The 40,432-nt window shown below is 71.2% G+C and carries 37 protein-coding genes and 1 pseudogene; 11 read left to right on the top strand and 27 right to left on the bottom strand.

Annotation, left to right across the window (positions count from 1 at the left end):
* Positions 1 to 134: 134 nt before the first annotated feature.
* The 4 genes from ABT015_RS03485 to ABT015_RS03470 form a co-directional block, all read right to left on the bottom strand.
* Positions 135 to 833 carry a hypothetical protein gene (locus ABT015_RS03485; RefSeq protein ID WP_350876314.1) on the bottom strand — a complete coding sequence of 233 codons (699 nt, stop codon included), beginning with the start codon at positions 831 to 833 and terminating at the stop codon, positions 135 to 137.
* 110 nt (positions 834 to 943) lie between these two features.
* Positions 944 to 1,690: an IS21-like element helper ATPase IstB gene (gene istB / locus ABT015_RS03480; RefSeq protein ID WP_502897261.1), complete on the bottom strand. Its 747-nt coding sequence runs from the start codon at positions 1,688 to 1,690 to the stop codon at positions 944 to 946.
* Positions 1,691 to 1,788: 98 nt separating this feature from the next.
* On the bottom strand, positions 1,789 to 3,471 hold the full coding sequence (istA, locus tag ABT015_RS03475; protein WP_502897257.1) for an IS21 family transposase: 1,683 nt from the start codon (positions 3,469 to 3,471) through the stop codon (positions 1,789 to 1,791).
* Positions 3,472 to 3,884: 413 nt separating this feature from the next.
* On the bottom strand, positions 3,885 to 4,457 hold the full coding sequence (locus tag ABT015_RS03470) for a hypothetical protein (protein WP_350876310.1): 573 nt from the start codon (positions 4,455 to 4,457) through the stop codon (positions 3,885 to 3,887).
* Positions 4,458 to 4,683: 226 nt separating this feature from the next.
* Between ABT015_RS03470 and ABT015_RS03465 the strand changes: the two genes are divergently transcribed.
* Positions 4,684 to 7,539 carry an AfsR/SARP family transcriptional regulator gene (locus ABT015_RS03465; protein WP_350876308.1) on the top strand — a complete coding sequence of 952 codons (2,856 nt, stop codon included), beginning with the start codon at positions 4,684 to 4,686 and terminating at the stop codon, positions 7,537 to 7,539.
* Positions 7,540 to 7,552: 13 nt separating this feature from the next.
* Here the strand turns inward: ABT015_RS03465 and ABT015_RS03460 are convergent, their stop codons facing one another.
* From ABT015_RS03460 to bla, 3 genes are all read right to left on the bottom strand, one after another.
* A complete protein-coding gene (locus ABT015_RS03460; RefSeq protein WP_350876306.1) occupies positions 7,553 to 8,344 on the bottom strand; it encodes a hypothetical protein in 792 nt (263 codons plus the stop codon).
* A 379-nt stretch (positions 8,345 to 8,723) separates the two neighbouring features.
* Positions 8,724 to 9,776: an MBL fold metallo-hydrolase gene (locus tag ABT015_RS03455; protein WP_350876304.1), complete on the bottom strand. Its 1,053-nt coding sequence runs from the start codon at positions 9,774 to 9,776 to the stop codon at positions 8,724 to 8,726.
* Between the two features lie 78 nt (positions 9,777 to 9,854).
* Positions 9,855 to 10,790 carry a class A beta-lactamase gene (gene bla, locus ABT015_RS03450; protein WP_350876302.1) on the bottom strand — a complete coding sequence of 312 codons (936 nt, stop codon included), beginning with the start codon at positions 10,788 to 10,790 and terminating at the stop codon, positions 9,855 to 9,857.
* Positions 10,791 to 10,905: 115 nt separating this feature from the next.
* On the opposite strand from bla, the gene ABT015_RS03445 reads away from it, so the two are divergent.
* Entirely contained in the window at positions 10,906 to 11,853 is a 948-nt protein-coding gene (locus ABT015_RS03445; RefSeq protein WP_350876300.1) for a LysR family transcriptional regulator, read from the top strand.
* 71 nt (positions 11,854 to 11,924) lie between these two features.
* Positions 11,925 to 12,812: a serine hydrolase gene (locus ABT015_RS03440; protein ID WP_350876342.1), complete on the top strand. Its 888-nt coding sequence runs from the start codon at positions 11,925 to 11,927 to the stop codon at positions 12,810 to 12,812.
* Between the two features lie 49 nt (positions 12,813 to 12,861).
* Here ABT015_RS03440 and ABT015_RS03435 read toward each other — a convergent pair whose 3' ends face one another.
* Positions 12,862 to 13,053 carry a hypothetical protein gene (locus ABT015_RS03435; RefSeq protein ID WP_350876298.1) on the bottom strand — a complete coding sequence of 64 codons (192 nt, stop codon included), beginning with the start codon at positions 13,051 to 13,053 and terminating at the stop codon, positions 12,862 to 12,864.
* 256 nt (positions 13,054 to 13,309) lie between these two features.
* Between ABT015_RS03435 and ABT015_RS03430 the strand changes: the two genes are divergently transcribed.
* The 3 genes from ABT015_RS03430 to ABT015_RS03420 all read left to right on the top strand — a co-directional run bounded on the left by ABT015_RS03430 (position 13,310) and on the right by ABT015_RS03420 (position 17,221).
* Positions 13,310 to 14,980 carry an ABC transporter permease gene (locus ABT015_RS03430; RefSeq protein ID WP_350876296.1) on the top strand — a complete coding sequence of 557 codons (1,671 nt, stop codon included), beginning with the start codon at positions 13,310 to 13,312 and terminating at the stop codon, positions 14,978 to 14,980.
* A 30-nt stretch (positions 14,981 to 15,010) separates the two neighbouring features.
* Positions 15,011 to 16,375 carry an ABC transporter ATP-binding protein gene (locus ABT015_RS03425; protein ID WP_350876294.1) on the top strand — a complete coding sequence of 455 codons (1,365 nt, stop codon included), beginning with the start codon at positions 15,011 to 15,013 and terminating at the stop codon, positions 16,373 to 16,375.
* 489 nt (positions 16,376 to 16,864) lie between these two features.
* A complete protein-coding gene (locus ABT015_RS03420; protein WP_350876292.1) occupies positions 16,865 to 17,221 on the top strand; it encodes a beta/gamma crystallin domain-containing protein in 357 nt (118 codons plus the stop codon).
* 215 nt (positions 17,222 to 17,436) lie between these two features.
* On the opposite strand, the gene ABT015_RS03415 is transcribed toward ABT015_RS03420, so the two are convergent.
* The 4 genes from ABT015_RS03415 to ABT015_RS03400 all read right to left on the bottom strand — a co-directional run bounded on the left by ABT015_RS03415 (position 17,437) and on the right by ABT015_RS03400 (position 23,708).
* Positions 17,437 to 18,357 carry a CAP domain-containing protein gene (locus tag ABT015_RS03415; RefSeq protein ID WP_350876290.1) on the bottom strand — a complete coding sequence of 307 codons (921 nt, stop codon included), beginning with the start codon at positions 18,355 to 18,357 and terminating at the stop codon, positions 17,437 to 17,439.
* A gap of 146 nt (positions 18,358 to 18,503) precedes the next feature.
* Complete coding sequence (locus ABT015_RS03410) at positions 18,504 to 19,628, bottom strand: RCC1 domain-containing protein (protein ID WP_350876288.1); 1,125 nt, start codon at positions 19,626 to 19,628, stop codon at positions 18,504 to 18,506.
* Between the two features lie 341 nt (positions 19,629 to 19,969).
* The gene (locus tag ABT015_RS03405) at positions 19,970 to 21,088 is read right to left on the bottom strand and encodes a basic secretory protein-like protein (protein ID WP_350876286.1); all 1,119 of its coding nucleotides are present in this window, start codon (positions 21,086 to 21,088) and stop codon (positions 19,970 to 19,972) included.
* A gap of 163 nt (positions 21,089 to 21,251) precedes the next feature.
* The gene (locus ABT015_RS03400; protein WP_350876283.1) at positions 21,252 to 23,708 is read right to left on the bottom strand and encodes an FtsX-like permease family protein; all 2,457 of its coding nucleotides are present in this window, start codon (positions 23,706 to 23,708) and stop codon (positions 21,252 to 21,254) included.
* Between the two features lie 681 nt (positions 23,709 to 24,389).
* Here ABT015_RS03400 and ABT015_RS03395 point away from each other — a divergent pair.
* The 3 genes from ABT015_RS03395 to ABT015_RS03385 all read left to right on the top strand — a co-directional run bounded on the left by ABT015_RS03395 (position 24,390) and on the right by ABT015_RS03385 (position 26,398).
* Positions 24,390 to 24,914, top strand: coding sequence for a MepB family protein (locus ABT015_RS03395; RefSeq protein WP_350876281.1), 525 nt, complete (start codon positions 24,390 to 24,392; stop codon positions 24,912 to 24,914).
* A gap of 146 nt (positions 24,915 to 25,060) precedes the next feature.
* The gene (locus ABT015_RS03390; protein ID WP_350876279.1) at positions 25,061 to 25,882 is read left to right on the top strand and encodes a lipase family protein; all 822 of its coding nucleotides are present in this window, start codon (positions 25,061 to 25,063) and stop codon (positions 25,880 to 25,882) included.
* Positions 25,883 to 26,116: 234 nt separating this feature from the next.
* A complete protein-coding gene (locus tag ABT015_RS03385) occupies positions 26,117 to 26,398 on the top strand; it encodes a hypothetical protein (protein ID WP_350876277.1) in 282 nt (93 codons plus the stop codon).
* 1,185 nt (positions 26,399 to 27,583) lie between these two features.
* On the opposite strand, the gene ABT015_RS03380 is transcribed toward ABT015_RS03385, so the two are convergent.
* From ABT015_RS03380 to ABT015_RS03340, 9 genes are all read right to left on the bottom strand, one after another.
* Entirely contained in the window at positions 27,584 to 27,769 is a 186-nt protein-coding gene (locus ABT015_RS03380) for a hypothetical protein (protein WP_350876275.1), read from the bottom strand.
* The gene (locus ABT015_RS03375) at positions 27,724 to 28,263 is read right to left on the bottom strand and encodes a GNAT family N-acetyltransferase (protein WP_350876273.1); all 540 of its coding nucleotides are present in this window, start codon (positions 28,261 to 28,263) and stop codon (positions 27,724 to 27,726) included. The genes ABT015_RS03380 and ABT015_RS03375 overlap by 46 nt, the downstream gene beginning before the upstream one ends.
* Positions 28,260 to 29,102 carry a serine/threonine-protein kinase gene (locus tag ABT015_RS03370; RefSeq protein ID WP_350876271.1) on the bottom strand — a complete coding sequence of 281 codons (843 nt, stop codon included), beginning with the start codon at positions 29,100 to 29,102 and terminating at the stop codon, positions 28,260 to 28,262. The genes ABT015_RS03375 and ABT015_RS03370 overlap by 4 nt, the downstream gene beginning before the upstream one ends.
* Entirely contained in the window at positions 29,066 to 29,722 is a 657-nt protein-coding gene (locus tag ABT015_RS03365) for a hypothetical protein (RefSeq protein WP_350876269.1), read from the bottom strand. The genes ABT015_RS03370 and ABT015_RS03365 overlap by 37 nt, the downstream gene beginning before the upstream one ends.
* Positions 29,719 to 30,129, bottom strand: a complete 411-nt coding sequence (locus ABT015_RS03360) for a hypothetical protein (protein WP_350876267.1) — start codon at positions 30,127 to 30,129, stop codon at positions 29,719 to 29,721. Before ABT015_RS03360 ends, ABT015_RS03365 begins: the two co-directional genes overlap by 4 nt.
* A gap of 129 nt (positions 30,130 to 30,258) precedes the next feature.
* Entirely contained in the window at positions 30,259 to 30,408 is a 150-nt protein-coding gene (locus ABT015_RS03355; RefSeq protein WP_350876263.1) for a hypothetical protein, read from the bottom strand.
* Between the two features lie 6 nt (positions 30,409 to 30,414).
* Positions 30,415 to 30,717: a hypothetical protein gene (locus ABT015_RS03350; protein WP_350876261.1), complete on the bottom strand. Its 303-nt coding sequence runs from the start codon at positions 30,715 to 30,717 to the stop codon at positions 30,415 to 30,417.
* Entirely contained in the window at positions 30,714 to 30,884 is a 171-nt protein-coding gene (locus tag ABT015_RS03345) for a hypothetical protein (RefSeq protein ID WP_350876259.1), read from the bottom strand. Before ABT015_RS03345 ends, ABT015_RS03350 begins: the two co-directional genes overlap by 4 nt.
* 54 nt (positions 30,885 to 30,938) lie before the next feature.
* On the bottom strand, positions 30,939 to 31,124 hold the full coding sequence (locus ABT015_RS03340; RefSeq protein WP_350876257.1) for a hypothetical protein: 186 nt from the start codon (positions 31,122 to 31,124) through the stop codon (positions 30,939 to 30,941).
* A gap of 160 nt (positions 31,125 to 31,284) precedes the next feature.
* On the opposite strand from ABT015_RS03340, the gene ABT015_RS03335 reads away from it, so the two are divergent.
* Together ABT015_RS03335 and ABT015_RS03330 are read left to right on the top strand one after the other, a co-directional pair.
* Positions 31,285 to 32,571, top strand: a complete 1,287-nt coding sequence (locus tag ABT015_RS03335) for a helix-turn-helix transcriptional regulator (RefSeq protein ID WP_502897260.1) — start codon at positions 31,285 to 31,287, stop codon at positions 32,569 to 32,571.
* 14 nt (positions 32,572 to 32,585) lie between these two features.
* Positions 32,586 to 32,945, top strand: a complete 360-nt coding sequence (locus ABT015_RS03330) for a hypothetical protein (RefSeq protein WP_350876252.1) — start codon at positions 32,586 to 32,588, stop codon at positions 32,943 to 32,945.
* Positions 32,946 to 32,962: 17 nt separating this feature from the next.
* Here the strand turns inward: ABT015_RS03330 and ABT015_RS03325 are convergent, their stop codons facing one another.
* From ABT015_RS03325 to ABT015_RS03300, 6 genes and pseudogenes are all read right to left on the bottom strand, one after another.
* On the bottom strand, positions 32,963 to 33,190 hold the full coding sequence (locus tag ABT015_RS03325; protein ID WP_350876250.1) for a hypothetical protein: 228 nt from the start codon (positions 33,188 to 33,190) through the stop codon (positions 32,963 to 32,965).
* A 259-nt stretch (positions 33,191 to 33,449) separates the two neighbouring features.
* Positions 33,450 to 33,638, bottom strand: a pseudogene (locus ABT015_RS03320) (helix-turn-helix domain-containing protein); the annotation flags it as partial.
* Between the two features lie 758 nt (positions 33,639 to 34,396).
* Positions 34,397 to 36,460 carry an ABC transporter ATP-binding protein gene (locus ABT015_RS03315; protein WP_350876248.1) on the bottom strand — a complete coding sequence of 688 codons (2,064 nt, stop codon included), beginning with the start codon at positions 36,458 to 36,460 and terminating at the stop codon, positions 34,397 to 34,399.
* Positions 36,461 to 36,479: 19 nt separating this feature from the next.
* Positions 36,480 to 37,397 carry an ABC transporter permease gene (locus tag ABT015_RS03310; protein WP_350876246.1) on the bottom strand — a complete coding sequence of 306 codons (918 nt, stop codon included), beginning with the start codon at positions 37,395 to 37,397 and terminating at the stop codon, positions 36,480 to 36,482.
* Positions 37,397 to 38,341, bottom strand: a complete 945-nt coding sequence (locus ABT015_RS03305) for an ABC transporter permease (RefSeq protein ID WP_331743615.1) — start codon at positions 38,339 to 38,341, stop codon at positions 37,397 to 37,399. Before ABT015_RS03305 ends, ABT015_RS03310 begins: the two co-directional genes overlap by 1 nt.
* Positions 38,342 to 38,387: 46 nt before the next feature.
* Positions 38,388 to 40,292 carry an ABC transporter substrate-binding protein gene (locus ABT015_RS03300; protein ID WP_350876243.1) on the bottom strand — a complete coding sequence of 635 codons (1,905 nt, stop codon included), beginning with the start codon at positions 40,290 to 40,292 and terminating at the stop codon, positions 38,388 to 38,390.
* Between the last annotated feature and the right edge of the window lie 140 nt (positions 40,293 to 40,432).

Here is a 40,432-nt window from a genome sequence, read left to right as displayed (position 1 = left end):
AGCTTCCTGGGCCCCTGCGGCTTCCGGTCCCTACGGATCTTGAAGTCCATCGCACACCTTGAGCTGGGGTGTTGCGACGACCGTTAGAACCCAAGAGGGCGCGCGGGGGCTCGTCCGAGACGGGTTCCGGCCCGTCAGGGCAGGTCGGTGCGGCGCCGGAAGACAGTCTGCGAGCCGAAGGGGTCGTCGAAGTCGGTGCCGTAGCGCACGGCGACCAGGTAGGCCCGGCGTGCTTCGGGGTTCTGCATCCGGATGCTCCCGGTGGTGTGCTCGTCGGAGATCCACGCGTCGCCCTGGAGCTGGATGTCCATCCTCAGGGCGAACCGAACTCCGTCACCGTAGGCGTGACAGCGGTTCACCCTCCTGATCGGCGACATGGGGGTACCGCCCGCCTTGGCGGCGAGGTAGAAGTTCTGTCCCTTGCGCTGAATCGGATCGGACCAGGAACCCCATGCCCCTTCCCTGAACTCAAGAGGGAGCCCCCTGCTCGGGTCCCAGGCCCAGTACTTGTCCGGGCCGGTGATGATGGGCCCGGTGAGGTTCTCCCCTCGGATCCCGCCGAACCTGAACTGCAGCACGTCGTCGCGGTGCACCTCGGACTTGGGGCTCATGTCCTTGTTGTCCACGAGCCCCACCGGGTCGTAGTAGGACTCACCCTTTTTCTTCCAGTACAGGATGAACGGCATCTGGGCCTGGAGCGGGGACCTGGAACTGCCGGCGCCACGGAAGTGGATGAACCCGCTGTAGGACGTTTCCGCGTCCTCGGTCTCGGGCTCCGGGAGTGCGGCCTCCTCAGTCGCCTCGTCGGCGGCTGTGGTCGGATCGTCTGGCATGTCGTGCCTCTCTGTTTCGGGCCGCCGCCGTGGTCCAGTCGGCGGCCGGTTGCCCAGTCACTTCCACGGGCCGGGCCGGTGCACGCCCCCGCGAAGGGCCGTGCACCGGGTCATCTCGGGCTCTGGGAGAGGGTGTCCTGGGTGGCCTGGTAGCGGTAGGACTCGGTACCGGTCTGGATCAGGGTGCAGCGGAAGGTGATCCGGTCGGCGATCGCCGCGCACAGGCGGGCGTCGCCGAAGGTCTTGTCCCACTCGGTGAAAGGGGAGTTCGTGGCGACCGCGGTGGCCTTGCACTCCTCGCGCTCGGTGAAGATCTGGAACAGCAGCTTGGCGCCCTTGCGGTCCAGGTTCAGGTACCCGAACTCATCCAGGCAGAGGAGGTCGATCTTGCTGTAGCGGGCGATCACCGAAGACAGGCGCCGTCCGGCGTCGGCCTCGGCGAGCTCGTTCACCAGCGCCGAGGTGGTGGTGTAGCGCACGCTCATGCCGGCCTCGGCGATCGCGGTGCCGATCCCGATGAGCAGATGGGACTTGCCGGTGCCGGAGTCCCCGATCAGCACCAGCGGGCGACCCTCGCGCACCCAGACCGGGGACTTGAGGTCGGCGACGACCTCCGGGGTGACGTTCGGGTTCTTGGTGAAGTCGAAGTCTTCCAGTCGCTTGGGACGCGGGAAGCGGGCCAGCCGCAGGAGCCGCTGCTGGCGGCGCACGTCGCGGTCGGCGAGCTCGACCTGCAGAAGGTCGAGGAGGAATTGCTTGTAGGTGGCCTGTTCGCGGCGGGCGGTTGCGGCGAGTTCGATGAACCGCTCGCGAAACGCCGGCAGTCTCAGATCGCGGCAGGCCTCGTCGATGAGCATGTCCTCCGGGTCGCCCGGCAGGGACACTCTCCTTGGCGGGATCCGGTCCCGCTCGCGGTCCTGGTCCGCGTCGTGGTCGGTGATGGTGATGCCGCGGGTCATGCCCCCTGGCCTTTCCGGTTCTGGCCGCTCTCGCGGGTGATGACCGGGTTCAGCAGCCGGTCGTACTTGCTCATGTCGGGCAGCGTCGTGCGCGGGTCGGGCGGCAGACGGCGAGCGTGCAGTGAGATCACCCTCGCCCCGGCCGCCTCCTGGCCCGCGCTCCGGCCACCCGCGTCAGCGCCCGTCCCGTCGTCGGCGAGGAGTTCGGCGTCCTCGGCGTCGGTGCCCTCCATCGCCTTGCGGGCCTCGATCGCGACCAGGTCGGTGGAGACCGAGCCGATCCGAAGGCAGGTCTCCATCGCCTTCACCACGGCCTCGGCCGGCAGCCGGCGGTGCAGCAGCAGGACCTCGATCAGCATCCGGGTGCCCTCCCGGTCCCCGGCCTTCTGTTTGGCCGCGGCCCAGAACGCTTCGTGGACCTTGGTGAAGCCGCCCTCCGCACGGGCCTGTGCGAGAGCGGAGGCGCCGGCGAACGCTCCCGGCTTGACCAGAAGGATCTCCAGGTAGTGGTCCAGGATGTCGTGGTAGGTGTAGCGGCGCGTCAGGCGGGGGTGGCGGGCGACGACCTGGCGGCCGTCGAACACCCACAGCTCGTTGGCCCGCAGCTTGACCCGCACCTTGGTCCCGATGAACTTCGCCGGCACGGAGTAGTAGCCTTGGCGGACCGTGATGCGGCTGTTGCGGGCGACCGTGGGTGTCAGGTCGATCCCGCAGTCGTAGTCGTCGGCGGGCAACGGCCGAAGCAGTGAGCGTTCCTGCTCGAAGTCGAACCCGATCGAGGTCGGACGGCCGTGGATGTGCCGCGCGTCCTCCGCGACGTCGATCGCGGCCAGGCGCTCGTTCAGCTCCGCCAGCGAGTCCACCGCCGGCGGCGGCACCAGGTGCTTCCTGCGGAACCGGCCGCCCTCGTGCTCGACGCCGCCCTTCTCGTGTGCTCCGGCCTCGCCGGGGGTGCAGTAGAAAGCCGAAAACTGGTACCACGACCTGAACGACGCCCACCTGGCCGACTCCAGCCGCGAGCGCCCGAACAGCACCTGCTTCACCGCGGGTTTCAGGTTGTCGTAGCGGATGTGCACCGAGGGGACGCCGCCCAGCACGGTGAACGCCTCCCCGTGGCCTTCCAGGAACGCCTCCTGGGAGGCGGTGGCGTAGACGCGGTGGACGGCCTTGCCGGAGTAGGACAAGCGGAGCGTGAACAGCACGCACTTGCGGCGCTGGCCGGCCAGGTCCAGCCAGAAGTCCGCGAAGTCGACCTCCGCCTCCTCGCCCGGCCGTTTTGCCTGCGGGACCACGCCCTCCAGGTGCCGCCGTCCCGCGAGGGCCTCCGCTTTGATCTCCGGGCGCCGCTTCCTCACGTACTCCCACACCGTGGTCTGGCGGGCGAGCTCGAAATCGTGCTCCGCCGCCAGGCGCTCGATGATCCGCACGATCGTGTGCCTCTGCTTGGCCGGAGCGTCCAGGTCCTCGCGCAGCATCTCGTCGACGAAGCCCTTCACCGGCTCCAGCACACTCGGCCGCGGCGGAGGCGGCTTCCGCTTCGGCGGCACCGGCGACTCGATCGCCTGCCGGACCGTCCGCCGCGACACCTTGAACCGCGCGGCCAGCTCCCGCCCCGACAGCCCCTGCTCACGACGGGCCCGGCGGATCCGCTCGAACAACACCTCACGCGACCTGTGCACCAGCGGTCTCCCTGACCTGGACCGTGATCAACAAGCTCAGCGTGACGGCCAAACGGCCCATCACCTCCGATTACGCCAAAAGCGGCATGTCACACACCACCACTCCGACTGGCTCCCAAACCCACCGAAAATCCGCCGGTGCCGAATCCCGGCGGAAACGCGGACCCCATCCACCCCGAAGAAATCAGCCTGATCACCTGGTGACCATTCACGAACACGTCCCTACCAGGACCCGTCGATCCACCGGCCCCTCGTGACCGGCGCCCGCACCAACGGCTCTGTCCCGCCATCGCCGGTGGCGAGGCGGGACAGGTACCGCTGGCAGGTCGTGCGTCCCTGCCCCGGCCTTGCCCCTGCGGCTACCGCGGTTGCCGGGGTTGCCGGTTGCCGGGGAAGGACATCGGGACCGTGGCTCAGCCGAGCGTCAACGACTTGGCGTGGGTCCGCCAGGCCTCGTCCACCGAGACGGTCTCACCCTTGTAGCTGGGGCTCTCGTAGCCGGTGGCCTGGAATCCGGTGAACAGGTTGAACCAGCAGTTGGCGTACGGGCGCACCGAGTAGACGTGGTCCTGGAGCGGGGCGGGGATGTCGAAGGAGTAGTCGGCGGCGTTCCCGTTGTAGCACGCGTGCGGGCCGGTGAAGGTCACCGATTGGCCCCCGAAGAAGAAGTCCTGGTAGATCGTCCCCAGGACCACCAGGTCGGAGAGACCGGCCGGGCTGTTCAGTTCCTTGGCGAACGCGCTGTCGCGGGCGGCCTCGGCGGCGGTCGGCGGAGCGTCGGCGACCCGCCCGCCGGTGGCGTAGCCGATGGCCTCTCGGTAGGTGCCGAAGCACTGCGCCTGGCCGCCCTGCGCGTTCACCACGCAGTGCCGGTTCGAGTCTCCGGCCGTCGCGGGTCGAGCGACGGCCGTGGCCGCGCCGGACAGGGACAGTGCGATCGCCGACGCCGCGAGGACGGCTCCGATGCGCTTGAGGGAGTGTGCCATGGTCGATCAACTCCTGGGTCGAGGACCGGCGCCTTTCGGCCGGTGCACGGCAACACTCTCAATCGGCTGCACGATTCTGGCATGATCTGATCACTGCTCTATCGTGACGCGCGCTGCCGTGCGCCGGCACGTGACAGTTCAGGCGACACCCCCGGGGCACGAAGTGACACTTCGTCAATATTGGTGTTCTCCGGGGGAGTTGGATCGGTATCGCCGACGGGGGGACATGAAGTTCAGGATCCTGGGGTCCCTGGAGGTACGGGCCGGGGCCGCTCCCGTACGGTTGGGCGGACGCCGTCAGCGGAGTCTGCTGGCGATGCTCGTGGCGCACTCGAACCGGACCGTCCCGGTCCCCCGACTGGTCGACGCGGTCTGGGACCAGGACCCTCCGGCCACGGCGGACCGCCAGATCCGCAACATGGTCGGCCTGCTGCGCCGCATGCTCGGCACGGGGCCGGCCTCCCCCATCGTGACCGACGGCGCGGGCTACCGGCTGGTGGCGGACGACGCCCGGGTGGACCACCGCCTGTTCGCCTCCCGGGTCGCGGCGGCAGCGGACCTGGACGCGGCGCAGGCCGTCCCCCGGTTGCGCGAAGCCCTGGAGCTGTGGCGCGGCCCCGCGCTGGACGGGTTGCCCGGCCTGGCCTTCGCCGCCCTCGCGGCCGGCCTGGAGGAGCAGCGGATGGCCGCGCTGGAGCGGCTCTACGAACTGGAGCTGGAGGCGGGGCGGCACCGCGAGGTCGCCGCGGAACTGACCGGCCTGGTCGCCGATTTCCCGCTCCGCGACCGCCTGGTGCGGCAGCTGCTGACCGCCCTGCACCGCTCCGGCCGACACAGCGACGGGCTGGAGGCGTACCGGCGCCATGCCTCCCGGCTCTCCGAGGACCTGGGGCTGGACCCGACACCCGAGGCCCAGGCCCTCCAACGGGCCCTCCTCCTCCCCTGTCCGGCACCGACCGCCCGGCCGGACCGGGCCGCCCCGACCGCCGGTGTCGCCCCTGCGGTGCCCCCGGCGGACCCGCGACCCGAGCAACTCCCTTCCGGCCTCTCCGTGTTCGTCGGCCGCGCCCCCGAACTGCTCCTACTGGACCGGGTGTTGGCCACCGGGGAGCCCGGCACCCACCCAACGGCGGCACCGTGCGCCGTGATCACGGGTGCCGCCGGAGTCGGTAAGTCCGTGCTGGCGCTGCACTGGGCGCACCTCACGCGGGAGCGGTTCCCCGACGGACGGCTCTTCGCGGACCTGCGGGGCTGGTCCGCCGCCGGCCCCCGTTCCCCGCACGGGGTGCTGGCGGCGTTCCTGCGCGCGCTCGGCGTGCCGACCGAGTCCATACCGGCCCAGCTGGACGAGGCGTCCACGCTCTACCGGTCACTGCTGGCGGAACGGCGGATGCTCGTCGTCCTCGACGACGCCGCCGGCCCGGAGCACGTCAGGCCGCTGCTGCCGGGCGGCAGTGGCTGCGCCGTCGTGATCACCAGCCGGGACCGTCTCACCGGACTCGTCGCCCGCGAGGGCGCCCACCGCGTCGGACTCGACGGCTTCACCCCCGCCGAGGGGCAGGCGCTGCTCGCCCGCGTTCTGGGCGCCGGCACCGCGGAGGCGCAGCGGCAGGCCGGCGCCCGGCTGCTCGACGCCTGCGGGCACCTCCCGCTGGCGCTCGGCATCGCCGCGGCCCAGCTGCGCGACCGGCCGCAGCGTGATCTCGTCGCCTTCGCCGACGAGCTGGCCTCCTGCGCCGACCGCCTGGGCGCCCTGGAGGCCGGCGGTGACGACCGCTCCTCCCTGCGGTCGGCCTTCGGCCTGTCCTACCGGGCGCTCGATCCCGCCGCCCGGCGCCTGTTCCGCCGGCTCGGCCTGTTCCCGGGGGTGGACATCAGCGCCCCCGTAGCCGCCGCCCTGTCCGCGGCCGCCGTCGACGAGTGCGAACGGCTCCTCGGCCGCCTGACCACCGCCCACCTGCTCGCCGAGCCGGCACGGGGCCGCTACCGCTTCCACGACCTGCTGAAGCTCTTCGCGGCCGAGCTGGGCACCCGCGAGGAGAGCCCGGAGGAACAGCGGGAGCTGCACGAGCGCTGGTACGCGTGGTGCCTGCACCACGCGCACGCCGCTGCCCGGGTGCTGACCCCCGGGCGGCGGCGGGTCCCCCTCGGCCCGCCGCCCGAGGGCCTGCGGGTGGCCGACCTCACCGGCCCCGAACAGGCCGCCCGCTGGTGCGACGACCAGCGGGCGAACCTGCTCGCCACCGCCCACCACGCCTACGAGCGAGGGAACGACGAAACGGCCTGGAAACTGCCCGCGCTGCTGTGGAGCTACCTCCACCGCACTTCGCCGCAGACCGAAGGGGTGGCCCTGGGCCGGACGGCCGTGGCCGCCGCCCGCCGCCTGGGCGACCTGAGCGCCCAGGCACACGGCCTCAACGACCTGGGCCACGTCTGGGGCGCCCTGGGCGAACTCACCCTGTCCCGGCGGACGTTCCAGCGGGCCAGGGTCCTCGCCCACGACGCCGGCGACCGGTGCACCGAGGGCCGGGCGCTGGCCTACCTCGGCGCTTACCACTACTTCACGGGCCGCTACGCCGACGCCGGGGAGTACTACGAGCGGGCCCTCGACCTGCTGACGGCCGACGGCCCGGAGACCGATGACTGGACGGCCGACCTCTGCCGTACCAGCCTGGCCCCGACCTACCTGCTCCTGGGCCGCTACCAGGAGGCATCGGACCATGCGAGCCGCGTGCTCGCCCGGCCCAGGGCCCAGCGGAACGGGCCGATGGACTGCTCTCTGCTCAACACCCTGGCAGCGGCGCAGCACGCCCTCGGGAGGCCGGAGGAGGCGGTCGGGCACTACGAACGGTCCCTCGCCGTGAGCAGCCGTCTGACGGGCTATCCCGCCCAGCGGGCCCACGCCCTGGCGGGACTGGCCGCCGCCCACCGGGCACTGGGGCACGAGCAGCGCTTCCGTCAGGCCTGGGACGCCGCGCACGAGATCTACGCGGAGCTGCCGGCGCACCAGCTGACCTCGAACCTGCCGATCCTGGCCGCACTGGGGTTCACTCCGCCCGCCACGACCGACCGGCGGCGCTAGCCCCGACCGACTGTCACGTGTCGGAACGACGTCGCAGCCGTGCCGTGGCCAGTACTCCCAGGACCATCAGCAAACCGCCGATCGCGATCCCGACGTGCTTCCCGCTCAGCAGACGGCTGCGCCTGCCTTCAGCCGCGGCAGAGCGCGGAGGAGGGGGGATGGTGGCCCCGGAGCTGGGGGTTTCCGACGCAGACTGGCCGTCTTGAGGGCGGTCCGTCGCCTGGGGCGACGGGGAGCCGGACGGGTCGCTCCCGTCGGCAGCTCCACCCCCGTACAGAAGAGCGCCGTCACCGCGGTCGCCGTCACCGCGGTCACCGTCGTGCTTGTCGATGCAGTGGGTGGCCGGAAAGGAGAAGACTCGTTCGTGGCGGTCGAACGCCTTCACCACGAAGAGCGGGTGCTCCCTGAAGAAGTCACGAATCTGCCACTCGTACTGGTTGCTGGTCTGGGTGGGATAGTTCACGTCCAAATACGTTGAAGCGTAGAAGTTGTCCCATGGTGCTGCCGGCGACGAGGACGAGGATGACGTGGACCCCTGGAGAACGAGAGCCTCCGGCCCGTGCCGACCGTTCTTCAGGATGACTCTGAAGCTCTGGTCGATGAGTACGACGCGGCGGGCGCTGTGGCAGTCACGCGGGGGATTGTGGTCGTGGTGTCCTCCCTCCCCCACGCCGTCCCCGTCCTGGATCCACAGGGAGCCGGACGCATGCCGTGCGGACGCCTGCGCGGCGACGTCCGCCGACGGTGACGCGAGGGCGATGGCCGCGCCCGCCAGCGACGCTGCGACCCGGGGACGGCGATTCATCCAACGACCTCCATGGGTGGCGAACACGCTGGACCGCCCGCCGGGCGACGCGTCCGAGTCTCAGGAGAGGGTAAGAGGAGTCGACTCGTCACATCGGGTACCTCCCTGGGGAGCCCTCCTTTTGTCACTCAGCCGCAGCAGTCGGTTGACGACTGGTCAGGTGCTGGGCCGGGCGGGGCTCACGGAGTGCGGGCTGGGCGGGCTGGCAGGGGGAGGCGGAGGAGGAAGCGGGCACCGGTCGGAGCCGGGGACTTCCAGCGGGCGGTCGGCGTGGGCGGCCGACCTGAACACCGCCTTGGACACCCACCTCGGGGAACAGGACACCAGGGCGCCGCACTCCCCCGGCACCTCCGCCCCCGGCCGGGAGTGATCCGGACGGTCAGCAGCAGGTGGGCGGTGCTGCGACGGCCCGGGCCGTCGGCGCCTCGATGTCGGCGATCCGGCCGCGCAGCATCGCGTCCATGACCGCCATGTAGCGCTGCGTCCGGGGGCCGCCGAGGAGGAAGGGGTTCGCGGCGCCGGGCGGCTGGTGGCGCAGTTGTTCGGCTCGTTCGAGGCCGTGGTCGTTCGGGTGGTTGGAGAGCTCGACCTCCACGTTCGCCCGGCGCATGACGGCCCGGAAGGCCTGGACGGACGCGAGGAAGGTGCGCAGCTCCTCCACCGTCGAGGGCGGGTTGAGGCCGCCCCACAGCATCGCGCTGTGGTGCCGGCGGCCGGCCCGGACGGGGATGATCGGGGAGACGGTGCCGGGGGTGTGGCCCGGGGTGTGGTGCAGCTCGATCGTCGTGCCGCCGAGCGTCAGCTGCTCGCCGTCCGCGATGTCGAGGTCCCGGGCGGGGGCGTCGGCCGGGCGGGTGCGGGCGAGGAGGTCCCAGTCGGCCGGCGACATGTGCACGCGGGCGCCGTAGCGGTCGGCCAGGGTTTGCGCGCCGCCGAAGTGGTCCGAGTGGCCGTGGGTGAGGACGACGTGCTTGATCGCCGCCGGATCGGCTCCGACCGCGCGCAGCCCGGGGACGATGATGCCGTCGGCGTCGGCCGGGGAGGTGAGTGCGTCGATCAGCACGATGCCGTCGTCCGTCAGCACCGCCATCGCGGAGACCCAGCCCGCGCTCAGGAGCACGAGGTTGTCGAACAGCTTGACGGGCGCCGGCGCGGGCAGGTCAGGAAGGTCGGAGCCGGGCGTCAGCGCCGTCACCAGAGCGCGCAGCACGGGGTCGTCGCCGGCGAGGCGGCGGGCGCGGTCGTAGTGCGGGCGGGAGGCGGACGGCGTACCCGCGGAGGCTGAGGCGGACGGCGTACTCACGGAGGCGGAGGCCGGGGCCGGGGCGGCGATCGGCGCGGCTCCGGCGGCGATGCCCAGGACGGCGAGCTGGGCGAGGCGGCGTCTGGTGAAGTCGGCGTCCGTGGCGGTCCGGCGGGTGGGGTGGATCACGGCGGTCGGGGCTCCTGGTGGTCGGCGCTCTTGGCGGTCGGGGCTCTTGCTGGTCAGGGCTCTTGGCGGTCGGGGTGTTCAGCCGAGGGCGCCGACGACGGTCTTCGTCGCCTGGGCGATCAGCGCGTCGTCGGAGGTGGCGTCGGCCTTGCCGCGGTCGGACAGGACGACGATCACGACCGGGCTCCGGCCGCCGGAGGGCCACGCGACGGCGACGTCGTTGCGGGTGCCGTAGCCGCCGTTGCCGGTCTTGTCGCCGACCTTCCAGTCGGTGGGCACGCCCGCGCGGATGTACGGGGCGCCGGTGGTGTTGCCGATGAGCCAGTCGGTCAGCAGCCGGCGCCGGTCCTCCGCGAGGACGTCGCCCAGGGCGTAGCGGCGCAGGTCGGCGGCGAAGGCGCTGGGGGTGCTGGTGTCGCGGGTGTCGCCCGGGGTCGCCTCGTTGAGAGTGGGCTCGGTGCGGTCGACGCTGGTGGTCGGGTCCCCGAGGTCGCGCAGCGACTGCTGGACGGCCGCCGGGCCGCCCAGCTCGGCCATGACGAGGTTGGCGGCGGTGTTGTCGCTGTACTGGATCGCGGCGGCGGCCAGATCGCGCACCTTCATCCCGGTGGCGACGTGCTGCGAGGTGACCGGCGCCCACGACAGCACGTCCTCCTGGCGGTACGAGACCACCTTGTCCAACTCCGCGTCGGAGGCCTTGCGCAGGAGGGCGCCGACGGCGAGCGACTTGATCGTGGACGCGAACGCGAACCGCTCGTCGGCCCGGTAGGAGATCTCCCGGCCGCTGCCGGTGTCCACCGCGAACACGCCGAGGCGGGCGCCGAACTGCTGCTCAAGTCCCTTGAAGGAAGCGCTCGTCGTATCCGCCACCGGCATCGCGCTGGATACCGGGGCGGGCGTGTCGGCGGCCGCATGGCTGGTGAGTCCCGCAGAGCCGCACCCGCTCAGCAGGGTGGCCGCGAGCAGGGCCACGGCGGGCAGCGCGGTACGGGGGCGGCGAAGGGCAGGCGTCATCGGTGGTCTCCCAGGTGGTTCGTTCCGTCACCCTCAGCTAAACAGGCCGCCGGACCATCAGTCCAAGACCACTATGGTGAAGAGATCGATAAGAGAATGCCTATGATTGCTGCCCATGGACCTGTTGGGGCACCTACGCCACTTCCGCGCTGTCGCCGAGGACCGACACTTCGGCCGCGCCGCCGAGCGCCTGCGGATCGCCCAGCCCTCGCTCTCCCAGCGGATCAAACGTCTGGAGCGCGAGCTCGGCGTGACCCTGTTCGACCGCGGCCCGCGCGGAGTCGAGCTCACCCCGGCAGGCCTGCTGCTGCTCGCGGAGGCGACGGAGGTGCTGGAGAGCACCGCCCGCCTCCTCGCCACCGCCGCCGACCTGCGCACCGGCCGGGCGGGCACCCTGCGCGCGGCCGTGCCGCCCGAACTGGGGCCGGCCGTCCTGGCCGCGCTGCTCACCGGCTTCGAGAGCGCCTCCCCCGGCACCCGGCTCGAACTGCGGGAACTGCCGGTCGCGGTCATGGCCCGCGAACTCGCCCAGCACACCGTGGACGTCGCCGTCGTCCGCCACCCGTGCCCGGCCGCCGGGCTGGCGTTCGGGCCGGTCCTGCACCAGCCGCTCGGCGTCCTGCTCGCCGCCGGGAGCCCGGACGCCGACCGCCCGGAGCTGGCGGTGGCCGAACTGACCGGCCGGCGACTGGTGTTCTTCCCCCGCGCCACCGCCCCCGCGCTCTACGACGAGATGCTCACCACCCTGACCCGGCACGGCTGCACTCCCGAGGCCGTCGTCGACCCGCCCGGCCCGGACGTCGCGGGCGCACTCGTGCTCACCGGCAGCGCCGTCGCCCTGGTGCCACGCACCTCGCCGCCACCGGGTACAGTCTGGCGTCCGCTGACCGGCACCCCGCTGGCCTGGCGCACCTCCACGGCCTGGCCGACCGGGAGCGGCGGCCCCGCCGTCCGGCTGTTCGCCGAGGCCGCCCACCAGGCGCTGACCGAACACGGCGGCCTCCTGCCCCAGCCGCCCAACCCCCCGCTCTTCCCCCGGCCCGCAATGGAGTTCCCGCTGTGACCAGCGACCGCGCCCACGGCAACCGCGCATCCGGCGACCGCCCCGCCGGCGTCCGCACCGCGCGCGCCCGCATCGCCGCCGCCTTCGCCGACGCCGGCGTCAGCGGCCGACTGCACGTCCGCGACCTCGACACCGGCACCGAGATCGCCCTCGACGCCGACACCCCGGTCAGCACCTCCAGCGTCCACAAGCTCTGCCTCCTGGTCACGCTCTTCCGCGAGGCCGCCGCCGGACGGATCGACCTCACCCGACAGATGGAGATCCCCGCCACCGGCCGCACCTCCGGCGGCACCGGCCTGGCCGCCATGCTCGACGCCGCCCGGCTCTCCCTGCGCGACCTCGCCTACCTGACCGTCGCCGTCAGCGACAACGCCGCCGCGGACATCCTCTGGGACGAGATCGGCCTCGACACCGTCAACCGCACCATGGCCGACCTCGGCCTGACCCGCACCGTCGCCGTCCACAAGCTCCGCGACCTCATCGCCGCCCTCGCCGAGGACACCGGCCACGACTCCCCGGTCGACCCCACCGTCGTCGCCCGCCTCAGAGTCCTCGACCCCACCTTCACCAACCGCAGCACCGCCCGCGACATGACCACCCTGCTCGCCGCCCTCTGGCACGGCGACGCCTGCCCCGGCGAACCCGGCGCCGCCCTCCGCCGCCTGCTCGGCCTCCAGGTCTGGCCGCACCGCCTCGCCTCCGGCTTCCCCTACGACGACGTCCGCGTCCACGGCAAGACCGGCACCCTCCCGACGCTGCGCCACGAGGTCGGCGTCGTCGAATACCCCGACGGCGGCCGCTACGCCCTCGCCATCTTCACCCGTGCCGCCGCCACCACCATCACCCTCCCCGCCGCCGACGCCGCCATCGGCACCACCGCCCGCCTCGCCATCGACGCCCTGCGAGCGATGGCGACCGGGCGGGGCGGCGGCCCGCAGGCAGCTCAACAGGTCCGGTGACCTGCGAGGTCATGCCACAAGCTCGACTCGCGGTTCAACTCCCGGCGCCCTACTGAACGCTGTGGTTCAGGATGAGGGTGGTGCCGTCGGCGGTGGTGTACTCCAGGGTGCCGTCGCCGGTGATGGTCCGGTAGGCGCCGGTGCCGCCGACGATCGCCACCGTGAACGTCCCCGGCTCCCGCTCGGGCGGCGCCCCGGCGGGCCGGGTGCGCTGGGTCGGCGGGCAGGGGGTCGGGAACAAGGCCTACTCGTCCGGCGGCAACCGCGCCCAGGGGCTGCCGGCCCGTCAGCCACGATGTCGGCCGCTGCTCGGCTGCTCCGGATCTTTTGCCGGTGAGTGTTCGCGTGTCGCTCGGTGGGGACTCCTCCGGAGTTTCCCGGGCATGGTTTCCTGGCCGAGGCAGCGAGCCGACGGTGACACGGGAGGCCAGGTGGCGGGTCCGGGCGGGTTCCCCTCGCGAGGGGTGTGGCGGCGGCCGGCATTCCGATGGGTGGACGTGCTGGTGGTCGTGGCACTGGTCGCGTTCCTGTACGGCCTGCTGCGGCTCGCCCCGTCACTGAACGCGCCGTTCCTGCCCAGCACGGCTCCTGACACGGTGTCGACGGACCCGGCGAACCTGCCGTACTACGCGGTGCGCTCGCTGGTGCGGATGTTCGCGGCGCTGGTGGCGTCGGTGGTGTTCACCTTCGTGTACGCCACCGCCGCGGCGCGGCTTCGGCGGGCGGACAAAGTGCTGCTGCCAGTGCTGGACATCCTGCAGTCCGTGCCGGTGCTGGGCTTCCTGTCGGTGACGGTGACCGCGTTCATCGCCCTGTTCCCCGGCTCGATCCTGGGCCTGGAGTGCGCCTCGATCTTCGCGATCTTCACCGCGATGGCCTGGAACATGACCTTCGCCTTCTACTACTCCCTCGTCTCCCAGCCCAAGGAGCTGGACGAGGCCGCGCGGGTGATGCGGCTGACGAAGTGGCAGCGGTTCTGGCAGCTCGACGTGCCCTCCGGGATGATCCCGCTGGTGTGGAACGGCATGATGAGCTTCGGCGGCGCCTGGTTCTTCCTCGCCGCCTCCGAGACCATCAGCGTCCTCAACCACCGCTACGCGCTGCCCGGCATGGGGTCGTACGCCGCGGCGGCCATCGCCGCCGGCAACCTGGGCCAGGTCGGCATCGCGATCGCCGTGATGGTGGTCATGGTGATGGGCGTGAACGTGCTGTTCTGGCGGCCCATGGTCGCCTGGTCGGAGCGGTTCCGGGTGGAGGAGTCGGAAGCCGCCGAGCGCCCCCGCAGTCTGGTGCTCGACCTGTTGCGCCGCTCGAGCGTCCCCGAACGGCTCGGGCGCCCGTTGCTGCCGATCGGCCGCGCGCTGGACCGGGCGAGCCGGCCGTTCGGGCTGGCCGAGCACCCGATCGGCGGGTCGGCGGCGCGCGAGCGGACGGGGGACGTGTTCTTCGCCGGTGCGGTCAGCGTGCTGGTGCTCTTCGGGGCGTGGAAGGCGTTCGCCTACGTCAGATCCACGGTGGGGCTCGCGGAGTTCGGACACGCGCTGGCCCTGGGGGCGGCGACCTTCAGCCGGGTGATCGTCCTGATCGCGTTCGCGACGGTGGTGTGGGTGCCGATCGGCGTGTGGATCGGCATGAACCCGCGGGTGACCCGCTTCGCCCAGCCCGTGGTGCAGGTCCTGGCGAGCTTCCCGGCGAACTTCGTCTTCCCGTTCGCCACCGCCGCGTTCGTCGCGCTGGGCATCTCGCTGGACGTCGGCGCGATCCTGCTGATGGCGCTGGGCGCGCAGTGGTACATCCTGTTCAACGTGATCGCCGGCGCCTCGGCCATCCCCACCGACCTGCGCGAGGCGATGACCACCTTCCACGTCAGCGGGAGACTGAAGTGGCGCACCTTCATCCTGCCCGCGGTCTTCCCCTCCTACGTCACCGGCGGGATCACGGCGGCCGGCGGAGCGTGGAACGCTTCCATCGTCGCGGAGGTCGTGACCTACGGCTCCCACACGCTGACCGCCACCGGCCTCGGCTCCTACATCACCCAGGCCACCGCCACCGGGGACTTCCCGAAGATCCTGGTCGGCATCGTGGTGATGAGCCTGTACGTCGTCGCCCTCAACCGGCTGTTCTGGCGCCGCCTCTACCGCATCGCCGAGACCCGCTACTCCCTCTGACCTTTCGTACCAGCGAGCGAGGCAGGACCCGTGACCACCGACCACCCGCGCACCCCCGGCCCCCGCCCGACCGGCGCCACGATCGTGCGGGCCGAGCGGGTGACCAAGACGTTCACCACCCCCGACGGCCGGGAGCTGCCGGTCCTGGACGACATCGGCTTCCACCTGGCGGAGGGCGAGATCGTCGCGCTGCTGGGCAAGTCCGGCTCCGGCAAGTCGACCCTGCTGCGGTGCATCGCCGGGCTGATCGCCCCGTCCTCGGGCACCGTCGCCTACCGGGGCGAGCCGCTGACCGGTGCCAACCCGGGTGTGTCGATGGTCTTCCAGTCCTTCGCCCTGCTGCCCTGGCTCACCGTGCAGCAGAACGTCGAACTGGGCCTGCACGCCCAGGGCGTCGGTGAACAGGAGCGGCGCGAGCGGGCGCTGAAGGCGATCGACCTGATCGGTCTGGACGGCTTCGAGTCCGCCTACCCCAAGGAACTGTCCGGTGGCATGCGCCAGCGCGTCGGCTTCGCCCGCGCCCTGGTCGTCGAACCGGACGCGCTGCTGATGGACGAGCCGTTCTCCGCCCTGGACGTGCTGACCGCCGAGAACCTGCGCAACGAGCTGGTCGGCCTGTGGGAAGGGCATGAGGCGCCGGTCAAGTCGATCCTGATCGTCACCCACAACATCGAGGAAGCCGTCCTGCTGGCCGACCGCATCCTCGTGCTGGCCGCCAACCCCGGCCGCATCCAGGCCGAACTGCGCGTCGACCTGCCCCGCCCCCGCAACCGCCAGGACCCGCACTTCGAATCCATCGTCGACACCGTCTACGGCATCCTCACCGGCCGGGAGGAAGCCGCCGTCGCCGCGGTGGAGCCCGCGACGACCGGTGGTGCGGAGCGGCCCGCCCCGACCCCGACCAGCGCGCCGCTGCCGGAGGTCAGCGTCGGCGGGCTGGCGGGCCTGCTGGAAATCCTCGTCGCCCGCGGCGGCGAGGACGGCCTCGCGGAGATCGCCGACGAACTCAACTTCGAGATCGACGACCTCCTGCCACTGGTCGACGCCGCCGAACTGCTCGACCTCGCGCGCACCGAGGGCCCCCGGATCCGCGTCACCGACGCCGGCCGCGAGTTCGCCGCCGCCGACATCCTCACCAGCAAGCAGCTCTTCGCCCACCACGCCGCCAGCCGCGCCCCGCTCGTGCGGGCCATCGTCCAGGCCCTGGCCGCCACCGACGGTCACACCCTGCGCGAAGGGTTGTTCCTCGACCTGCTGCGGCGCGGTTTCTCCGCCGAGGACGCGCGCCGCCAGCTGGACACCGCCATCGACTGGGGCCGCTACGCCGAGCTGTTCGACTACGACTCCGGCGACGGCGAACTCACGTTGGAACCCGGCGCGCAGGACGCCCTGTAGGCGGGGTGCGTGCCTCAGTCCTTCCGGTGGGCCTCCGCGTCGGCGAGCAGGCGGACCACGTCGGCGGGAACAGCCGCCCGGGAGTTCGGCGGCCCGGAGGTCCTCGTCCCGGCCGCCGCCGCCCTCACCCGGCAGCACCCGACACGTCATGCGCGAACTCGCCAGCCCCACCCCCCTCTCCCAGCCAGGTGCCCCCAGCACCTGTCGCGCGCGGTCTGTGGTCGGACCATCACCCCACGTCAGAGCGGCCGGTGGGCGATCTCGGTCGACGGCCCGTCCGCACGGCCCCGGAACCACTCGCGACACACCAGAACAACCCACCCCACGCCTCGCCGAAAGTCCGGATGGAAATGACCGAGAACAAGCAAGGTGGAGACATGTTCGATTGACCCTCACAAAGGCGGTCTGGATACTGATCGAGCACGACGCAACCGAAACTCGTTGCGAAGCGGACTCCGATTCGAAATTTCATCCGGTTGAGGAGAATCCATGATCTCGAAAGCAAAGAAGGTCGTGAGCTCGATGGCGATGGCCTTCGCCGCGGCGGCCACGCTCACCGTGGCCGTGCCGTCCGGCAACGCCTTCGCCATCGACCACGTCCAGTGTGACGGGAGCCGCAATGACTTCCTGAAGATCTGGTCGCACCTCGACGGCCGTGACAGCGTCGACTGCTACGCGAACGGGGGGACGATCGGCTTCGGCGGGTGGTGGATCGACCGGATCTCCACGGGGAACAACGACCTGGTCTACTCCGACGCCAACGGCGACTCGGTGAGGGTCAACCGCTGGACCGACATCACGTACCCGAACCGCCCGCCGAGGGTCAACTCCATCCAAATCCTCTGACGAACCGGCGGAGCGGGACCCGAACGGAAATTCGTCCGGCCGTATCACCGCAAGTCCCCGCAGCGCTTTGATCGCCGTCGAATTTTCTGTGACGTGAATTCGCTCAATTCCGGTCCACCGGCGCCGGCCATGCCCTCCAGGGGCTGGCCGGCGCCGGCATGTGGTGTCACGGCTGCCCGCCGGGGGCGGCCCCGGCGGAGCGGTCGCGGTGGGGGTCAGCGGGTGCTGAAGTACGCGTTCCAGGAGGCGTTGCCGGTGCGGGCCAGGCCGACCTCGTTGTAGTCGCCGAGCATGATCCCCAGGTGAAGGGGCGACCTGATCCAGCCGTCGACGGCGGCGTCGATGTCGGTGGGGCCGTAGAAGGCGATCTCGCCGAATCCCCTCCCGGTGTAGCCGAGGTTGCGCGCGATGCCGCTCGAGTCGCAGAAGTGGCCGGAGACGCGGCGCTGGTCCATCTGGTCGGCGTTGCACTTGGCGACCTGGGAGAGCGTCTGGTTGAGGCGCACTGCCGGCCTGCCGTTCTGTGCGCGCACGGCGTTGAGCCGGTCCAGGAAGCGCTGCTCGACGGAGGCGCCCGGGCCCGGGCCGGTGCCCGACCCGATCAGGTCGAACCGCTGGGACATGCTGCTGTCGCAGTTCTCGACGGTGACCTCCCGGTCGAGGCCGTGATAGGTCAGACAGCGGTTGTCGCGGGCGTTGTGGAGGTAGGTGCCGCCGCCGGCGGCGGGCTCCAGGGTCCACTGCTGGTTGTCGCCCGCCCACCAGTGGATGAACTGGGTGGACCGGCCGTCGTTGGTGTCCATCTCCAGTACGCGCTCGGTGCCGTTGACGTTGCGGGCGAAGTCGACCCGGTCGCCGGGCTTGTTGGAGATCCAGAACGAGGTGGAGGCGTTCTGGTAGTTGCGGGCGACGATCCGGGAGCCCTCGCCGTCGGCACTGGCCAGCGAGTTGTGGTTCTGGTGGTCCTGGATCGTGATCATCTGCTCGACCACGGCGGCGTTCGCCGGCGCGGTGAGCAGCGTGACGCTACTCACCGCTATCGCGGAGACGGCGAGCGGCAAGCCTGCCAGCCGGGTGCGGCGGCGGATGCCGGTGCTCGGGCGGAGACGGAGGGTCCGGGTGGACGGGTGGGACACGGGAATCTCCTGTTGTCGGTGGACCGCGTGCGGATGCGACTGCGGAACGCGGTCAGGACACCAGGACCGAATTGACGATCGATCAGCAACATGTTGACGAACTGCCGTGCGCGGCCCGGGCGGGGAGCCGGGGACGCGCGCCGGGTTCAGTTGGCCAGGTTGAAGTCGCCGCCGAGGGGTGCGGCGATCTTGTCGACGCCGGTCAGCGCGGTGAGCGAGGTGACGGGGGTGCTGCTGTCGGTGGTGGTGCCGTTGCCGAGTTGGCCGGAGCCGTTGTTGCCCCAGGCGCGGACGGTGTTGTCGCCGAGCAGGGCGATGGTGTGTTCGCGGCCGCCGGCGATCAGCTGGATGCCGGTGAGGCCGGGGACCGGGACGGGGGTGCTCCGGAAATCGGTGGTGCCGTCGCCGAGCTGGCCGGAGGTGTTCCGGCCCCAGGCCTTGAGCTGGTCGCCGCCGTCGGTGACGGCCAGGCTGTGGTGGGCTCCGGCCGCGATCCCGGAGACCCCGCCGAGCCAGCTGCCCTGGATGTCGACCGGAGTGAAGCGGCTGATGGTGGTGTTGTCGCCGAGCTGGCCGGTGGCGTTGTAGCCCCACGCCTTCACCGCGCTGCCACTGGTGGGCTTGGTGGAACTGCTCGGCGGGCCGACCAGGGCCAGGTTGTGGTCGGCGCCGACGGCGATCCGGGTCACACCGGTCAGGTTGTTCACCGGGGACGGCACGTTACGGCTCGCCGAAGTTCCGTCCCCGAGCTGGCCGTTGATGTTGTGGCCCCAGGCCCACACGGTGCCGTCCTCGCGCAGCGCCAGGCTGTGGTTGAGTCCGGCGGCGATCGCGATCACCTTGCTGAGTCCCTCAACCCGAACCGGGACGCTGCTGTCGGCGTTGGTGCCGTTGCCGAGCTGGCCGTGGTTGTTGCGCCCCCAGGCGACCACGGTCTGGTCGACGAGCAGGGCCAGGCTGTGCACTCCGCCCGCGGCGACGTCGGTGGCACTGGAAAGGTTGACGACCTGGCCGGGCGCGTTGTGGCTGAACACCGAGCCGTCGCCGAGTTGCCCCGACCCGTTGGCGCCCCACGTTTGCACCGTGCGGTCGGTCAGCAGGGCCAGCCCGAAACCTGTGGCGGGGCCGCTTCCCCCGGCGGCGATCTTCACCACCTCGGCGCTCGTCAGTCCCAGCACGGTGGTGGCCGTCGTACGGAAGTCCGTCCAGGTGCCGTCGCCGAGCTGACCTGCGCGGTTGTTGCCCCAGGACTTGAGCCGCTTCTCCGCCACTTGATCTCCTCATCGGGTGTGCTGCCATGCGGGAATTCGGCCGCAGAGGCTGCCGCACAGACGCGGTGGTGCTGCCTCCCGACGGGCCGCTCCTGCCCGGCCCTCTCCGCAAGCTCTCGAACGCATCATCGGTGACGAGCGATCAGAACTCGGGACCCCGATCTCGACCTTCACTCGAACAGGCGATCTTCCGGCGTTTCCAGGCACGCCGGGCCGTCTCGCTGCGCCGACCGGGCCGCCGCCGCTGCGCACACGCGCCCCTTGGCGGCGCTCCTGACATCGACCCGACGGCCCGGCACCTCGTGGGTGCCGGGCCGTCGGGCGGGGTGTGGGGGCGCGGGTTACTTGGGCATCTCGTTCCAGAGCTGCTGGGCGCTCTTGCCGGTGAGCTGGACCCAGATCTGCTCGCTGTAGTTCGTGGTGTTCAGCAGGTGTGCCAGGTCGGGCTTGTTGTAGGCCTTCGAGACGTAGTCGATGAACCGGGCGGTGGCCTGGTAGCCGCTGTCGTAGTTGGAGTCCGGGCCGAAGTGCTGGGCGCCGGTGCCCGGCTGGAAGTTGTAGTCGCGCACCCAGTCCGCCAGGCCCTCGCCCAGCCACCACTTGCCGGAGAACGGGCTGTCCCAGACCGCGACGTGCACGGCCTCGTGCACCAGGAAGCCGGTGTCGCCCTTGTTGCCGCGGGTGTAGCCGATGTTGACGTGGACCTCCTTGATGCCGTTGCCGGGGTTCACCGTGGTGAACGCGGGGTAGCCGGTCAGCTTCGGGTCAAAGATGATCTTGAAGTAGCCGGGGGCGGCGAAGGCCCCCTTGGTGATCAGGTTGGAGATCGTCGGGTAGTAGTCCGCGACGGTCTTCTTCTGCTGCTCCAGCCACGGCCCGAGGTCCGGGGCCTGCGAGTAGTCGAGGTCGATGGTCGGACGGCCGGCGGTCGGCGGGGTGGTGGCGCCGTTGCGGTCGAGGTTCCAGGACTGCGCCGGGTCCCCCGCGTTGCAGGCGGCCACCTTGGCGTTCAGGTCCGCGCCACGGGCCAGGCAGAGGTTGCTGTCCGAGACGCTGTGCAGCAGCCAGGCCCGGCCGTTGCCCATCGAGGTGTTCTCCAGCCACCACTTCTGGTTGTCCGCGCCGACGTAGTTCCAGGCACCGACGGTGTTCTTGCCCCGGTCCCGGTCGGCGGCGTTGTTGGTGCCTGGCACCTTCACCGACCAGGAGCCGTTGCCCTCGTCCCTGACCGTCCAGAGTTGCTGGGCCGAGGACTCGTTCCAGTCGCGGACCACCACGTTGGAGCCGTTGTTGCGGCTGTCCCACTGGAGGGCGCCGCCCGCGTAACTGGAGATGCGGTAGTCGGCGCCGCTGGACGGGAGCGACTCGGCCGCACTGGCGGTCCCGGCGCCGAAGGCCATCCCGGACACGACGGTCGCGGTGGACAGGACGACGGCGGCGGCCGTACGACGGGTGATCATCTCGGGGTTCTCCTCTCGGGCGGCTCCCCCCTGGAACCGGCCTGCGGTCATGCCACCGGGCCCCGGCAGACGCGGCGTCAACGCTCCCGTCGACGGGTGCGTTGACAGGGCGTCGACCCGGTGGTGCTCACCCGAAGGCCTCGGCCTGCCGCCAGGTGGCTCCTCACTCGTGGACGCCCGCGCTCCCGACCGCCCGCCGGCGGGTCGCCCGCACGGCCGCGCCCGCCGCGGTGGCCAGGGTGGCGAGGGCGCAGAGCGCGACGGTCTCCCCGATCCGCGCCCACGGGACCACCGTCGGCGCGTCGGCCACGAGCTCGCCCAGCGAGACGTGCTGGGTCAGCGCGGCGAGCGCGGTCGCCACGGCGGCGAGCACGGTGCCGACGGCCACCGCCACGGCCGACTCCACTGCGGCCACCCTCACGATCTGACCGCGCACCGCGCCGACGAGAGCGAGCTGGGCGAACTCCCGCCACCTCCCGGCCATCGCCATGATCAGGGTGTTGGCGACCGCGATCAGCGCGTAGACCAGCGCGATCCCCAGGATGACCACTGCGGCGTTGTCCGTCTGCTGCGCGGCATGCGCGCGCTCGGCCCCGAGGTAGGCGTCGTAGGTCACCACGTGCGCGCCGGAGCCCGCCAGCGCCTGGTTCACCGCGGCCGTCTGCTGCGGGTCGAGCGCCGCGCCGGCGCCCGCCGAGGAGTCGAGGTAGACCCGGCTCGGCATCAGCGCGCCGGTCAGCGCCGAGGACACGTACGTGTCGTCCCCGTTCAGGCCGCGCGCGACCACCGCCGCGACGACGGTCGAAACCCTCGCGCCGGTCGGCAGCAGCATGACCACGCGGTCGCCGACCGCCAGACCGTCGGACTCGGCCGCGTGCTCGTCGATGACCAGGAAGTCCTCGGGCAGCGAGGCGAGGAAGCCGGAGAGCACCGGCGGCGTGACGGTGACGCCCAGCGCCGCCGCCGGGACGGCCTTCGCGCTCAGCGAGTCGATCTGCTCACCGGCGGCGGTACCGATCCGGAGGTTCATCGAGGTGACCGGGGTGACCCTGATCCAGGGCACGGCCGCCAGGCGGGCGAGCGTCGGACCATCGATCCCCGAGCCGCCGGGCACGACCACGGCCGCCGCGCGGATCTCCTGCTGCTGCCGGGCCAGCAGCGTCGCGTCGCCGGACTCCTGCATCGTCAGCATCGCGGCGACCAGCCCGACGGCCACCACGATCGGCGCCACGGTGGCGGCCGTACGGCGCCGGGAGGTGAGGATGTTCTCCCGCACCAGCAGCGGGCCGGCCGTGGCACAGCCGCGCAGCGGGCGGAGCAGCAGCCTCGTCACCGGGCGCAGCAGGGCCGGGGCCAGCAGGGTGACCGCGCCGACGTAGAGCACCGGCACCACCTCGTACTTGCGGGCGCTGGCCGCGAGGTACGGCTCGGTACGGGAGATGGCGACCCCCGCGACGACTGCGCCGGCCAGCATCCCCACCCCCAGCAGCCAGCGGACCGGCGTCATCGCGCGGCGCTCCAGCACGCTCTCGCGCAGCACCTCGATCGGGCGGATCAGCGAGACGCGAACCAGGGTCGCGCCCGAGCCGGCCAGCGCGGCGGCGACGCCGATGACGGCGGCCACCAGCAGCGGCAGGACGGTGACGGGGATGGTGAACCACGACGGGGCCACGTGGTGGTCGAGCATCCAGGACCGCAGCGGCACGGTGCACAGCGGTGCGAGCAGGCAGCCGGCGACCGCCGCGGCCAGGCCGATCAGCAGGGCCTCCCAGAGCACCATGCGCCGCACCTGCCCGGGGGCCGCGCCCACCAGGCGCAGCAGCGCCAGTTCGCGGCGGCGCTGCTCAGCGGCGAAGGCGAAGGTCGCGGTGACGACGAACACCGCGACGCACCCGGCGAGTCCGGTCGTACTGCCCGCCATGGCCTGGGCGTTGGCCAGCGCCTGAGCGCCGCCGGTGGAGTCGGGGTCCAGCCTGGTCAGGCCGCCGCCGGTGAGGACCACGGCCTGGTCGCCCGCGAGCGCGGCCAGCTGCTTCGCGTCCTGGTCGGTGACGAGCGCGTTCACGCCAGGTGACAGGCGCTGCGCCTCGGCGGCGCTGAAGAAGACCGCGTTCTCGAACCAGAGCGCGTCGGTGACGCCGACCACCCGGTAGTGGCCTGCGCCGTCGCCCGTCGTGACGCCGGTCTGGCGTCCGACCAGTTCCCGGGGGCCACCGCTGACGACGATCTCGTCCGCGGCCTGCGGCGCGCGCCCGGTCGCCAGGCGGTAGCCGGCGAAGGCGGCCGAGGACCAGGGGTGGCCCGTCATCCCCCCGGAGCCGGAGGCGAGTTGCACGGGGAAGCTGCGGTCGGGCGTGGCGTGCCCGGTCGCGGCCGCCTTCGCGACGAGGTCGGGCGGCAGGACGGCGGGGGCCTTCATCGGGCGCCCGTCGAAGCCCTGCGGCGCCAGGACGGCCGAGGCCTCCTTGAACCGCTGCGGACCCGGATGCGGCGTACCGAAGGTGGCGGCGAGGGTCAGCGTCATCATGCCGATCATCGTGGTGCCGAGCGTGAGGGCGAGGAAGGCGCCCACGAAGCCCGCCAGGCGGTGGCGCAGGGTGGCTACGGCGATCTTCAGCACGGCTTCGTCCCATTGCCGCCGGGCTCCAGCGCGGCCGTCCGCATCCCGTGCCGCTCGACGACGCCGATGCCGCCCGCACCCGCCTCGACGACGTACGGCTGGCCCGGGGCCCGCCCCTCGCCGGGAGGACCCGGGGGGCACGGGGCCGCTGCTGGAACCTTGCTCCGGAACACACGCTCGCCTTCTCCGTGGGGGTCGGTCGGGGGCAACGGCCATCCGACGCGCCGACGCTACGGCGCCACGCGGGATCGGCACCTCCGGACCGTCCCTGATATCACCCCTGATATCGCCCCTGAGGAACCGTTCCCCTGAAGAACTCGCGCAGATCGGCGGGTGCGAGCGCCGGCGGGCGGTTGACACGCCGTCGACCCTGATGGGCGGCCGGCGGGACGTGGGACTCTGTCCCTACGTCAGCCCGTCCCCCGTACGCCGCAAGTCTGATCATGAACCCATCCCTGCGCCGTGCGGGGGACGGACCTACCCTCGCCGCCGGCCGCCGGCCCGTCCTGCGCGAGCGCCGACGTCAACCACTACCCGACCACCGGCCGGCGGCCCGCCAAGGACCTGACCTGCGGCAACCAGGGAGTTCCGTTCGGGCACACGGGCCCGCCGATCGCGGGCCTGTGCGAGGAGGGCAGCTCTGGTCCAAGGGAGCGGCAGTCCCGATGGCAGGATGACGGGATGTTGACGAACCAACCGTGGGCAGGGCTTCACGGTGACCTGCTGGCGGCGAAGGCACTGGTGTACGACCCGAGCGGTTTCGCCTGTTCGCCCCCGGTGGCCGAACCGGAGAGCGCCGAATACGCGGCTTGCCGGTTCACGATCGACGGCCGCTCGGTCCGGTTCCGGGCGGCCAAGACCACCCCGACGAAGGCGGGCCAGTTCGTCACCGTGTGGTTGCGATCCGAGGAGGGACCGATCCGGCCCTTCGACACCGACGACGGGGTGGACCTCTTCGTCATCAGCTGCCGCGACGACAACGGCTTCGGGCAGTTCGTCCTCCCACGCGAGGTGCTGTGCGAGCGCGACATCGTCTCCCGCAACGGCTCCGGCGGGAAACGGGGGTTCCGCGTCTACCCGCCATGGGTGACCACGACCAACCGGCAAGCGCGCAGCACCCAGGCCTGGCAGGTGAACCACTTCCTCCACATCAGCCGGAACGGGCCCGCCGACCTGACGCGCGCCCACACCCTCTACCACCGGTAGCCGCCCCCGTGCGCCTGCTCGGCTGTCGGGGTGACATCCGGGCGCGGCCCGCCCGGGGCGGCGGTCCGCGCTCTGGTACGACGGGTCAGATGTCCGCGCCGGCGGTGCGTCCCCCGTCCGCCGGCCGTCCCGGAGGAGAGATCGCCGTGCCCGTGCCCACCACCTTCGACCACCAGGCGAAGAACTACAGCGTCCCGCATGCCTACTGGCTGGCGAAGGCGTCCGAACTCGCCTACCAGGACGAGGCCACCATCGAACGGCAGGCCCGCGACTGGGGCTTCGACCGGGTGCGTCACCACCAGACCCGGTTCACTCCGCCGTTCCCGCTGGAGGACACCCAGGCCTACACCATGGCCAGCGACCACATGATCGTCACGGCGTTCCGCGGCACCCAGCCGGCCGAGATCCGCGACTGGCTCTCCGACTCCTCCACGCCGCCCTGGCCCGGGCCCGCCCGCACCGGCTACGTCCACTTCGGCTTCGCCGAAGCGCTGGAGTCGGTCTTCCCGGACGTCCTGGACGCCCACGCCCAGCTGCGCACCAACGGCCAGACCGTGTGGTTCACCGGCCACAGTCTCGGCGGAGCCCTGGCGATGCTGGCCGGCGCCCGGTTGTACCTGGAGGACCCGCGCCTCCAGGCCGACGGCATCATCACGTTCGGGCAGCCCCGCACCTGTGACCGGCTGCTCGCCGCCGCCTGCAACGAGGGGTTCAAGGGGCGCCTGTACCGGTTCGTCAACAACAACGACATCGTGCCCCAGCTGCCGCCGGAGCCGGCCTACACCCACGTCGAGGCGCTGAAGTACATCGACTCCTCGGGCCGGCTCCACGACTCCATGGGCCTGGTCGCCGGGCTCGCCGACCGTGCCAAGGGCCTGACCGCCGACGCGTTCGCTCCGGCCGCGGCCGGTGTGCGCGACCACGCGATGAAGCGCTACCTCGCGGCCCTGGAACAGAACCTCGCCTGACGGAGTCAGGTCCTGCGGGCGGGGCAGGCGGGAAGGGCGAGGCAGGCGCCGGTGGGTCCACGGCCGGCAGGCCGGGCCCGGCGAGCAGAGCCGGGCCGAGGGTCGAGTGAACCGATGGTACGAACAGCCTCCCCCGGTAGCGGTGCGCACACGACCGTGTGTGGATGGTGACGGGCCGCCACACCAGGGCCGTCCGATCCACCCTCACCATTCGCACCTCGAAGGGTTCCACCCATGCGTACCGCGCACCGCATCCTGGCCGTCTCCGTCCTCAGCCTCCCGCTCGTCATCGGCGCGGCGACCACCGCCTCCGCCGCCGCGCCCGACAACATCCCCACCCTCAACTTCGACAGCGGCGCGTTCGCCGTCGGCCCGAACGGCAGCGCCCTCCAGGTCACCGACGCGCAGTTCGGCCCCTGTGGCTCCTCCTTCCTCACCGGCGCCGTCGCGGTCGGCCCGGGCGGCGTCGGGGGCATCGCCACCGAGACCGGCATCAGCAACGGCGGGCAGAGCTGACCCCACCCGCACCCGCACCACGGCTGCCCCGGGAGCACCCCGCCCCGGGGCAGCCGCCCATCCGCAACCGGGACGGACCGCCCGGCGCCTGGTGCGTGGTCACCGGGCAGCCCAGGCCGAGCAGGCGGGCTGGTGCCAGGTCGTCCGGACCACCTGGCCGCCGGGCAGCCTGTGCTCGCTGTTCCAGGTCCGACAGCACCCGGCGGCAGGTCGGCGCGGACCGGACGGCACCGCGGAACCGGCGGCCTGGCGGACGGGCGCGGGCGCGAAGGCCGGCTTGCCGGGGCGGCCCCGACGGCGTCTGGTGGAGGAAGTCGTCATGCCCGCCGTTCTGCCACCCCCGGCCCCCGTCCAACCTCGCCTCACCCGAACGGATGAGCAGCCCGGGCCGTCCGTGGAGCGCTGACGCGGGCAGCAGGAAGCGGAGAGCGGCGGACCTGTGCGAGGGCGTCGAGCAGGTCCGGACGGGCATCCGACTTATCAGACAGGCACCGAACCACAGGGGCCCGACTCGAATCCCCTTCTGGCCAGGATCAACCCCGAGCACGGATCCCGGTTGAAGGCGCTACCTTGTGATCTCATCTGGGCCACGGCATGGAAGAACGCACTGCCCTTGCACCTTGTTCCCGACCTGCGGGAATGAGCTGAGGTGCAAGGGGCCACGGCCGTGCCGACGCCCACCTGATGTCAGGGCAGTCGGGTCCCCTTCGACAGCGGGAGGGGCTTCCACGGCGCGGGGGCGATGGGTCGCATGGCGGTGGCCTCTTCGATAGGGCGGACAGGATGCCCGGCTTTGAGTATCTGGTCGCGCAGCCACTTTGGGTCACACCCGTACATGGTGCCCAGGACACGGATGCCGATGCCGGTTGCGTGGCGGTGGGCGATGGCCGGCAGGGCCGCGATCACGAGGGCCCTGAGCATGGCTTGCCGGTCTTGTCGGGTGTTGGCCCACACAGCTTCTCCTGGGGTGTTACGACGGTTCCTGGCTGTCCGTGGTGCTCGGCCTGCCGGCCGTGGGCGAGTGCGAACACGGCAGCGGCGAACAGTCGACGCCTCCGGGGGCACGCCCAACCTTTTGGCGACCTCTACCCCGTGGGAGGGCCCCGTCCTGTGGCAGCGGGGGCAGCCACAGGACGGGGGCCTCGCCCGCCACTGGGGGTTGAAGGCGGCGGGGGTGCGAGATGGTCAGTGAGTGTCGAAGACCTGGACCCTGAAGCCCAGCCCCTTCTGCCAGACCTCCACCGTTCGCCGGTCGCCGACGCGGGCGTACCGGAGCGTGCCGAGGTCCGCGTCGTCCTGGGGCGTGTGGTAGTACCGGACGCCGGTCACGGCGTAGACGAGCAGGGCGAGGACGAGGACAGCGCGTTCCATGGGGTGCTCCGGTTGTGCGGGGATGGGCTTGCCGCCGATGGCGGCCGGATGGTGTAGGTGAGGAACCCGGCGTGCTCGCCGGTGGGCGTGAACCCGGCCTTCACCAGGACTCGGCCGGAGGCGGGGTTGTGCGGGTGGTGCTTGGCGCGGACCTCCGGCAGCCCCAGGTGGCCGAAGGCCAGGGCGAGGACTCTGCGCACGCCCTCCGTAGCGTGCCCCTGTCCCCAGGCGTCCGGGCGCAGGATGTAGCTGATCGCGGCGACGGGCCGCTCAAGGTGGAGTTTGACGATTCCGAGCAGGTCGCCGGCCGCGACCAGACCGAGGGTGTAGAGCGTGCGTGGCGTCGAGGCTGCGGAGGCTGTGGCGGTGCGGGTGTAGAACCGGGCTTCGGCGGCGTCCATCGGGGACCTGCCCAGGTACTTCGTCGCCTCCGCGCTGTAGATGCGCAGCAGGGCGTCGGCGTCGCCGGGGACCAGCTCCCGCAGCTCGATCACGCGTCCGCCGCTTTCACGAGCATGGTCAGCTCGGCGGCGGTCGGCCGGTCGTCGGAGGCGGCCATCAGGACGTGCCGCAGGCGGGCCTGGAGGGACGGCCAAGGCAGCCTGGTGGACAGCGGGATGGCGCGGTGGGCGATGGCCTTGCGCAGGGCATCCAGCGGCGTCCCTTTGCCGAGTCCGGCGGTCTCGTAGTCCAGCGGCCAGGTACCGGTGGTGCAGGTCCACAGGGTCCCGGCGAGGGCGTAGACGTCGGCGCTCTGCGTGGTCTCGACGGGCTGGGGGCCGTTCATGATCCGCGCGGCCAGCTCGGGGGCGGTCAGGTGGATCATCGTGCCGTCGAACGTCGACCACGGGAGGGTGCCGAGTTGCCGCGACCACGCGAAGTCCAGGAGGCGCACGCCGTCGTCGGTGTGGATGCCGTGCTGGGGCTGGAGGTCGCCGTGCACCCACCCGTCGTGGTGCAGGTCGGCCACGGAGCTGCACAGCGCGACCGCAGCGGCGAGCGCGCTGTCCTTCCCGTTGTCGTCCTTGCGGACCGGGCGGAAGACGTCCCAGGTGGACGGCCCCGACAGCCACGGGGTGACGAACCAGACCCCGCCGTCGAAGCGCCCGACGGTCACGGAGTAGTCCGGGAGCTGCTCCAGCACGGAGGCTTCGCGGGCGGTGACCTCGGCGGCCTCACCGGTGCCGAGCTTGATGCCCACCACCCCGCGCGGGCCGCTGGCCTTCCACACCGCCGAACCCCGCCGGTCGCTGATCTCCTCCAGCTCGACCGGCCCGCAGATGTCCTCCGCCGCCGTCAGCGCCGCTGCGGCATGGGAAGTGAACTCGCCCATTCTCGTACTGCCTTCCACTCGCAAGGGAGGGGCTCGAAGACGTCCCGGCCGTCGTCCACCGCCACGGACAGGGCCGTGGCGAGGTCGGGTGTGCCTTCCAGGAACTTCGGGTCCAGCGGCCGGACGCCCGCCCGCACCGGGAGGAACGAGAACGGCGGCGGCGGGATGCTCTGCCCGCGCCGGCCGGTCTCGACCGCCCCCTGGGCGAACTTGCCGAACATCACGCCGACCGGGGCGTAGAGGTTCTTCAGCGCCCAGTGCGGCCAGGCCATCAGCTCCCGGTGGTCCGCCCCCTCGCAGTGCCCGGCCAGCACCACGTTCTCGCACGCGAGGACACCGTGCGGCCGTCCCATGAGCGGGCGGACCCATTCCGCGGCCTGGACCCCGGCGTAGAACAACTCCGCTTCCACCGCGTACCGGTGGCTGCCCGGCGCGATCTCGTAGACCGTCCAGCCGGTCATCCCCCGGCGGATGGACGGCCGCAGGAACGGGCAGTGCTCGTACAGGCCGGCGAGGTAGCCGTCCACGTTCACGCCGACGGGGTTCTCCGTCCGGGCCTCGGTGAGGCGGAGCGCCCCGGCGGTCGGCAGGGACGCTCCGTCGAGTGGTGCGATGATCACAGGTACGACGCCACCGGGATCAGGTCGTCGTCGCCGCTCGGCTCGGGCGAGCAGTCCCACTCGGCCCAGACCTCGCCGGTGTCCCGGTAGTGGGCCAAGGCGGCGGTGTCGACCTTGCCGTCCGCGTCGGTGAACCAGACCTCCGGCAGGGGCCCGTACGCCTCCTCGTACGCGCCCACCCAGCAGATGAAGCCGTTGCCGTTGCTCTCGACGTGGGCCAGCTTGCGGCCGGCGTGCTGGAGGGTGAACGCCTCGTGCGCGGCGGGGTCCGCGACGAGGGTGTGCCACGCCGCGTCGATCGCGGAGGAGAACATCTGCGGCGCGGTCTCGCCCGCATCGATCCGTCGCGCGGTGATCTTGAAGAACTTGCCCAGCTCGTCCAGTTCCATGGTGGTGGCGGTGCTCACGTGCGTCTCCCATCGGGTTGGCTCTGCTCGCCCGGGTCCGGGCGGGCAGTCGTGCGTGGTGCCCCGGCCCGTCGGAGGCTTCACGACGGGCCGGGAGTTCATGGGGCTCCAGGGGACGTGGGGTGACGGTCAGAAGCGGCCGGAGGCGATGAGCGCGGTCACCACAAGCGCCAGTAGGACTATCGCGACCGTCTGGGCGATGGCGACCGGCAGCGGCGTCGGGAGCCCCCGGTCGGCCCGGTCGGCTGCCTCGCGGTACTCCTCCTGGCCGTCGTCCACGGCGGCCTACGCCGGGCGCGGGTCGAGCGCGGCCCGCAGCGCGGCGCGGCGGTGGGGCCGGCGGGCGCGGGCAATGCAGTCGTCGCAGATCGCGTGGCAGGTGCTCTGATCCTCGCCGGGGGCCTGGAGCGTGGTCCCGGCGCAGACCAGCGTCTCGCGGTGGCACACCCAGCAGGTCCCCTGCCGGTAGCCGTCGGGGCGATCCACGACCATCCCCTCGCCGGTGATCCGGATCGGCGTCGGCGGCGGGGGGCTCGCTCGGACGGGAAGCGGCGCGGTCACGCGGACGGGCAGCAGCGGGTTGCTCACTCCGCGGGCTCCAAGTCGGCCAGGAGGACCATGTCCGGGTACGTGTCGGCCGAGCTGTCCCGGTTCACCCAGGCGTAGTTGGCGAGCTTGCTGAGAGTCTCGGCGACGGTGCCCGTCCAGCCGTCCGCACGGTGCCGGACCGGGTCACCCTGGATCACACTGTTCACAGTTGCGCCTCTCCATCGGGTCGGGGCGTGCGATGTGGTGGTGCTGGTCGCGGTTCAGGCCGAGAGGTCGGCGCGGCGGGTCGTGCAGTTCGGGCAGACGCAGGTGGACCGAACGGCGTCCACCTGGAGCAGCGTCCCCACGCTCGGGGCCCGCTCGGCAGCGCTGGCCGCCCGGTAGTCGTCCAGCGGGCTCCAACCGGCGGGGAGCCGCTGTCGTTCGAACTTCGAGGGGCCGGTCACGACCTCTCGGTACTCACGCCTGGGGGCGCGTCTCTCCATCGGACGGTCCTCCTTCACTTCTCGGAAGTCGCGACATCCAGTGAACGGCCAAGGAGTTGTCGCGAACCAGAGCAGAAGATGAGCACCTGTCGGGCATAATCAACGCACTGTCCGGCCTGACCTGGGCACTTCGATCCGAGCGGAGGCCGCCGTGACGCCGAGAAGATCCCGTCTCGCGAAGCGCCGCAAGGCGCTGGGCTACAGTCAGGAGGAGTTCGCCAACGAGTTGGGAGTGGCAGTCTCCACAGTGGTCCGCTGGGAGGCCGGCAAGACCGATCCGCAGGGATACGTACATCCCAAGGTGGCAAAGCTCCTCAAGGTGACCCCTGAGGGGCTGGCGGACCTCCTCACACCAGAGGTGCTAGCCCCTGACCGTTCGGTGGTCTACACCGCTACCCCGCCTCTTGGTGATACTGACGACATGAAGCGCCGCGATGTCCTGAGTCTGCTCGCCGTGACCGGTGCGCTCATCTCCCTACCGAGCGCCGACAAGCCCTCGCCCCGCTCCAGCCTGGCCGCGTCACTGACAGAAACCGGCCCAGACCTGAACTCACACCTATGGAAGGTGTTCAGCCTCTCCGACTCCAAGCAGGTCTTGTATCCGATGGTGCGGCACCAACTGGGTCTCCTGGCCCAAGGGCTGGGGGAAAGCCAGAGCGATGATTCGCGGCAGCACCTCTGCACACTGGTGGGAGACCTGTATCAGCTCGCTGGTGAGATCTTCTTCGACGCCAACCGGTACGCCGAGGCGTCGCACTGTTACACCCTGGCAGCGAGCGCCAGCAGGGAAGCTGGCGCCTTCGACATGTGGGCCTGTGCGCTGACTCGACACGCCTTCGTGGAACTTTACGAACGTCGATTCGCTGTCGCGGCTCCGATACTGGCCGCGGCCTCCCAGATCGCCAAACGAGGAGACCCTCAACTCTCAACCCGGTACTGGGTTGCGGCGGTCCAGGCGGAGGCGCACGCAGGTCTCGGCGACCTCGATGCGACCACGCATTCGCTCAACAAGGCCGAGCAGGTACACACCCTGTCCGGGCAACATCACAACGGCGGCTGGCTTCGTTTCGACGGTTCCCGCCTTGCCGAGGAGCGCGGAACGTGCTATCTCGCACTCGGGCGCCCAGACCTGGCGGAGCAAGCACTGACAGCCGCGCTCTCCCAGCAACTCTCACTGCGCCGCCGAGGGGCAGTGCTCGCCGAGTTGGCAGCCCTGGGTGCTGAACGCCACGATCTCGACAAGGTGAGTCACTACACCCGCGCTGCTTTGGAACTGGCGGACCAAACCGGCTCGGGCTACATCGGCAAGAAGTTGCAGGGCGTAAAGAACCGCCTCGTCCCGCTCATGGCCGACGGTCGGGCTTCAACACTGCATCAGCAAATCTCGGCGCTTGACGGCGTTGTCTGACGAAGGAGTAATACATGTCGTCTGATGGACGAATCTTCCGCGAAGCGTGGATCGCGGGCGTCTCGAAGCATTACCCGGGCGAACCAAAGGCTGGGTATGTCACCCCTTGGGAAGAGACCCCCGACTGGGAGCGCGAGTGCGCCACCGCCGTATTCGGCCAGGTCCGAGACTTCATCAGCGTGAGCAACGGCAATACGTCCAAGCTCACCCGAGAGCAGAAGGGCAGGTTCGTCGCGACGTGCTGGATTGCTCAAATCCACAAGCACATCGAGAACCCCAAGCCTGGCTACGTCGCCGACTGGGTCGACCTGCCGTCCTGGCAGCAGGAGACCGACGCGGACATCTTCGAGGCGATCGAGCGCGCCCATCCCTGAACGTAGTACTTCGCCCCTCAACTCCTCGCCAAGCCGTTGAGGGGCAGGCCTGCCCTCCACTGTCTTCGACCGTTCGGGTAGGTGGAGGCCACGAGGGTGGGGCCTGGTGCCCTCTCGCCGATCTCGACGCCGTCGGCGAGCAGCTGCCGGACAGCGGCCTCGGTCTGGTGCCGGTAGGGGTGGCGCCGGGCCTCTTCGAGGTGGTGCTTCATCAGGTCCGTCTCGCCGGCGCGGGCGGCGATCACCGAGGCCCCCAGGTGCAGCTGTCCAGCGGTGATCAGCGCGGACGGGGTCTTGTCGTCGGTGCCGTCCAGGTGGCTGCGGCCGGAGGCCTGGAGACGGCGGCAGGCGTCCAGGTCGCCGAGCCGCAGGTAGGCGGTGACCCGCAGGTACTCGCGCGCGGCCCGCAGAGCTGTCGAGGGTGGTACGGATCGGCCCCATCAGCGGGACCAGCGGGTCAGCGGCCATGCCGTCACTGTACGAGGGTGGTTGGAGGTCGCCCGGCTCAACTCCCAAGACCCTGGCAACAGCTGAGACGAACTCCGGAGTCGCCGCCTTGTGTCCGGAGACGACCTTCGTCAGCAGGCTGTAGGAGACGTGCGCGAGGTCCGCCAACTGCCGGTGGCTGAAACCCCTCACGTCCTCGTATGCCGCGATGCGCTGGCCGACACTGATCTCTTCCGGTGGTGCCATGATGGTCCCCATCCCGTGCACGCCCTTGGACCCGGTATGCACGGGACCGTACCCCTCCCTCCGGTTCTCTACCGGCCTTTCGACAAGCCTTGTCGACAAGGTCAGGAAGGGCCGCGCCTCGGGCCGGTGACTGTCGGAGCCGAAGCGCTTCGTCGGGATCGCGGTCGTCGCGGGCGAATCGACGGAGCGTGTGACGTCAGCGACTCCGATAGCGTCCCTGATGTCTCGTTACGCGACACACGGCCGTGCCTTTTGGCAACACGCACCACCGGCTTCGCGCTCGGCGCGAACGGCAACGACGCGCAGCGCTGGGCGTTCTGGCCCACCGCGAACGGGCGCTGGATCATCGAGACGCTGCTGGCCGACGGCAAGGCCGCCGCCGGCCAGGGCATGGTCATGGACCACGACCCGGGCACCCACCGCGCCCACCTGATCCGGACGATGGACGGCAACGCCGACCAGCACGGGGCCTTCCACGACGCCGGAGGCGGCTGGTTCTGGATCACCAGCGACACCGACGGCGGTTGCCTGAGAACCAACAACGCCGGTGAGCAGCTGGGCAGCTGGGCATCTGGGCCTGTGACGGATCGGACCGCCAGCGCTGGCGGCTCGACAGCATCCAGAACGGGCCCACCCTCGGCCGCTCGGAAACAGCCCGGTGGCCTCCACCCCGCTCTCGGGGTGGAGGCCACCGCCACGGACCCATCACCGACGGCCTCGGCGGCCCGCTCGCGGAGGGGCGCGGCCGGAGGGGCGGTTCAGCGGGTCGGGGCGGGCCGCAGGGGGAAGTGGCAGGCGGCCAGGTGGTCGTCGGGGCCGAAGGCGGTCAGCGGGGGCTCGACCTCCGCGCAGATCTGCTGCGCCGCCGCGCAGCGGGTGCGGAAGCGGCAGCCGGACGGCGGGTCGATCGCGGACGGGAGTTCGCCGGCGACGCCGCGGCTGCTCTTGGCCTTCTCCACCACCGGGTCGGCCACGGGAATGGTGTCCAGCAGGCCGCGGGTGTAGTGGTGCACCGGCCGGGCGTACACCGACGGCGCGGGGCCGATCTCCACCAGCTTGCCCAGGTACATCACGCCGATTCGGTCGGACAGGTACCGGACCACGGACAGGTCGTGCGAGATGAACAGGTACGACAGTCCGAGTTCGCCCTGAAGGTCGCTCATCAGGTTGAGCACCTGCGACTGGATCGACACGTCCAGGGCCGAGACGGGCTCGTCCGCGACGATGAGCTTGGGGCGCAGGGCCAGCGCGCGGGCCAGTCCGATGCGCTGGCGCTGGCCGCCGGAGAACTCGTGCGGGTAGCGGTCCAGGGCGGTGAGCGGAAGGCCGACCAGGTCGAAGATCTGCCTGATCCGCCGGTCGCGCTCGGCCTGGCCGTCGATCCGGTGGATGTCCAGCGGCTCGCGCATGATCGACTGGACGGGCATCCGGGGGTTCATCGCCGCGTAGGAGTCCTGGAACATGAGCTGGACGTCCCGGCGCAGTCGGCGCCGCTCGGCCCGTGGCACCAGCGCCAGGTCCCGGCCCTCGAACACCAGGCTGCCGCTGGTGGGCCGCTCCAGGCCGACGATGAGCTTGCCGACGGTGGTCTTGCCGCAGCCGGACTCGCCGACCAGGCCGAGCGTCTCTCCCCGGCGGACCGTCAGGGAGATGTCGGCCACGGCGCTGACCGCGCCCACGGCCCGGCGCAGGATCAGGCCGCTGGTCACCGCGTACTCCTTGACCAGGCTGTCGATGCGCAGCAGCGGCTCGGCCGGTGCGTCCTCGGGCGCCGCGGGGGCTCGTACCGCCGCCGGGGCCCGTACTGCCGTCGCCGGGGGCGGTGTCACGGCTGGCGGGAGGCGGCCCGGCTCGGCCTCGCCGACCGGGAAGTAGCAGGCGTAGCGGTGTTCCGGGGTCTCCCCGGACAGCGGCGGCTCCTGCGCGTGGCACTGCTCGGTGGCGTAGCGGCAGCGTGCGGCGAACCGGCAGCCGGGCGGCGGGGTGGTCAGGTCCGGCGGCAGGCCGGGGATCGAGTAGAGCCGGCCGCCGGACTCGGCGAAACGTTCCGGCAGCGATTCGAACAGCGCCTCGGTGTACGGGTGGCGGGGGTTGGTGTAGAGCTCCTCGGTTCCGGTGGTCTCGACGACCTTCCCGGCGTACATGACGGCGATCCGGTCGGCCCGTCCGGCGATGACGCCGAGGTCGTGGGTGACCAGGATGACGGCCATGCCGAGCTGCTGCTTGAGGTGGTCGATGAGTTCGAGGATCTGCTTCTGGACGGTGACGTCGAGGGCGGTGGTCGGCTCGTCGGCGATGAGCAGTTTGGGCTCGTTGGCCAGGGCCATGGCGATCATGGCCCGTTGGCGCATCCCGCCGGACAGTTCGTGCGGGTAGACCAGGGCCCGCTGGGCCGGGCTGGGCATCCCCACCAGGGACAGCACCTCGACGGCGCGCTCGTGCGCCTCCTTCCGGGAGACCCGGCGGTGGATGCGCACGGACTCGGAGATCTGCCGGCCGATGGTCATCGTCGGGTTGAGCGAGGTGGTCGGGTCCTGGAAGATCATCCCGATGTCGTTGCCGCGCACCCGGTCCATCTTCTCGGGGCCGAGCGCGAGCAGGTCGTGGCCGTCGAGCAGGACCCGGCCGTCGACGACGCTGCCGCCGTTCGGCAGCAGCTGCATGATCGACATGGCGGTCATGGTCTTGCCGCAGCCCGACTCGCCGACGATGCCGAGGGTCTCGCCGACGTCCACCGCGAGGTCGACGCCGTCCAGGGCGTGCACCACCGAGCGCTTCAGCCGGATCTCGGTGCGCAGGCCGGTCACTTCGAGGAGCGCCACTGCTGATCCTCCGTCGGGTTCACCGCTTCTGCAGCCGGGTTTCGAAGGCGTCGCGCAGGGCGTCGCCGATCACGTTGAAGCACAGGATGATCAGGATGATCACGGCGGCGGGCGGATAGATCATCCACCAGCAGCCCTGGCCGGCGAAGGTGGTGCCGACGTCGAGCATGCCGCCCAGGTCGTTGTTGGGGGCCTGGAGGCCCAGGCCGATGTAGCTGAGCGTGGACAGGGCGAAGACCGCGTCGGCGATCGAGAACGTGGTGTTGACGATCGTCGTCCCGATGGTGTTGGGCAGGATGTGCTTCAGCACGATCCGCCGGCCGCCCGCGCCCATCATCCGGGACGCGGACACGTACTCGCGGACCTTGATGGCCAGGGCCTCGCCGCGGACCAGGCGGGTGATGCCGAACCAGGAGGTCAGGCCGACCTCCAGGATCAGCATGGCTTTGCTCTTCCCGTAGACGCTGCTGAGGTAGATCAGCAGGAAGATCAGCGGGAAGGACATGAAGGAGTCGATCACCCGCATCATCAGCGCGTCGATCCAGCCGCCCAGGTAGCCCGCGACGGCGCCGTAGAGCGCGCCGAGGACGGCGGCGATCAGACCGGCGGCGAGGCCGATCTCCAGGCTGGTCTGCCCGCCGACCATCACCTTGCCGAGCTCGTCGATGCCGTCGTTGTCCGTGCCGAGCGGGTGCCCGGCGCCCGGCGGCAGGGTGACGGCGGAGAGGTTCACCACCGAGGTGTCGGCGTGGTAGAACAGCGGGCCGAGGAAGCAGAAGGCGATGATCGCGACCAGGACGGCGACGGCGACCAGGGCCAGCCTGTTCTCGGCGAAGACCTCCGCGCCGCGCCGGAGCATCGAGCGGGGCCGCCCGGCCGGCTCCCCGCCCGGCTCGGAGGCGGGCCGGCCTTCCGTGGTACCGGTTGTCAGGGCCATCAGGTGAGCCTCACTCGTGGGTCCAGCACGGCGTAGCCGAGGTCGGCCAGCAGCGAGCCGATCACGGTCGTCACCGCGGTGAGCAGGGTGGCCGCCAGGGTGATGCCGTAGTCGTTCTGCAGCGCGGCACGGGTGGTCAGCAGGCCGATGCCCTGGATGTTGAAGACGTACTCGACGATCAGCGCGCCGCCGACCAGCGCGGGCAGCGAGAGGCCGACCAGGGTGACCATCGGGATCAGGGCGTTGCGCAGCACGTGGCCGTACAGGGTGCGGCGCCGGGAGGCGCCCTTGGCCTGGGCGGACCGTACGTAGTCCTGGGTGATCTGGTCCAGCACCCCGGAGCGCATGTAGCGGCTGTAGCCGGCCACGGTGGTGACGGTCAGGGTCAGGACGGGCAGGCAGACGGCCCCGGGGTGGGTGAGCGCGTCGCCGAAGGTGGCCACCTGGTCCTGCACCGAGACCCAGTGCAGGTCGTCCTCGAACCACTGCTGGATCAGGAAGCCGATGAAGAACGTCGGCACGCCGTAGGCGACGAAGGAGAACACCGTGAAGGCGTGGTCCAGCACGCTGTTGCGGCGGGTGGCCTGGAGCAGGCCCGCCGGCACCGCGATCAGCAGCGCGAGCAGCAGCGAGGCGCCGACGATGTAGGCGGAGGCGCCGAGGGCGTTGAACAGCAGGTCGGAGATCGGGCGCTGCTGGATGTAGTCGAAGCCCAGGTTGCCGTGCAGCAGGCCGTCCAGCCAGGTCCAGTACTGCACGTAGACGGGGCGGTCCAGACCCATCTGCTGGGTCAGGTGGGCGATGTTGGCCGGGGTGGCGTGGGAGCCGAGGATCGCTCGGACCGGGCCGCCCGGCATGAGCTGCATCAGGCCGAAGGAGATGACGGTGACCATCAGCACCGTCAGGAGGGCCTGGAACAGCCGTCGGATGAGGTAGGCCGTCACCGCCGCCCCCCGAGGGGGGCGGCGGCGACGCCGTTACGGATGGCCGTCATTTCGTGTAGTACCAGTACTCCGGCTCGTAGCCCTGGAAGGGGTCACCGGCGTCGAGGTGCAGCTTCTTGGTGACCTCGCTGATCGCGAGCGTGTTGGGGGTGTAGATGACCGGCTGGACGCCCGCGATGTAGTCCTCGTAGGCGTACAGGTCGTTGACGTCGCTGCCGGTGGTGGTCTTGACGATCAGCTGGTCCAGCTTCGGGTCGGAGAAGCTCCAGACGTTCGGCCCGGCTCCGGTGGCGAACAGCGCGTCGCCGGTCGGGTAGTAGTCGGGGGCGTAGACCCAGCCGCCGTAGAGCAGGCCCTGCCACTGGCAGCCGGCCGGCTGGGCGGCGCTGCAGGCCACGCCCTCGTTGCCGATGGTGTTCTGGGTCTGGCTGACCATGGTGATGCCGATGCCCGCCTTGGCCGCGTCCGAGCGCATGTCCGCCGCCATGGTGTCCAGCGCGGCCTGGCCCGAGGGGTAGTCGAGCGTGAACGCGGCCTTGGTGCCCGCCGCGATGCCGGCGCCGCACTGGTTCGGGCCGGTGCCCGGGTCGGTGCAGGTGGCCGGGACGCTGTCGGTGTTCCAGCCGTGGCTGCTCAGCAGCTGTTTGGCGGCCGCCGGGTCGTAGGTCGCGCGCTCGGACTGGCTCTTGGGGGAGAGCGGGTTGCCGGCCGGGAGGCTGGGCACGGCGCCGGTGCTCGGGTAGCCCCAACCCTTCCAGATGCCGTTGATGATGCCCTGCTGGTCCACGGTGTCCTGGACGGCCTTGGTGAAGTAGGGCTGCTTGAACAGCGGTCCCACAGCCGGGTTGGCGAAGTTGATCTGGTAGTACGAGATCTCGTCCAGGTAGGTCGGGGCCGGGATGTAGTAGCCCGCGCTGCTCAACGGGTTGCCCGCGTCCGGGTTCTTGGCGTTGAAGGTCGGGGAGTTCTCGGCCGGCAGGTAGCCGACGTCGATGGCGTTGGCGCCGCCGCTGCCGGCCTTCAGGTCCGCGTACTCGGTGGTGGCCGAGGTGTAGGGGACGAAGTCCACCTCGTCGAGGTGCGGCTTCTGCGGGCCCGAGTAGGCGGTGTTCGGCACGATCCCGTACGCGCCGGAGGTGCCGTTGTAGTTCTTGAGCTTCCACGGGCCGTCGACCACCGACCACAGCGGGCTGCCCGCGAAGTCGCCGCCCTTGGTCGACTGCGCGCTGAGGTAGGCGTAGTCGGCCGCGCAGTCCTTCGCGGCGGCGTCCGAACCGAACGCGTCGCTCGCGCAACTGCCCTTCTGCCCCTGGCCGGTGAGGTCCCAGGCGAGCGGCATCGGGGTGATCTGGCTGAGCTCGTCGTCGGTGAACCAGGTCTGGTTGACCGGGGTGTTGAGGGTCAGCGTCAGGGTCTGTCCCGAGGCGGTCGCCGAAGCCACGTTGTCCGGGAAGTACTTGGCGCCGATCGCCGGGTTCGGCGGGGTGTAGTAGCCGCTGTTGGACGACTCGGCCTTGGCCATGTTGATCCAGAACAGCACGTCCTGGGCGTTGACGTCCTCGCCGTTGGACCACTTCCACGGCTTGACCTGGACGGTGACGGTATTGCCGTCCGCGCTCCAGGTGGGCGCCTCGCCGAGGGACACCTCCGGGTCGAGGGTGACCTTGTCGTTCAGGCCCCAGTAGTACAGGGGGCGGTAGAACAGCTGCTGGAACTGGCTGGTGTTCACCGTGCTGACCTGGGACGGGGAGTCGAACGGCCAGATGGCGTCCGGGAAGGTGGAGGGCGCCTCGGCGACCCGCACCACACCCCCCTGCACCGCCGCTCCGGCCGGACCCGGGTTGCCGCTGCCGCCGCCCCCACCACCGCCACTGCAGGCCGCGGCGGTTGCCACCACCGTGACCAGCGCCACCACCTGCGCGAATCTGCGCGCTCCTGCGGACTTCGTCATCCTTGACTTGCCCCTCTCCCCCACGTGAACACCACGAGTTCTTTCCTTGCGCGATCCGACGGTTCGCCGACGCGGGCATGGCGATGCCGCGGTCGGGCAAGGTGAGCGGCTTTCCCGACGGCGGGAAGGCACCGGCGTCC

This window comes from Kitasatospora sp. NPDC094016, from assembly GCF_040304045.1.
Lineage (GTDB): Bacteria > Actinomycetota > Actinomycetes > Streptomycetales > Streptomycetaceae > Kitasatospora.
The sequence above is the reverse complement of the archived record's forward strand: the minus strand, read 5'-3'. Positions and strand labels throughout refer to the sequence as shown.

What these genes read in the sequence shown, in the direction of transcription:
- ABT015_RS03330 (WP_350876252.1), top strand. Translation starts at nt 32,586, where the DNA reads ATGTCGTCTGATGGACGAATCTTCCGCGAAGCGTGGATCGCGGGCGTC.
- ABT015_RS03470 (WP_350876310.1), bottom strand. Translation starts at nt 4,457, where the DNA reads ATGGCACACTCCCTCAAGCGCATCGGAGCCGTCCTCGCGGCGTCGGCG.
- ABT015_RS03405 (WP_350876286.1), bottom strand. Translation starts at nt 21,088, where the DNA reads ATGATCACCCGTCGTACGGCCGCCGCCGTCGTCCTGTCCACCGCGACC.
- ABT015_RS03460 (WP_350876306.1), bottom strand. Translation starts at nt 8,344, where the DNA reads ATGAATCGCCGTCCCCGGGTCGCAGCGTCGCTGGCGGGCGCGGCCATC.
- ABT015_RS03420 (WP_350876292.1), top strand. Translation starts at nt 16,865, where the DNA reads ATGATCTCGAAAGCAAAGAAGGTCGTGAGCTCGATGGCGATGGCCTTC.
- ABT015_RS03310 (WP_350876246.1), bottom strand. Translation starts at nt 37,397, where the DNA reads ATGGCCCTGACAACCGGTACCACGGAAGGCCGGCCCGCCTCCGAGCCG.
- ABT015_RS03385 (WP_350876277.1), top strand. Translation starts at nt 26,117, where the DNA reads ATGCGTACCGCGCACCGCATCCTGGCCGTCTCCGTCCTCAGCCTCCCG.
- ABT015_RS03300 (WP_350876243.1), bottom strand. Translation starts at nt 40,292, where the DNA reads ATGACGAAGTCCGCAGGAGCGCGCAGATTCGCGCAGGTGGTGGCGCTG.
- ABT015_RS03395 (WP_350876281.1), top strand. Translation starts at nt 24,390, where the DNA reads ATGTTGACGAACCAACCGTGGGCAGGGCTTCACGGTGACCTGCTGGCG.
- ABT015_RS03445 (WP_350876300.1), top strand. Translation starts at nt 10,906, where the DNA reads ATGGACCTGTTGGGGCACCTACGCCACTTCCGCGCTGTCGCCGAGGAC.
- ABT015_RS03380 (WP_350876275.1), bottom strand. Translation starts at nt 27,769, where the DNA reads ATGGAACGCGCTGTCCTCGTCCTCGCCCTGCTCGTCTACGCCGTGACC.
- ABT015_RS03370 (WP_350876271.1), bottom strand. Translation starts at nt 29,102, where the DNA reads ATGGGCGAGTTCACTTCCCATGCCGCAGCGGCGCTGACGGCGGCGGAG.
- bla (WP_350876302.1), bottom strand. Translation starts at nt 10,790, where the DNA reads ATGACGCCTGCCCTTCGCCGCCCCCGTACCGCGCTGCCCGCCGTGGCC.
- ABT015_RS03485 (WP_350876314.1), bottom strand. Translation starts at nt 833, where the DNA reads ATGCCAGACGATCCGACCACAGCCGCCGACGAGGCGACTGAGGAGGCC.
- istB (WP_502897261.1), bottom strand. Translation starts at nt 1,690, where the DNA reads ATGCTCATCGACGAGGCCTGCCGCGATCTGAGACTGCCGGCGTTTCGC.
- ABT015_RS03465 (WP_350876308.1), top strand. Translation starts at nt 4,684, where the DNA reads ATGAAGTTCAGGATCCTGGGGTCCCTGGAGGTACGGGCCGGGGCCGCT.